Raw genomic sequence first — 46,843 nt, 5'->3', positions numbered from 1 at the left:
CCCACAACATCGACCCCGCCAAAACCTACTGGCGCAACACGCAAAGAGCCCCCGGCCGATGGCCGGGAGCTCTCTGACTGACACGCATGTCGCGACTCAGGTGTCACCTATGTCGCGACTCATCACATGGTGGAGCTGAGGGGATTCGAACCCCTGACCTTCTCATTGCGAACGAGACGCGCTACCAACTGCGCCACAGCCCCAAGCGAGGGGAAACGGTAGCACCAGGGCCACCGTCCGCCCGAATCCAGGGTGGCGCCTTCGGACGCTCCGAGGAGCGGCGGGTCAGGCGCCGGAGGCGCGGCGCTGCTCGGCCGCTGCGGACTCGGCGCGCTGCTCGTCGGCCTCGCGGGCGAGGGCGGAGTCGGCAGCGTTGCGGCCGGAGCTCCACACGCCGGTGGAGTCGAGGTCGATGGTGCGGACGGAGCGGCCCGCGGTGGCCTTGGCGACGTACGTCGGCAGCGTCACCGGCACCGGGTCCCACCCGTCGGGGTCGACCGGAGCCTCCTCGGCCACGGCCGGGAACTCCTCGGTGTTGTCCGACGCCTCCACCTGCACCGCGGCATCCTCCTCGGCGATGGCCTCGTCGGCGAGCGTCGTACGACGCTTCCGCACCGGTGCCGCGGCGACGGCCCGTGCCGCGCGCTCCTTGCGCACCATGAGCCGGCAGGCCACGAGCCAGGCCACCAGGAGCGTGGCCGGGATCGCGACCCAGGCCCAACCGAGCCGGCCGCTCGCGGCGACCGCCACGACAGCGAGGTCGAGGGCCAGGAGGGCGGTGAGCACCCGGCGCCGGCGCTGCGCCGCGCGCTTCGCGGCGGCCTTGCGGGCGCGGACCTGGGTGGGGGTCAGCGGAACAGGAGCTGCGGCGGGCTCGGGAGTCGGAGCCTCGGCGGGGTCTTGAGCCGTAAACCTCTCCTTCTTGCCGGCTCTGCTGGCGTTGCCGGACCCGACGACCAGCTCGGCCTTCCCGGCCGCGACCGGCTCGCGCCGGGCGACCACGCGGACCCGGTCGGAGAAGTCGTCGACGGACCGGCTGACCCGGTCGATCTCGTGGTGCTTGAGCGCCTTGGGGATGAGATAGGCGGCCCAGGCGACCGCCAGGGCGACGAAGATCAACGCGCTCAGGTCCACACCCGGCAGGCTAGGCGGGTTAGCGCACTTCGGGACGTATGTCTATCGGTGTGTCACAGAATGACCTGTGTGACTGGTGTGATCAGTGCGCGTGGTCGCGACAAGGCGTCAGCCATCCGAGGTCGATGCCAGGTAGGACTGGCAGCGGTGCGCGAGTGCGGCCGCCTGTCCGCGGTTCTCGCACTCCGTCTTCTGAAGGATCCGGCTCACGTGGGTCTTGACGGTGTGCAGGGAGAGGAAGAGCTCGCTGGCGATCGCGGCGTTGCTGCACCCTTCGCCGACGAGGCGCAGGATCTCGAGCTCGCGCGCCGTGAGCGCCTCGAGGCGATGGAGATCGGCGGGTGCCTCGGGCGCCGGCCGCGCGGCTGGGGCGAGGTAGCCCTCGACCACGGTGGACAGGACGCTCGCACTCAGGACCGTCTCCCCCTCCGCCGCCGATCGGACGGCAGCAGCGATCCGCTCGTGCGGACTGTTCTTGAGGAGGAAACCGCAGGCGCCCAGGGAGAGCGCCGCCCGCACGTAGTCGTCGAGGTCGAAGGTGGTGAGGACCACGACGTGCGGAGCGGGCGTCGTCCCGGCGGCGAGGCGGCGCAGGACCTCGAGGCCGTCGATGCCCGGCATCCGGATGTCCAGCAGCACGACGTCGACGTCGCCGAGCGCGCAGCGCTGGAGGGCATCCGCACCGTCGGCGGCAGTGCCGACCACCTCGATCCCCGCGTAGGTGGCGAGGATCATCGACAGGCCGTCCCTGACGATCGGCTCGTCGTCGACGACGAGGACACGGATGCTCGTCATCGCGAGGCGTCCCGGACCCGGTCTCGCGCGTCCTGCGCGGGAAGGCACACGCGGAGGACGTGGGCCCCGGCGGTCTCCGCCACCTCGACGGTGCCACCGGTCTCGGCCACGCGCTCGCGGAGCCCGACCAGCCCGAGACCCTCCGGCCGGGGGCCGGCCGACGTCCGGTCCGGCGTGACAGCGGGTACGACGTCCGGCCCGCCCGCCGCGCCGGTGCGGATCTCGATCTCGACCACGTCGTCCTGCCAGCCGACCTCGACCGAGACCGGGGAGCCGGGCCGGTGCCGACGGGCGTTCGAGAGACCCTCCTGGACCGCCCGGTAGGCGCACAGGCTGGCCGGTAGGCCCAGCTGCGCCTTCGGCCCGCGCTGGTCGTAGGCGACGCGCATGCCGGCAGCCCGCGCCTCCTCGACCAGCGTGTCGACGTCGTCGAGCTGCCGCACCGGCGAGGTCGGCAAGGGATCGTCCTCGGCCCGGAGGACGCTCAGCATCTCGCGCATCTCCTCGCTCGCGCGCCGGCCCGCGGCCGCCATGGCGTCGGCCTGGGTGGCCGCCCAGCCCGGCAGCTCCGCCGAGCGGGCGCGCATCGTCTCGGCGTTGACCACGAGCAGGGTCACCGAGTGGGCGACCAGGTCGTGCATCTCCCTGGCGATGCGGGCCCGCTCCCGGGCCGACGCCTCGCGCTCGGCGAGCAGACGTCGCTGCCGCTCCAGGTCGTACAGCTGGCTGCTCACCTCGGCCTGGTCGCGTTGCGCCTTCAAGGTGGAGCCGGCGAGCAGGGCCATCGCCATCGACAGAACTCCGGCCAGCACGTCCGTCCCGCCCTGCCACTGCGGGTCGGCGGTGAGCCGGTTGACGATCACGCCGGCGACTGTGACCGCGCCGATCACACCGGCGGTCCAGAGCACCGCACGACGGCTCGCGAGGGCGCCGGTCGTGAACAGGCACACGACGACCGGCGCGAGGTCGAGGAACGAGAGCTCGACCTCGGTGGCCGAGGCCGTGAGCTCGACGGCTCCGACCGCTGCGAACGTCGCGATCGTCGCGACGACGGGCCGGAGGATCATGGCCGCGGCTGTCACGAGGCTGACCGCGGCCCAGATGCTGATGAGGACCCACGCCCGGCGGTCGGCGTCCACCGACCCCTGGTCGAGCAGGGCCGGGAGCACGGACGCCAGGGCCAGGGCAGGGCCGTGCCAGGTCCGCAGGCCCGGCGTCGCTCTCACCACAGGATCACGATAGGACGAGCCTGACCCCCGACAATCACTCCTTGGAGTGACTCTCCGGCCCGCACATGGCCCCTTGGGGCGACGCGGGAGAAGGGTCGGCTCGGCTGCGATGGACCCATGATCGCCACGTTCCGTTCCACCACCCGACGACGCCCGGTCCTCGTGGTCGCCGCCTGGGTGCTGGCCGCCCTCGCCTCCGTCGTCGCGGCCACCGCGTTCCCGACGACGGAGACCGACGAGGACCTCGCCTTCCTCCCCGAGGACAGCGCGAGCGCGGAGTACCTCGCACAGCACCTGCGCGACCGACGTACCGACCCTCCCGCCGAGACCGCCACGCTGGCCGTCCCGACGCCCGATGGGGCGGAGGCCGCCCTGCCGGAGGTCGAGCGCCTGGCCCAGCTCCTCCGCTCCGACGCCGAGGGATCGAGGATGGCCGTCGACGACCCCGTGGTGTCGCCCGACTCAGGGCTGGTGGTGCTGGACGTGGAGCTGCGGGTCGACGAGGACGAGCTCGTCGACGCGGTGACCCGGCTGCGCGAGCTGTGCGAGGAGTGGCAGACCACCAGCGGCCTCACGGCGTACGTGACCGGGGAAGGCGGCGTCGACGCCGACCTGGACGCCGGCGACGTCGACCTGTGGCTGCTCGTGTGCAGCGTCGTCGTGGTGGCGGTCATCCTCGGCCTCGTCTACCGCAGCCCGACCCTGTGGCTGCTCCCGGTCGCGACCGGGGTCGTCGCGGTGCTCGTGGCCCGCGGACTTGTCCTCCTCCTGCCCCACCTCTCGGTCACCGTCACCGAGCTCACCGGCTCGATCGGCACCGTGGTCGTCTTCGGGGTCTGCACCGACTACGCCCTGCTGCTGCTCAACCGCCTGCGGCGGTCCCCGTCGTCGCACGATCGGGGGGAAGCGGTCGCGGCCGCCTACCGGGAGGTGCGGCAGCCCGTGCTGGTCAGCGCCGCGACCATCGTCCTGGCCGTCCTCGCCCTGTCCTTCTCCCCGATCCCCGGGATCTCTGGGCTCGGTCCGGCACTGGCCGTCGGCGTCGCGTGCGCCGCTGCCGCGAGCCTCACCCTGCTGCCGGCGCTCCTCGACCTGACCGGGCGCCGGGTGCGACCCGCGACCGGGCCCGGCGCCTGGGACCGGGCGGCCGCGACGGTCCTGCGCCGCCCCTGGGTGGCGCTGGGTGGCGCCGCCGTCGTGCTGGTCTGCCTGGGGGCGGCGGCGTTCTCCTGGAGCTCCTCCGCCGACCCGCTCGTCAACATCGACGACAGCGCGGACAGCAAGCGCGGTGCCCTCCTGGTGCGCGAGCACTTCGGTGCCTCCGCCACCTCGCCGCTGATGGTGTCCTTCTCCGCGGCCGCGCCCCGCGACGCCGTCGCCGACCTGTCCGACGCCACCGAGAGCCAAGGCCTCGCCACCGGCGTGCTCGGGACGGAGCAGGTCGGGGACCGGACCGAGGTCGCGCTCGTCCTCGCGACCGATCCCTACTCCCGGTCCTGGGCGGACGCGGCGGAGCAGGTGCGGACGATCGCGACCGGGATCGATCCGGGCGCGCTCGTCGGCGGAGCTGCGGCAGAGGCGCTCGACCGCGAGGAGGCCGTGCAGTCGCAGCTGCTCCACCACGCCCCCGTGGTCCTGGCTGCCCTGCTCGTGGCGCTGTGGGTGTGGCTCCGTTCGCTGCAGGCATCGCTCGTCGTCATCGCCAGCGGCTGCCTCGCCTGCCTCGCCGCCGTCGGGGCGTCGGTCGCCGCGCCGACGTCCCTCACGGGGTCGGCGCAGTCCTCGGCGGAGGTGCTGCTCTTCGGCCTGCTCTTCCTGACCGCCTTCGGCGTCGACTACCTGGTCTTCCTCGTCGACGGCATCCGCCGGGCGCCCGCAGGAACGCGCCGCCGTCGGGTCGCCGCCGGGCTCGCCTCGACCGGCCCGGTCATCACCTCCGCCGGCGTGGTCCTCGCCGCGACGTTCGCCGTGCTGCTGCTCGTCCCCGAGACCAACGTGCGGCAGGTCGGCCTGCTGGTGGCGGCCGGGGTGCTCATCGACACCCTGGTGGTCCGCACCCTGCTCGTGCCGCACCTGCTGGCACGGACGGGCGGGAGGTGGGCATGACCCGGCCCTGGCGCATCGCCATCGCGTGGACGGTGCTGTACCCGCTGCCACCGCTGCCCGTCGCCCCCGCGCTCGGGTACCTCACCGCGATCCTGCTCGGCCCGCCCTACACCCTCGGCGTCGACGCGCACGGCTGGCCGCGCATCGGAGAGGTCACCCCCGGCTTCGTCGCGGTCACGCTCGGCGTGCCCTGGTTGCTCACGTCGGCCCTCGCCTTCGCGATCGCCGCGTGGCTCGGCAGGCGACGAGCAGCCTGACGCCGACGCCGGAGACCGTCAGGACGGTGCTGCGGACGCGTCGCCGCCCGACTCCTCCAGTCGGGCGAGCAGCCCCCGCGGCGCCTCCTCGCGGGTGACCGCGAAGATCCGGTGGTCGCGCCAGTCGCCGTCGATGTGCAGGAACCGCGGCGCGTAGCCGACCTCGCGGATCCCGAGCTTCTCCACGACCCGCAGGGAGTTGGTGTTCTCCGGCCGGATGCAGATCTCGAGCCGGTGCAGCCGGGCGGTGAAGAAGCAGTGGTCGACGGCCATCGCGACCGCCCGCGGCATCACGCCGCGACCCGCGAACTGCTGGTCGATCCAGTAGCCGACCGACGCGAACTGCGCCGACCCGCGCACGATGTTGTTGATGCTGACCTGTCCGGCGAAGCGGCCGTCGACCTCGATGACGAAGGGGTACGTCGTCCCGCGCCGTGCGGCTCGGGACAGCCGCCGGACCAGGGTCTTGAACGTCGTCGGCCGCGCGTCACCGCCCGGCGGGACGGTCGCGTCCCACGGGCTCAGCCAGGCCGCGTTGCGGCGGCGGGCGTCCCGCCAGGCGTGGGCGTCCCTACGCCGCAGCGGGCGCAGCGTGACGACCGGGTCGGTGCCCGACATCAGCACGTTGGGCCAGGCGCGGCCGGGGACCGAGGTGATCATCCGCTCCCGCCCGAGCCGGTCGATGCGCTGGTCCGGCCTCAATGGTCGCTCCCGACGACCTGCTCGACGGCGTGCACGAGCACCGGTCGGAGCACGTCGAGAGCGTCCTTCACGCCACCGCGCGAGCCGGGCAGGTTGACCACCAGGCACTGCCCCGCGACCCCCGCCAGCCCGCGCGAGAGGGCGGCCGTCGGCACGCCCTTCGCGATCCCAGCGGCGCGGATCGCCTCGGCCAGGCCCGGCACCTCGCGGTCGAGCAGCGGCCGGGTGACCTCGGGCGTCCGGTCGGTCGGCGTGAGCCCGGTGCCGCCGGTCGTCAGCACCACCCGCGCACCGCCGCGCACGGCCAGCTCGATGGCGGCGCCGACCGGTTCGCCGTCGGGCCGCACCACGGGTTCGTCGACGTCGAAACCGAGCTCGCGCAGGGCCGCCACGATGAGCGGGCCGGTCGTGTCCTCGTAGACCCCGGCCGCAGCGCGGTTGGAGGCGACCACGACGGAGGCCTTCATCGAGTCCAGTCCCCGGACTTGCCGCCGCTCTTGGCCTCGACGCGGACGTCGCTGATGACCGCACCCTTGTCGACCGCCTTCACCATGTCGACGATGGTCAGCGCCGCGACCGAGACCGCGGTGAGTGCCTCCATCTCCACGCCGGTGCGGTCGGCGGTCTTCACGATCGCGACGATCTCGACGGCGTCGTCGGCGACCGTCAGGTCCACGGTGACGCCGGAGATGGCGAGAGGGTGGCAGAGCGGGACCAGCTCGGGCGTGCGCTTCGCGCCCATGATCCCGGCGATCCGGGCCACGGCCAGGGCGTCGCCCTTCGGCATTCCCTCACCCCGCAGCAGCGCGATGACCGCGGGTGAGACCAGGACGCGGCCCGACGCCGTCGCCTGCCGGGCCGTCACCGCCTTCTCCGACACGTCGACCATCCGGGCAGCACCGGACTCGTCGACATGGGTCAGGCCGAGCCCTTGGTCCGTCATGCGGCCATGATCGCACCGACCGCGCGGGTCGTCATTGCCACCGTGGCCTCTGGACCGCGCTGGCGATGACGACCCGGTCAGCCGAGGGGCAGGATCTCGACCTCACTGCCTGCGGGCAGCGCCGCGGCGCCGGGCGGCACCACCAGCAGCACGTCGGCACTGGCCAGCAGCCGCTGGGAGTGGCCGACGTGGCCCGGCAGCTGGGCGACCCGGCCGGGCCCGACGTAGCGCGCGGGCAGGAGCACGGTCCGGTCCGACGAGACGGCGACCGGGGCGTCGAGGGCCGCACGTGCCGAGGCGCGGCGGGCAACACCGCCGAGCGAGCGGAGGGCCGGCTCGACGAACAGCCGGAAGGACGAGTACGCCGCGACCGGCGTGCCCGGCAGGCACACCACCGGCACCCGGCGCCCTCCGGACGCGGTCACGACGCCGCAGCCCTGGGGCCGGCCGGGCTTCACCGCCACGGACCCGAACCAGAACGCGTCGCGGTCGCGCAGCGCCGCCTTCACGACGTCGTGGTCGCCGGCGGAGACGCCGCCCGTGGTGACGACCAGGTCCGCCGACTCCGCGGCCTCTGCGAGCCGCGCGACGAGGCGGGCAGGATCATCGGGGACCGGCCCGAACGAGCGGACGACGGAGCCGAGGGGGGCCGCGGCGGCGGCGATCGCGACGGTGTTGCTGTCGGGCACCTGGCCGGAGGTGAGCTCCTCGCCCGTCGCCAGCACCGCCACCCGCGGTGCCGGGTGCACGGCTGCCGACTCCACGCCGACCGCAACGAGCAGCGCCAGGTGCTGCGGCGCCAGGCGCGTCCCCGCCGGCACGGCGACCGCACCCGCCACCAGGTCCTCGCCGGCCCGCCGGATGTTCTGCGCGGACGCGACCCTGCGATCGATCCGCACCTGCTCGACACCGCGGTCGGTCCACTCGAACGGCACGACGACGTCGGCTCCCGCGGGAGCCGGAGCACCCGTCATGATCCGCCGGGCGGTGCCTGCGTCGAGCGCCGGCTGCTCTGCATCGCCGGCGGCGACGACCCCGGCGACGGGGAGCACGACCGGCTCCGTCGCGACATCGGCCGCACGCACCGCGTACCCGTCCATCGCGGCGTGGTCGAACGCCGGCAGGTCAACGGCGGCCACGACATCAGCCGCGGTCACCAGGCCGACGGCATCGGCCACCGGCACGGTCACCGCAGGCAACGGCGCGGTCAGGCCGAGGATCCGGTCGCGGTGCGCCTCGACCGAGTCCAACCGGTCAGCCCTCGTCGCCGGAGAGCACCTCGCCGGCCGAGACCCGCTGGGCGGTGGCGGCCTCGAGCTCGACGTCGCCGACGATCTCGACACCGTGGCCGAACGTCCAGTCGCCCTCGATCTTGAGCGAGGTGGCCTTCGTCATCGACGGCGCGCCCTCCGGGAACCGCTTGTCGAACTCGCCGACCAGCTTGTAGTGGGTGGGGTCGAGCTCGACGTACGGCACCTCGGGAGCGACGAGGTCGAGGACGAAGTCCGGGCCGATCGCGTAGACGTCGGAGCGCAGGACGAGCAGGTCGTTGGTCGTCTTCACCGGCACGAACCGGTCGCGGCCGACCTCGATCAGCGCCGCGCCCTCGAAGACCTCGATCGCCGCACCCATCGCGGTCTCGATCTGGATCACCTCCGGCGTGCTGGGGTCGCCGGGGTCGAGGGTCTTCTTGTTGCGGATCATCGGCAGGCCGAGCACGCCGTCGCGCTGGTCGAGGGTGTCGCGCAGGGCACGCAGGTCGATCCAGAGGTTGTTGGTCGAGGTGAAGCGGTGCCGCTCGAGGTCCGCCAGCGCCTCGAGGTCCTCCTTGGCGGTCTGCGCGGTCTCGCGCAGCACCAGCCGGCCGTCGGCCTTGCGGCGGGCGAAGTGGCCGCCCTTCTTGTCCGAGGGAGTACGACGGACCGCCTCGATCGCGAACGGAGCACCGCTCTGCGCGAACCAGCCCGCCACCTCCGGCGCCGGCACCGCACCGAGGTTGTCGGAGTTCGAGATGAACACGTAGTGGTAGCCCTGCCCGATGAGCTGCTCGAGCAGGCCGGTGCCACGCAGGGCGGTGTAGACGTCGCCGTGACCCGGCGGACACCACTCGAGGTCGGGGTCCTTCGGGTAGGACGCCGGCGTCAGGTCCTTGGCGAGGAGCTTGGGCTCCTTGTTCTGCAGGAACTCCAGCGGCAGGCCCTCGACCGGCAGCGTGTCGTAGCGCGCGAGCGCCTCGAGCGTGTCGGCGGAGGTGCGGAAGCTGTTCATGAAGAGCAGGGGCAGCGGCGCGTCGTACTTCTCGCGGAGGTGGAGCACCTGCCGGGCGATGATGTCGAGGAACGACAGACCACGGCGCACGCAGAGCAGCGACTTGGCGCGGTCCATGCCCATCGACGTGCCGAGGCCGCCGTTGAGCTTGATGATGGCGGTCCTGCGCAGCGCGTCGGCAGCGACGTCCGCAGGCACGTCGACGTCGGCCAGGGCCTCCATGTCGATGGGCTCGATGCTCGACTCGGCGATCAGGCCGGTCTCACCGTGCTCCAACAAGCGGTAGTAGTGCGCGAACGTCTCGATCGCGACCGGGTCGACACCCGCGTCGACCATCTTCGCGCGTGCCATCTCCAAACCGGCGCTGCCCATGCCTCCGATCGTAGGCTGGTCCGGTGGTGAGTGAGCAATCGATGCCGGAACCGGACGGACCGAGGGGCCTCGCCAAGCTCGCGCTCCGCGACCAGCTGCTCACCGCGCGCCGCCGCCGGAGCCTCGACGAGGTGGGCGAGGCGGCCCGCGCGATCGCCGAGCACCTGCTCGGGTCGACGGAGGTACGGCGCGCCGCGACGGTCTCCTGCTACGTCTCGGTCGGCAACGAGCCGGGCACGACCGCACTGCTCGACCTGCTGGTCGCCGGGGGCAAGCGCGTGATCCTGCCGGTGCTCCTCCCCGACAACGACCTCGACTGGGGCGTCTACCACGGCGACACCGCTCTCGCCCCCGCCGGGCGCGGCCTGCTCGAGCCGGTGGGCACGCGCCTGGGCGCCGACGCGGTCGCGACCGCCGACGCCGTGCTCCTCCCCGGCCTGGCCGTCTCCCCCACCGGCGACCGCCTCGGCCGCGGTGGCGGCTCCTACGACCGCGCCCTCGCCCGGGTCCCGGTCGGCACCTTCACCTGCGTCCTGCTCTACTCCGACGAGACCGGCAAGCCGGTGCCGACCGAGCCGCACGACCGACCGGTCGCTGCTGCGGTCACGCCGGAGGGGATCGTCCGGTTCTGACCTCTCGGTCGTCGAGCAGCTCGGTCGTCGAGCAACGCGGTCGTCGAGTAGGAGCGAGCGCAGCGAGCGACGTATCGAGACGCAGCAAGCCGACCGCGGCCGCAGGGTCGTCAGCCGGGTGCCGGCGTCTCGATACGCCCTCGCCTGGCGGCTCGGGCTACTCGACGACCGAGGCGGTCTCCCTACGCCCTCGCCTGGCGGCTCGGGCTACTCGACGACCGAGCACTGCCGGCGGCTCGGGCTACTCGACGACCGAGCACTGCCGGCGGCTCGGGCCACTCGACGACCAAGGCCTACCGCGGCACCAACGTCAGCACGTCCTCCGCGGCCCCCTCGACCGCGCTGGCGGAAAACACCCACGGCAGCGTCTCGCCGCGGACGAACAGCTCGGTCTGGTCGACGTAGTGGGGGTGGAAGGCGTGGCCGGAGACACCGGTGAGGTTGATCCACCGGGCGCCGTCGAGGTCGTCGAGCGGGATCACCATCCGCATCGACGGGGCGGTCTGCACCTGGTAGCCGTCGCGGGCGTCCCACCCGGTGGCGTTGGGGATGGACCCACCGCCCCCGATCTCGTAGCCGCCACGGTTGAAGAGCGCCTCGACCAGGCCGATGCCGGACTCGCCGAGCGTGGAGGAGCGCAGGTCCAGCTCGTGCAGCCGGCCCCAGGTCCACTCGTCGGGCGTCGGTGACTGCAGGGCGGTGAGGTCGTCACGGGCGGCCCGCAGCGCCGCCGCGAGGACGTCGTCGCGGGTCTCCACGGCGTCCTCGGTGCGCTGGTCGTCCCACCACTCGTCGCCGGGGCGGGTCAGCAGGTCGGCGACGACCGCGAACCACCGCTGCCCGCCGTCGGGCTGCAGGTCGCCGGTCAGCTCGTCGTGGAAGGTGCGGGCGAGCAGCTCGCGCCACACCACGTTGTAGTAGGCCGCCGCTGCGCTGTCGGCGTGCTGCTGGAAGTCCCAGTCCTCGAGCAGCTCGCGTCCGTCGGAGAAGTAGCCGCGCGGCAGCTCCACGTCGAGGAGGTACGGCGTCAGCACGGGCGCCATCGGGTTCCGCTCGTCGGTCTGGACCTCGCCCATGTCGTCGACGTCGAGCGTCCCGGGGTCGATGCCGTCCTCGAGCAGGTCGCGGATCCGGTCGGAGCGATAGCCCCGGTCCCAGTCGTCGGTGAGGTGGTAGGGGTAGCCGGCGCTGGCCGGGTCGAGAACCGCCTGGTTGGCGGTGACCACCATCCCGGAGTCGGGATCGAGCACGTTGGGGAGCGCGTCGTACGGCACGTACTCGCCGGTCCAGTCGTTCTCCGACCGCCAACCCGCGACCGGGAGCGACCCGTCGTTGCCGGACTTGCGGATCGGCACCCGGCCGGTCGCCTGGTAGCCGATGTGCCCCTCGGTGTCGGCGTACACGACGTTCTGCCCGGGCGCCGCGAAGTCGCTCAACGCGGCCCGGAAGGAGCGCCAGTCGGTGGCGAGGTTGAGGGCGTAGAGCGCGTCGGCGGTCGGCTGCGGCTCGAGCGCGGTCCAGGCCAGGGCGACGGCCGTGTCCCACCGCTCCCCCACCTCGGGTACGACGCCGCTGGCCCCCGTGTTGCGGATCCGGATGCCGAGCAGGCCGGCCAGGTCCGACAGGAGCGGGCCGTGCCCGGTCGAGCGCACCTGGATCGTGACGTCCTCGCCGCCGCGGACCTCGATCGTCTCCTCGCGGACCCGCAGCGGGCGGCTGCGGCCGTCGTGCTGCCAGCGGTCGTCGCGCACCCGCTCGATGTAGAGGTCGGTGGTGTCCGGGCCGAGGTTGGTGAACCCCCAGGCGATGTCGGCGTTGTGGCCGATCACCACGCCGGGGACGCCGGAGAAGCTGAAGCCGGCAACGTCGAGCGGGCACTCGCTGGTCACCGCGCGGCAGTGGAGGCCGACCTGCGACCACACGCCGGGCAGCGAGATGCCCAGGTGCGGGTCGTTGGCGAGGATCGGGGCGCCGGTCGCGGTGTGGTCGCCCCCGACCACCCAGGCGTTGCTGCCGAGCCCGTCGCCGCGGCCGAGGAGCGCCGGCAGCGCGTCGACCGCCTGCTGCACTCCGGCCAGCGCGGCCTGCACCTCCGGACCGAGCGGTGGGCGGGACGGCAGCCGGGTGCCGGGCGCGGTGGCGTCCTGCTCGTAGACGCCGTCGACGACCGCGCCCTGCTCCACGATCGGCGCGTGCTCGTCGTACGGGTAGGGCGGGAACAGCTGCTGAGCCCGCGCCTCCCCCACTGCCGCGACCGACAGCGCGCGCTGGATCTCCTCGTCGAGGTTGCCCTTGAGGTCCCACGCCATCGCCTTGAGCCAGGCGATCGAGTCGACGGCGGTCCACATCTCGGGGGTGTAGTCGAGACCGGAGACGTCGAGCACGGCGTACTCCAACGACAGGTCCGACAGCGACCGGTCCTCCAGGTAGGCGTTGACGCCCTCCGCGTAGGCGTCGAGCAGCGCTCGCGTGCGCGGCTCGAGCATCGTCAGCTCCTGCTCGGCGACCTGACGCCAGCCGAGGGTGCGCACCACCCGGTCGGTGTCGACGGCGGCCTCGCCGAAGAGCTCGGCCAGCCGGCCCGCCGTGGCGTGGCGGCGGACGTCCATCTCGAAGAACCGGTCCTGGGCGTGCACGAAGCCCTGCGCCAGCACCAGGTCGTGCATCGAGTCGGCGTAGATCTGAGGGATGCCGTGCTCGTCGCGCAGCACTTCGACCTCACCCTCGAGCCCGGGGATCTCGATCTCGCCGTCGGTCTGCGGCCACGACTTGCGGACGATCATGACCGACGCGACGAGGGCGAGGACCAGCAGCAGGACGAGGACCGCGGCGGCGAAGGCGCTCCAGCGGAGGGACGTCGGCCAGTTGCCCGGCCAGAGGCTCGGACGGCGGGTGGCATCGGTCATGGTGCCGACATTGTGCCGGTTGCCCCCGGACTCCCGTACACTTGGCAGTCGATACACGAGAGTGCTAACACTCACTGCGCGATCCCAGTGGAGAACCGATGCCGACCTACCAGTACGCCTGCACCGAGTGCGACCACGCCTTCGAGCAGTTCCAGAGCTTCTCCGACGAAGCCCTGACCGTCTGCCCGGAGTGCTCCGGCAAGCTCCGCAAGCTCTTCAACGCCGTCGGCGTGGTCTTCAAGGGCTCGGGCTTCTACCGCACCGACAGCCGCAGCAGCGGCTCGTCGAGCGAGACCTCGACCAGCACCCCCGCCGCGAGCACGTCCTCGTCCGACTCCTCGAGCTCCTCCAGCTCGTCGAGCGACTCCTCGAGCTCCACCGGCTCGTCGACCTCGACCGCGGCCGCTGCCTCCGCCTGACCTCTCGGTGGTCGAGCAGCCCGAGCGCTCTGCGCAGGGAGTGCCGAGACCTGTGCACAACCGCGCGACGGGGCGCGGTGGGTGGGCCGTTGCTCCTAGCGTCGGGCCATGCCTGCTCGGGAGCACCCTCGTCGCGTCCGCCTGCTCGACCGGCTGACGGCCGTACGACGCGCCGTCCGCCGTCGTCGCCGGCTGCTGGCCGTGCTCTGCGTGGCGGGAGCGGTTGCGGCGGGGCTGCGGGCGACGGCGCCTCCGCCCGCACCCAGCGTCGAGGTGCTGGTCGCCGCGCGGGACCTGCCGGCCGGCGCCGTCCTCGGACCGGGTGACCTGGCGACCGCCGCGCTGCCGCCGGAGGCGAAGCCTGCGGGCGCGCTGACCGATCCGGCCGTGGCGGAGCGCGCGATCCTCGCCGCGCCGGTCCGCGCCGGCGAGCCGGTCACCGACGTGCGGCTCGTCGGACCCGGGCTGGCCGACACCGCGCCGGGCACGGTCGCGGTGCCGGTGCGGCTCTCCGACGCCGCCCAGGCGGGTCTGCTCCGCGTGGGCGACGAGGTCGAGCTGCTGGCCACCGACCCGGAGGCGCGCACCACGACGACGATCGCGAACGAGGCGGTCGTGCTCGCCGTACCCGCGTTGTCGCAGGAGGCGCCGGACGCGCTCACCGGGCGGCTCGTCGTGGTCGGGATCCCCGCCACGATGGTGGATTCGGTCACTGCCGCTGCGGTGACGGCGTTCGTGACGTACGCGTGGACGAACCGCTAGGTTCGAGAACGGTCCCTGCCGGGGGTGGGGAAGTCATCTCGGAGACAGAGGAGAAATGGCATGTCCGGGTTCAAGAACTTCTTGCTCCGCGGCAATCTCGTCGAGATCGCCGTCGGCCTGATCATGGCGCTGTCCTTCGCGGCCGTCGTCGAGACGTTCACGGCGACGCTGATGGGCTTCATCGGCAAGATCGGTGACCAGCCCGACTTCGGCAGTGCCGAGATCGCCGGCGTCAACGTCGGCAACTTCATCAACGCGGTGATCGCGTTCGTGATCCTGTCCGCCGTCGTCTACTTCCTCGTGGTGACGCCCTACACGAAGGCCAAGGAGAAGTTCTTCCCGGTCGACGAGGCGGGCCCCACCGAGGTCGAGCTGCTCATCGAGATCCGGGACGCGCTGGCCAACCGACCCTGACCGGACGCAGCCCCCAGGTGCCTCCTCAGCCGCCGTGGTGAGGGGGCACCTGCGCCTTCAGCCAGCGCTCGCCGGCGGACTCGCCGTCGTCGGCCTTCTCCCCGGGGTCCCGCTCGTCGCGGGTGACCTCCGGGAGCGCGTCGCCGAAGACCTCGGCCCGGCGCTTCCGCTTCTCCCAGTCGCTCGAGCCGTTGGTGGTCGAGCGGGTGGTGGTCGAGCCGTTGGTGGTCGAGCCTGTCGAGACCTCGTCCTTGCTCACGTGCAGAGCCCTGCGCTCTCGCGGGCGTCGTCGGAGAGGCCGCGGTCCTTCTTGCCGCCGCCGCCCGGGGACTGGCTGGGGTCCTGGGTCGCCTCGCCCGAGCTGTCCGATCCCGACGGGTCGTCGGCCGCGGTGATCGCCTGCTCGGCGAACTGCTCGCTCAGCGGCTTGTCGCCGATGACGAGCTTCCAGAGAGCGTTGACCTCCGGCGTCCACTCGACCCGCCCCTCCTGGGCGGTCGAGTAGACCCACGGGGTGGTCAGGAACTTGATGTTGTCGAGCCCGATGCCCTGGAAGCTCTGGCCGAGCTCGGAGAGCTCGCCGATGTTCTTGTAGTCGGTCTGGATCGACTCGGTCACCGCATTGAGGAAGGAGAGCATCCGATCGGGTCGGGCCAGCATGCCGGCCGAGATCGCCTTGTTGATCATGGCCGCCATGAACGCCTGCTGCCGCCGGATCCGCTCGGGGTCGGTGCCGTTGCCCACGTGGCGCACCCGCACGTAGCTGAGCGCCTCGTCGCCCTTGATCTCCCGCGTGCCGGCGTCGAGCGTGATCCCGTGCTCGGTGTCGACGATGTCCTGGGGGATGCACACCTCGACGCCGTCGAGGGCGTTGACCATGTCTTTGAAGCCCTGGAAGTCGATGACGACGTAGTTGTCGATGCGCACGCCGGTGACCTGCTCGAACTGGCGGATGGTGCAGGCGGGCCCGCCGACGGCGTACGCCTCGTTCCAGATGACGTCGTCGGCTCCCGGGATCTCCCCGCCGTCCTCGTCGTAGCAGGTCGGTCGGTCGACGAGGGTGTCGCGCGGCACCGAGATGCCGTAGGCGCGCTTCCGGTCCGCCGAGAGGTGCAGCATGATCGTGGTGTCGGACCGCTCGCCGTCGCCGGTGAGGCCGTCGATGTTGCAGCCCTGGCAGTCACGGCTGTCGGAGCCCATCACCAGGATGTTCATCGGCTCCTTGGGGCCCTCGACCTCCTCCTTCGGCGGCCGGTCGGTCCCGAGCTGGGGGTCGAGGTCCTTGACGTCGAGGTTGGAGTTCCAGTGGTTGTAGGCGAGCACCACGGAGGTCGCCGTACCGATGGCGAGGGCGACCAGCGTCGCGGTGATCACCTTGGCCACGGTGTGCCGCTTGCGCAGCCGCCGCTTGCCGGCGACACCACTGGTGGTGACCGAGCTCGTCGACCGGCGGGCGCGCCATCTCCGGCCGCCCTCGGGGTCGCTCGAGGGCGCGCCCGGGACGTCGGAGTTCTCGCTCATCCCACCATTGTGACGAACCGACGCAACGCTGCCGAATCACGCGGGTAGGTTGTCCCGCCGGGGAGCCAGGCGAGAGGAACCCACGTGACCGAGATCGACCCGACCAAGCCCGTGCTCGTGACGGGGGCGACCGGCTACATCGCCAGCTGGATCGTCCGTTACCTGCTCGAGGACGGCCATGTCGTGCGCGGCACCGTCCGCGACCCTGACAAGCCGACCGGGCTCGAGCACCTGCACGCTCTCGCGGCCGAGCACGAGGGCCGGCTCACCCTGCACCGCGCCGACCTGCTCGACGAGGGGGCGTACGCCGAGGCGATGGCCGGCTGCGAGCTGGTGATCCACACCGCCTCGCCGTTCCTGCTCGGCAAGGTGCGCGACCCGGAGCGGCAGCTGGTGAAGCCCGCGCTCGAGGGCACGCGCAACGTGCTCGGCAGCGTCGACGCGACCCCGTCGGTGAAGCGGGTCGTGCTCACCAGCAGCGTGGTGGCGATCCAGGGCGACAACGTCGACATGGTCGGCCGCGGCCCGTTCACCGAGGCGGACTGGAACACGACCAGCAGCCTCGACCACCAGCCCTACCCCTACTCCAAGACCGTCGCCGAGCAGGCGGCGTGGGAGATCTGCCGTGCCCAGGACCGTTGGGACCTCGTAACGATCCACCCCGGCCTGGTGCTCGGCCCCGCCCTGACGACCGCCAGCAAGTCGGGGTCGATGACGACGATGAAGGCGTTCATCGACGGCAGCCTCGCCGGTGGCGCACCCGACCTGCGGTTCGGCCTGGTCGACGTCCGCGACGTCGCACGGGCCCACCTGCTCGCCGGCTTCACGCCGGAGGCGCACGACCGCTACATCACCAGCGCGGGCAGCACGTCGATGCTCGGGATCGGCCGGATCCTGCGGAAGCGCTTCGGCCACAGCTACCCGTTCCCGGTGCTGAAGATGCCGAAGCCGCTGTTCAAGCTGGTCGCCCCGGTCGCCGGCTACACCCGCGAGTTCGTCGAGAAGAACGTCGGCTACCCGCTGGAGTTCGACAACAGCCGCTCGGTCCGGGAGCTGGGGCTCACCTACCGCGCCATGGAGGACACCATCGCGGACCAGTTCCAGCAGATGATCGACGACGGCATCACCCACCAGCCGCTCGGCCGACGTCGGCGATGACCGCCTCGGCTGTGGTCCACGGGCCCGGACCTGAAACAATGCCGCAGCCGAGCCCCCGTAGCTCAGTGGATAGAGCAGCCGCCTCCTAAGCGAAAGGTCGTAGGTTCGACTCCTACCGGGGGCACCGACCTCACGCGCGCCTGCGCGCGTCGGGCCGTTGCCCCGGGTTAGCGTGCGCCGTGTCCTTCCTGACCGAGACCCTCCTCGTGACCGGTGTCGCGCTCGACCTGGTCGGTGCGGCGGTCCTCTCGCACGCTCACAACGCCGAGTCCGTCGTCGAGCTCCGCGAGGAGGTCGACGACGAGGGCTCCGCGCTCGGCGAGCCGGACGCGGTCTCCACCCACGCGCGGCTGCTGGCGGAGAAGCGGATCGGCTTCCTGCTGCTGACGGTCGGGCTGAGCATCTACCTGTGCGGGATCGTCCTGAAGAGCCCCGAGGACACGGTGTTGATGGCTCCCATCGCCATCGGGGTGGTGGCGGCCGGAGTCGCAGTCAGTGTGGTCTTCATCCGCGTCGCGGGACGGCGGATCCGTGAGCAGGCGCGCAAGGCCGAGGCCCAGGGCGACCCGGACGAGCTCCCGGAGCAGTAGCCCTCAGGTCGCCGACAGACCGGCGATGTCGCCGGCCCGGAACGCGTCGACGAACAGCGCGTGGTCGTCGCGCACGGTCTCGGCGTACGCAAGGGCGAAGTCGACCAGGTCGTCGACGAACTCCTCCTCGCGCTCCCCGATGACCCCGAGGATCGCCTCCTCGGTCTGGAACTCGACCAGCTCCTCGTCGCTGTCCTCGTCGGAGGCGCAGTGCACCTTCGCCGTCGCGCGGCCGAGGTCCTCCAGGAGCGGGGCGATCTCGTCGGGCTCGGTGATGTCGCTCCAGTCCAGGTCGACCTCGTACGGCGAGAGCTCGGCCACGACGAACCCGGTGCCGTCGATGGTGGTCCAGCCGAGGAACTGGTCGGTGTGCGCCTGGAGGGCGCGCTGGCTCACCACGGTGCGGTGGCCGTCGTGCTCGAAGAAGTCGCGGATGCGCCTGTCCTTCACCACCTGGCTGGCGGCGGGGTGGTTGCCCTGCTTCATGCTGAGGACGATGTCGTTCTCGAGGGCCTGGTTGAAGCCCTCGATCAGCACGTTGTAGGCGGGCAGCCCGGCGCTGCCGATGCCGAACCCGGTGCTGGCCACGACGTCCTTGACGTCGTAGTACACCGTCCGGCCCGATCGCTTCCGGGGCGGGATCGTCTCGAGGTAGCGGTCGAAGGCGGCGAGCACCATCGAGCGCTCCGCGGCGTTGAGGTGGCGCGCAGTCGCGTCGTCGACGAACCGTCGATCGTGGTCGGACACGACGGTCATGGACTCGAGCAGGTCGATGCGGGTGCTCCTCCGTGCGACCTGCAGGATCGCGTGCACGGCGCCCTCGGTGTTGTCGAGCCGCAGTGCGAACTCGTCGAGGTCGTCGTCGGTCTCGGCGTACCGCCGGACCTGGTCGACGTAGGCCCGGAGGTAACGGGCGGCCAGGCTGCGTACGTCGTCCTCGGGCAGCGCCTTCTGCCAGCCCATCAGCGCCAGGCTGGCGACGAAGCGGCGCAGGTCCCAGGAGAAGTGACCGAGGTAGGCCTCGTCGAAGTCGTTGACGTCGAAGACGAGCAGGCCCTCGGCGTTCATGTAGGTCCCGAAGTTCTCGGCGTGCAGGTCGCCGTGGATCCAGACGCGGGAGGTCCGCTCGTCGGCCCAGCGGTCCTCGAGGTCGGCCAGGTCGGCGTAGAACAGGCACGCCGAGCCGCGGTAGAACGCGAACGGGTCGGCGGCCATCTTGCGGAACTTGGTCCGGAAGCCGCGGGGGTCGGTCCGCAGCAGGTCGTCGAACGCGTGGGACAGCACGGCGACGACCTGCTGGCGTCGTTCGCGGTCCCCGCTGCTCACCCGGCCAGCCTAGGCAGTCGCTCAGAACTCGGTCGTGCCGCGCAGGCCGCGCGGTCGGCCGTCCGGGTCGTAGAGGTACCGGTACGCCGGGCGGGCCCAGAGCCGGGTGCGCGGCGGGAGGACGGACGGCTCGTGCGACCGGATGCGGCTGCCGGCAGCGCCGACCCGGTCCTGCCAGAGGTCGAGAGCGTGATCGAGGTCGCTCAGGCGCGGGTCGTCCTCCGGAAGGCCGAGGTGCTCGGCCCACAGCGACGAGCGGAGGTTGCGCGGCAGGTCGCCGTCCGGGTCGACGACAGCGCAGGTCAGCTCCGAGTCGTGGGTCCAGGAGCGCAGGTTGAGGTTGTCGGAGCCGATCGTCGTCCAGTGGTCGTCGACCACGCAGATCTTCGCGTGCACGTAGACCGGGGTGCCCGCGTCGTTCACCAGGTCGAACATCGCGAACCGGTCGCCCCCGGCCTCGTGCAGGGCGTCGTAGGCGAGCCGCTGGCCGTAGAGCGAGGGCGGTCCGCCGACGCGGTTGTCCTCCTCGGGGAACCGCGGGACGACGGCGATCACCCGGAGGTCCGGCTCGCGACGCAGTGCCTCGGCGAGCGCCCGGGCGACGACATCGGACCAGAAGTACTGGTCCTCCAGGTAGATCAGCCGGCGAGCCCTCAGGAAGGCGTGCGCGTAGCCGCGGGCGACCGACCGCTCACCGGCGGGCGCGAAAGGGTACGCCGGCCTCTTGGCCGGGTAGGTCCGCAGGAGCTGCACCTGGTGGGTGCCGACCTCGGGCGGAGGGTCCCACCGCTCGGGCAGCGGCTCGGGGTGGCGCGGCATCCGGGCGAGGCGGTGGAGCAGAGCCCGGTAGGGGTTGCGGTGGTCGAGGGGCGTCGGGTCGTCCCAGCGCTCGGCGAAGGTGTCGAGCACGTCGGCCACGGCCGGCCCCCGGATCTCGGCCATCGCGTCGTGCCAGGGCGGCGTGGCGCCGTACCGCTCGTCCAGCGGCGGCGCCTGGGGATCACCCGCGTGGCCGGCGTCGTCCCGGCGCCCGTGGCAGAGGTCGATGCCGCCGACGAACGCGACGTCCTCCTCCGGCCGACCCCGCCGCCGCACGACGACCAGCTTCTGGTGGTGCGACCCGCCGCGGCGGATCCGCTCGTCGAGGAGCGCCTCGCCCCCGCTCTCGTTGATGATCGAGCCGAGGTGCTCGTTCTCCTCGCTGTTGAGGCGGCCGGGGTGGGACCGCCACAGCAGGGCCCGCACCTCCACCCCGCGCCTCGACGCCGACGCGAGCAGCTCCCCGACGGTCGGCCCGTCGGGCGTCATGCGCTCGTCGGCGTCGCCGCGCCAGTCGGTGAGGAAGATGCGGTCGTCCGGCTCGGTCGCTCCGACGACCTCCAGCAGGCGGGCGAAGTAGCTCGCCCCGTGCACGTGCGGAACGACCAGGTTGCCGGACGTCCACGGCCGTTCGGCCGCGGGAAGGAACCAGTCGCTCACCCGTTCAGGCTAGGACCTCGGCGATGCGCTCCACCTGGGTGCGGTCGGAGCTCGTGGGGATCAGCTGCACCTCGTCGGTGCCGATGTCCTCGAACCGCTTGAGCAGGTCGAGCAGCTCGCTCGACGTACCCGCGAAGCCGGCGGTGGCGGCGAGCGCGTCGACGAGGTCGGTGGGCAGCCAGTTCATGTAGTGGCGCAAGTGGCGGTGGATCTGCGCGCGCGGCTCGTCGCCGACGGCGAACCAGAACGACGTGGTCAGCCGCGGCGCCGGGCGACCGGCGTCGCCCCAGTCGGCGCGCGCCTGCTCGAAGAGCCGGCCGACACCAGTCACGTCGCAGTCGAGGGTCACCCCGGCCAGGCCGTCGGCCCAGGACGCGGCGTGCCGCACGGTCTTCGGTCCCATCGTCCCGACGAGGATCTCGGGGCCGCCGGCCTGCACGGGCGGCGGGCCGACCGGGCGGACGGCGTCGACCACCTCGTCTCCGGCCCAGACGCGACGCATGGTCGCAACCCGGTCGGCCATCCCCTGCATGGTCTTCGTCGAGAGCTCGGCACCGGCCGCGCGGTAGTCCTCCTCGCGCCCACCCACCCCGACCCCGACCGAGAGCCGGCCGCCACTGAGCAGGTCGCCGGTGGCGATCGCCTTGGCCAGCTGCACGGGGTGGTGCAGCTGCGGGACGAGCACCGTGGTCGCGATCCGGACCCGCCTGGTCCAGGCGGACACGGCGCCGAGCAGGGTGAGCGCGTCGGGGTTGTCGAACGCCATCCGCTCGCCGAAGCAGAGCGAGGAGAACGGCCCGTCGTCGACGAGGCGCGACCACGACTCGAGGGTCGCGGCGTCGAGGTCCGGCTCCATCACCGGGAGCGTCATGCCGACCTGCATGTGGTTCCTGCTGTCGGTGCCGGTGCTGACGGTGCTCAGGAGACGCGCTCGAACGTGATGCCGGCTGCCTGCAGCCGGGCCAGGAGGGCGTCGCCCATCGCCTGGGCGGTGGTCACCTGGCCCGCGGTCGGCGGGTTGTCGTCGAGCGCCAGGCACAGCGACGCCTCGGCCAGCATCTTCGCGGTCTCGGTGTAGCCGGGGTCGCCGCCCGACACCTTGGTCCGCACCTGCGTGCCGGCGCTTTCGGCGACGAACTCGACGGTGAACCACGACGCGTTGCGGCGGCCCTCCGACGGGCCGCTGCCCTGCGGCACCCGCTTCTTCAGCAGGTCCCGCACCGGCGGGACCTGCGCCGCCACGGCGAGCGCGCCGGCACCGACCATGCCGCCGCCGGCGTACCGCAGCGTCTTGGTGCCGGCGTAGTGGGAGTAGCGGAAGTCCGGGCCGTACGACGACAGCGCGGCCCCGCTGCGGGCCACGATGAACGGGTCGATGGTCGGCAGCGGCACCAGCCAGTAGCCGAGCACGCCGTCGCGCCCGGGCTTGCCGCCGACACCCTTCGAGCGCCGGCCCTCGGGGCGCGGCTCGACCCGCTTGCGGGCCTGCATCGCCTCGCGCATCTGCCGCGCACGGGAGAACGCGCCGAGCGCGGAGTGGAAGGTGCCGCCGGAGAAGGTGCCGTTGGAGCGGACCACGCCGCGCATCGTGACCGGCGCGGTGATCTCGCCGCCGAGCTCCTCGGCCAGCTGCTGGATCGTGAAGTAGGCGCCGAGGTCGTGCGGGATCGAGTCGAAGCCGCACGCCTGGACCAGCCGGGCACCGCTGGCCTCGGCGGTGGCCTGGTGCTCGACGTACATCCGGTCGACGAACTCCGGCTCGCCGGTCAGGTCGGCGTAGTCGGTGCCCTCCTGGGCGCAGGCCGCGACCAGCGGGCCGCCGTGCTCGAGGTAGGGGCCGACGGTCGTGGCGACGACCTTGGTCGACGACGCCATCTCGCGCAGGCTGGCCTCCTCGGAGGAGTCGGCGACCACCAGCTCGACCCCCTCACCGGCGGCGCCGAGCCGGTCGCGGACCGCCTCCAGCTTCTCCTTGCTGCGACCCGCGATCGCCCACCGCAGCCCGTCCGGCGCGTGCGCCGCCAGGTAGTCGGCCGTCAAGCCTCCGGTGAAGCCGGTGGCGCCGAGGAGGACGAGGTCGTAGGTGCGGGTGCTGCCGGACTCGGTCATATGAGCATCGTCGCACCCGTCGCGAACCGGATGGAACCTCCGGGGGCCCGCGTTCCGTCGTACGGTCAAGCAGCCAGCGGTGACAGGCATCGGAGAGTCCGTGGATCGAGACAGCGAGGCGGAGTACGCCGCCTACGTGGAGCAGTCGTGGGGGACGTTGGTCCGTGCGGCCGTGTTCCTCGGGGCGCTGCCGCACGAGGCGGAGGACCTCGCCCAGACCACGCTCGTGCGGTGCTACACCGGCTGGGACAAGGTGAGCAGCGCGGACAACCGGGACGCCTACGTCTACCGGATGCTCCTCAACTGCCTACGCGACACCCGGCGCACCCGGTGGTGGAAGGACCGCGCTGCGACCGGGGAGCTCGAGGACGGCAGTCGGACCACGGCCGTCGGTGACGGCACCGACGCGGTCGCCGTGGCCGACGCCGTGCACCGCGCGCTCGCGTGCCTCACCAAGCCGAACCGGGACGTGGTGGTGCTGCGTTACTTCGTGCAGCTCACCGAGAAGCAGACCGCCGACGTCCTGGGGGTGCCGGCGGGCACGGTGAAGAGTCGCCTGTCCCGGTCGCTGGCCCAGCTGGCTGCGAACGACCACATCCTCGACCTGAGTGGAGGGGCGTCGCGATGACCGACCTCGAAGACCTGTGGGACGACCTGCCCGTCGGCAAGGCGCCCACCCACGACATCCTGCGTGCCGGGCGGGCGGCAGCCTCTGGTGGGACCGCCTCCTCCCCCGCCTCGAAGCGTCGCCGGTTCGTGCTCAAGCCTCTGCTCACCGCCGGCGTCGCGACCGCCGTCGCCGGCGCGTTCCTCGCCGGCACGCTGGTGGAGGGTGGTGGTGGCGGGGACGACTCGCGGGCCGGCGGGGACGGGCCGGGCGGCTCGCCCACCCACGTCGCCTTCCAGGCCGACCTCGACCCCGCGAAGTCCTGCGACGACCTGCTCACCACCTACGTCGACCGCGGGCTCGACCGGGTCACGCCGTGGGGCTGGGCGGAGCGGGTGCCCTACTACTTCGACCAGTGGGCGCGCGACGGTTTGAACAACAGGGCGTTGGCAGACATGCAGTTCGCCCCAACGGCCGAGTTGAGCAGGCAGTACAAGGCCCTTGACGGGGCGACTACGTCCCGCCAGCAGAACAGCGACACCGGCACCAACGTCCAGGAGATCGGCGTCGACGAGCCGGACCTGGTGAAGACCGACGGCGAGCTCCTGCTCCGGCTCCGCGACGACGAGCTGATCGTCTACGACGTGACCGGAACGCGCACCGAGCGCCTCTCCTCGATCGATCTCGACGGGCTCGAGGACGGAGAGATCATGCTGGCCGGCGACACCGTGGTCGCGGTCGGCATCGACGACGAGGCACCGCGGCGTCGTACCGCCGCCGGCACCCAAGCCCGGATCGGCACCCGCGTCCTCACCGTCTCGATCGCCGACCCGGCTCGGCCCGAGGTCGTCGACGACGTGGCCTACGACGCCAAGCTGCTGTCCGCGCGCCAGCACGGCGACGCGGTCCGGTTGGTGCTGTCGAGCGGGCTGCCGGACCTCGACTTCGTCCGCCCGGGCAAGGGGCGCAACGAGCGGGAGGCGCGCCTGGAGAACCAGGAGGTCGTCGAGAGCTCGACGATCGCGGACTGGCTGCCGCTCATCACCGCCAACGACGAGGACCCCGCGCGGCTGCTCGACTGCACCGACGTGGCGGTCCCGCCCGACGAGCTGACTCTCGACACCGTGAGCGTGGTCGGGTTCGACGCGGCCACCCCGGCCGAGGTCGACGCGATCGGCCTGGCCGGCGCGACCGACATCGCCTACGAGTCGGTCGACCACCTCTACCTGGCCGCGAGCCCGAGCTGGGGCACCGGGTTCGAGTGCTGGGAGTGCATCGGCAGTCGCGTGCTGCCGAGCGTGACCGGCGGCAACACCTACCTCTTCGACTTCGCGCTCGACGGCACCTCGGCGACCCACGTGGCGTCCGGCGAGGTCGAGGGCGCGATCGACGACCGGTGGGCGATGGACGAGGCCGGCGGCGTGCTGCGGGTCGCGGTCACACCGACCTCGGAGACCGGCAATTTCAACTCGGTGGTGACGCTCGAGCGTGACGGGCAGGACCTGGTCGAGGTCGGCCGGCTCGACCGACTGGGCCGCAACGAGGACCTGAAGTCGGTGCGCTGGTTCGACGGGCTCGCGATCCTGGTGACGTTCCGCCAGGTCGACCCGCTCTACGCCGTCGACCTCACCGACGTGTCGCGCCCGAGGTTGATCTCGAAGCTGAAGATCCCCGGCTTCTCGGAGTACCTCCACCCGCTCGGCCCCAAGCGCCTCGTGGGCGTCGGCGAGGGCCGTGCCTTCCAGAGCCGGGCGTGGGGCGCCCAGGTCGGGCTGTTCAACGTCGCGGACCTGGAGAACGTGCACCGGATGAACGTCCAGCACTACGCGCCCGGCACCCGAGCTCTGGCCGGCACCGACCCGCGGTCGTTCACGTTCATCAACGACCACCGCACGATCCTCACGGTGATCGAGGACCAGCGGCGGGCACGGGTGGGCTACCTCTCGGTGCTGCGGATCGTCGACGGCGAGCTGCGCAACCGGATGGTCCAGGTGGAGTACGGCGACGACATCGAGCAGGTGCGCGCCGTACCTCTCCCCGACGGGCGGGTGGTCCTCGTGACCGGCGAGGACGTCGAGTTCTTCGACCTGCGGGACCGTTCGTAGGTCTGCCCCAGCGCGGAATACCCGGCCGGCCGGGTATTCCACGGGTTGTCAGCCGTTGCAATGGCTGACAACCCGTGGAAACAACGGACAACCCTGGGCCCCGCCGGCCCGACGTAGGCTCGGACCATGTGCCGCAACATCCGAGTCCTCCACAACTTCGAGCCGCCCGCGACGACGGACGAGGTGACCGCGGCCGCGCTGCAGTACGTGCGCAAGGTCAGCGGTACGACGAAGCCGTCGCAGGCCAACCAGGAGGCGTTCGACCGCGCCGTCCACGAGGTCGCGCACGCCACCCAGCACCTGCTGGACGCGCTGGTGACCAACGCGCCCCCGAAGGACCGTGAGGTCGAGGCCGCGAAGGCGCGCGAGCGGGCGAAGCTGCGCTACGGCTGAGTCGTGACGCGATGAGCTCCCGGCTGGACGAGGCGTTCGCGGCGGTCCCCCGCCGCGACTTCCTCCCCGCCGGGCAGCAGGCGTCCGCGCACCTCGACCGCGCCCTCGACATCGGCCACGGCGTCACCAACAGCCAGCCGACGACGGTGCGCACCATGCTGGCGCTGCTCGACCCGCAGCCCGGCGACCGGGTCCTCGATGTCGGCTCCGGCTCCGGCTGGACCACCGCCCTCCTCGCCCACCTCGTCGCCCCCGACGGCTGCGTGATCGCCGTCGAGCGGATCCCCGAGCTCGTCGAGCGGAGTCGGGAGGCGCTGGGGCGGATAGTCCCTGACGAAAAGCACCCGGATCCGTCCGAATCAGGTGCTTTTCGTCAGGGACTATCCCGCTTCGCGCCGGCCACCATCCACCCGGCCGACCCAGGGGTGCTGGGCCGGCCGGAGGAGGCGCCGTACGACCGGGTGCTGGTCTCGGCCGACGCGGACCAGGTGCCGATGGCCCTCGTGGAGCAGCTGGCGGTCGGGGGTGTGCTGGTCGTCCCGGTGGTCGGGGTGATGCACCGGATCGTGCTCACCCCGGAGGGGCCGGTGGTGGAGCAGCACGGCCGCTACGCGTTCGTGCCGCTCATCGAGGACTGACCGGGGGATCAGCCGACGCCGGCCTCCGCGTCGGAGGTGACGGTGACGCTCTCGGCGAGCTCGACGATCTGCTCGTCGGTCAGCTCGATGGTCTCCCAGACCTGGATCAGGACCAGCTTGTCGCCCTGGAAGTAGCGGAGGTTGCGGGTCTCGCCGGGCGCCCCCTGCAGGACGCCGGGCTCGCCGTTCACGGTGACGTCCTGCCCGTCGCCGAGCCGCTGCGCGGCGCTCTGCGACTCGAGCATGATCACGACCTTGCCGTCGAACCCCAGGTAGTGGCTGTCGTCGCCGGGCTCGGCGAGGGTCAGCACGAAGGCGTCCGACCCCTGGATCACATATCCCTCCGGCACCTTGCCGAGCTCGAAGCCCTCCACCTGCGGCCCGGTGTAGGCCACCAGCGGCAGGGCGTCGGACGGGCTCGGAGCCACCGTCGGCGGGTTGTCGACGGGGTCGTCGCCGATGACGACCACGACGCCGAGCGCCGCGCCCACCCCGAGGGTGAGGCCGGTGCCGGCGATCGCGGCGCGCGTGCGCCGCCGGCGGCCGAGGGCGGTGTGGGCGCGGGCCAGGTCGCCCGCGACGTCGCCGTCGGAGGGGGTCGCGGCGGAGTCGAGGCGGGCCAGGCGGTCGAGCAGGTCGTTCATCGGGGGTCTCCTTCGAGAGTGGGTACGGCGAGGGCAGCGCGGAGCTTCTCCAGCCCGCGTGCGGTCTGGCTCTTGACGGTGCCGACGGAGCAGCCGAGCGCGTGCGCGGTGTCGTCGACGGAGAGGTCGTGGACGTGGCGCAGCACGACCGCCGCGCGCATCCGCGGCGGCAGGGCGCCGAGGGCCGCGACGAGCTCGGCGTCGAGCTCCTCGGACCGACCGGCGCCGGGCGCGGCCGCGGTGTCGGGGAGCTCCGCCGCGGCGTGCTCCCGGCGGGTGGAGCCGCGGCGGTGGTGGTCGGCGGTGCAGTTGACGAGGGTGCGGCGGGCGTAGGCGAGCGGGTTGCCCGACCGGGCCCGTCCCCACGCCAGGTAGACCCGCACCAGCGCGGTCTGCACCAGGTCCTCGGCGAGGTGACCGTCGCCCGCGGCCAGCAGGCGCGCGGTGGTCACCAGCCCGCCTCGGTGGGCACGGACGAAGTCGGCGAACTCGCGGTCGCGGTCTCGGCTGCTCAGCACGGTGCCTCCATGCTCCTACAACGGATCCGCGGCGCCGCGGGGTTGCACGGGGTCGCCGTACTCTTGCTGGCGTGACGACCGCGGGGAGCCTCGACAGGCTCGACCAACGGGCCGGAAGCGCGCTGGAGCTGTGCGCCGGCCGTCCCTTGGTGGTGCTGACCGGCGCCGGGCTGTCGACCGACTCGGGCATCCCGGACTACCGCGGGCCGGGGTCACCGGCGCGGATGCCGATGACCTACCAGGAGTTCGTGTCCGGGCGGGAGGCGCAGCAGCGGTACTGGGCCCGCTCCCACCTCGGCTGGTCGCGGATGGGCGGCGCGGCGCCGAACCTCGGTCACCACGCGGTCGCGCAGCTAGACGCCGAGCTGGTCATCACCCAGAACGTCGACGGCCTCCACGAGGCGGTCGGCACCCCGGCCCTCGTCGCGCTGCACGGCCGGATCGCCGACGTGGTCTGCCTGTCCTGCCGGCGTACGACGACGCGCGCCGCCCTGCAGCAGCGGCTGGCCGAGCTCAATCCCGGCTGGGTGGAGCGGCACGCATCGGTCGCCTCCCGGCCCGACGGCGACGTCGACCTCGAGGACACCGCCGGCTTCGTCGTACCCGGGTGCGACGACTGTGGCGGCGACCTCAAGCCCGACGTCGTGTTCTTCGGCGAGAACGTCCCGCCCGCGCGGGTCGCTCGCTGCTACGCCGCGGTCGACGCGCTGCCCGACCTCGGCGGCGTGCTGCTCGTCGCCGGCTCCAGCCTCACCGTGATGAGCGGCCTCCGGTTCGTCCGCCGCGCGGCCAAGCTCGGCGTGCCCGTCGTCATCCTCAACCGCGGCGAGACCCGCGGCGACCCGCTGGCGTCCTACAAGGTCGACGCGGGCACCTCGGAATGGCTGACGCAGCTCGCGTCGGCGCGTCGTCCGCAAGCCGCCGGCGGCCTCGACCCGTGACGGCGTCGACCGCGGCGCGGCAGCGTGTCGCTCGCGCAGAAGGCTAGAGTCGTTTGACGAAGATGTGGTCCGCGGCCTCGGGGAAGATCTCGGCGCTCTCGCCGCCGGAGCCGACGAGCACGCCGTCGGCGGTGGCCTGGATCGTGATCGTCTTGTCGGGCAGCGCGCCGACGCGGCGCATGGCGCTCATCAGCGACTCGTCCTTCTGCATCTCCTCGGAGATCCGGCGGACCAGGGCGCGGCTGGGTTCCTCGGCCGCGGCCTTCGAGAGCGGCTCGACGTCGGCCATGAACGCCTCGCCGTCGTTGTCCTCGCCGAGCTCGGCGAGGCCGGGGATCGGGTTGCCGTAGGGCGACTCCGTGGGGTGGTCGAGCAGCTCGAGCAACCGGCGCTCGACGGTCTCGGAGATCACGTGCTCCCAGCGGCACGCCTCCTCGTGGACGAGCTCCCAGTCGAGACCGATGACGTCGGTGAGCAGCCGCTCGGCGAGCCGGTGCTTGCGCATCACCCGGGTGGCGAGCCGCAGTCCGTCGTCGGTGAGCTCGAGGTGCCGGTCGCCCTCGACCGTCAGGAGGCCGTCGCGCTCCATCCGGGCCACCGTCTGCGAGACGGTCGGGCCGCTCTGGTGCAGGCGTTCGGCGATCCGCGCCCGCAGCGGGACGATCCCCTCTTCGACCAGCTCGTAGATGGTGCGGAGGTACATCTCCGTGGTGTCGATCAGGTCACTCACGGTCCCCATCCTGTCTCATGGGCCCAGGCTTATGCACCGAAGGGCGGGTTTGGCAGGCTCAGGGGATGCAGCCCAACCACGAGCCGCTCACCATCCCCCAGCGCTTCCACGGTCCGCGCCGCTCCGGCAACGGCGGGTGGACGGCGGGCGCGCTGGCCGAGCGCCTCGCCGGCACCGGGACGGCGAGCACGGTCGCCCTCCGGCTCCCGCCGCCGCTGGAGACGCCACTCAAGATCGAGGAGAGCGAGACCGGGCTCGCGGCCGTCCACGACGGGCGGACCGTTGCCGAGGCCCGCGTCGCCGCGGCCGACCTGGAGCCGGTCGCCGCGGTGAGCGCGGCGGAGGCCGCCGACGCGCAGACCCGCTATCCCGGCTTCGAGAAGCACCCGTTCCCGACCTGCTTCGCCTGCGGCCCCGACCGCGAGGAGGGCGAGGGGCTGCACATCTTCCCCGGTCCCGTCGCCGGCGACGCCTCGCGCGTGGCCACAACGTGGACGCCGTACGACGTCACGGTGCCCATCGCCTGGGCCGCGCTCGACTGCTCCGGCGGCTGGGCGACGGGCGTGGGCGAGCGGCCGATGGTGCTCGGCACGATGACCGCGCGGATCGACCGGCTCCCGGTCTCCGGCGAGCAGCACGTCGTGGTCGGCACCCTGCGCCGCGAGGAGGGCCGCAAGGCGTTCACCGCCTCCTCCCTCTACGCGCCCGACGGCGCCCTGATCGCGACTGCCGAGCACGTCTGGATCGCCGTCGACGTCGAGGACTTCGCGTGAGCACCCCGCCGGCGCAGCCGGCTGCGGGCTGGTGGCAGGAGGCCGTCGTCTACCAGGTCTACATCCGCAGCTTCGCCGACGCGGACGGCGACGGCGTCGGCGATCTCGCGGGCATCACCTCCCGGCTGCCCTACCTGCGCGACCTCGGCGTCGACGCGCTCTGGATCACGCCGTTCTACCGGTCCCCGCAGAAGGACCACGGCTACGACGTCGCCGACTACCTCGACATCGACCCGCTGTTCGGTGCCCTCGACGACGCCGACGCGCTGCTCGCCCGCGCCCACGAGGTCGGGCTCCGCGTGATCGTCGACCTGGTGCCCAACCACACCTCCGACCAGCACCCGTGGTTCCAGGCGGCGCTCGCCGCTCCCCCGGGCTCGCCGGAGCGGGCTCGCTACCTGTTCCGCGACGGCCGGGGCCCCGACGGCAGCGAGCCGCCCAACAACTGGGGCTCGATCTTCGGCGGCCCCGCCTGGACCAGGATCACGGAGCCGGACCCTTCGACAGGCTCGGGGACCCGGCCGGGCCAGTGGTACCTCCACCTGTTCGACACCTCCCAGCCTGACCTCGACTGGCGCAACCCCGAGGTGGGCGACATGTTCGAGGACGTGCTCCGGTTCTGGCTCGACCGCGGTGTCGACGGGTTCCGGATCGACGTCGCGCACGGCCTCTACAAGGAGGCGACCCTGCGCGACCAGGACCAGTCCGAGCTGGTGGACGACCCGACCGGCTCGATGGTCGAGCGGGTGCTCCGCGACGAGCCGATGTGGGAGCAGCCCGAGGTGCACGACGTCTACCGGCGGTGGCGGCGCGTGCTCGAGGAGTACGGCGCCGCCGGCTCGCCCGACGAGCGCATCGCCGTCGCAGAAGCCTGGACGCGGACCGCAGCGTCGATGGCGGAGTTCGTGCGCTCCGACGAGCTGCACCAGGCGTTCAACTTCGCCTGGCTCACCGCTGAGTGGTCGGCCCCCGCGTTCGCCGAGGTCGTCACCGGGTCGATCGCGGCGCTCGCGACGGCCGAGGCCGCACCGCCGACCTGGGTGCTCAGCAATCACGACGTCGTCCGCCACCCGACGCGGTACGGCGGCGGCCCGGTCGGCCTCGCCCGCGCCCGCGCCGCGACGCTGGTGATGCTCGCGCTGCCGGGCTCGGCCTACCTCTACCAGGGCGAGGAGCTCGGCCTCGAGCAGGTCGACGTGCCGCCCGAGGCGCGGCAGGACCCCTCGTGGTTCCGCACCGGCCAGCCCGGACGGGACGGCTGCCGGGTCCCGCTGCCGTGGGCGGGCACCGCGCCGCCGTACGGCTTCAGCCCCGGCGACGCCCAGCCCTGGATCCCCCAGCCCGGCGACTGGGCCACCCTCACGGTGGCGGCGCAGGAGGACGACGAGGACTCGACGCTCGCGTTCTACCGCCGGGCGCTGGCCGCGCGTCGCACCTGGGTCCGCGGCACCGACGAGGCGTGCACCGCGGAGGCAGGGGGCGACGTCCTCGTCGTACGACGGGGCGGGGTGACCGTGCTCCTCAACGCCGGCGAGCGCTCGGTGCCGATGCCGGCGGGCGAGGTGCTGATCAGCAGCGGGCCGGTCGGCGACCGGCTCCCGCCGGACACGGCGGTCTGGCTGAGGGGCTGAGGTCGTCGGGCCCTCAGGCCCAGGACTCGTCGGCCCCGAGCGCCTGGTTGTAGCGGTGCATGGTGCCGGCGAAGGCGAGGATCTCGTCGGCGGTCCAGTCACCGAGCCGCTCGTCGAACCACTTGCGCCGGTGCTCGGTGACGTCCCGGAACCGGCGGGCGCCCTCGTCGCTGACGCTGATCAGCGTGGCGCGGCCGTCGTCGGGATCCGGCGTGCGGTCGACCAGGCCGAGGTCGACCAGGTGCTGCACCTGACGGCTGATCGCGCCCTTGTCGACGTCGAAGATCGTGCTCATCGCCGACGCCCGGAGCGGCCCGTGGTCGACGACGTAGCCGAGCATCAGGTACGACGAGGACTGCAGGTCGGGGTGCACCAGCCGGGCCCGCTCGCCGATCACGCGGCGCACCCGGCGGATGAGCACGCCTACCTCGCGCTCGAGCTCGCGGAGGGCATCAGGACGGGCGGTGGTCATGACCGGACATCCTCCTGCACCAGCTCGTCGGTCGCCTCGGGGGCCGCCGTCTCGGCCGGGCCGGAGTGGGTCCGCAGCGGCACCTCCTTGATGAAGAGCACGCACAGGAAGGCGGCGACCGCGAACGGCACGGCGATGAGGAACAGGTGCCCGGTCGCGCTTCCCATCGCGGCCTCGTAGACGGTCTGCACCGGACCGGGCAGCGCGCTGACGTCGGGGATGTCGCCGGTGGAGTGCTCGAGCGAGCCGAGCTCTGAGGGGCTCAGCCGGCCCTCGGCCGCCAGCCGCGTGACGCCGGCCTTCACGTCGCCGCTGACCTGGTGGGCCAGCACCGCGCCGAGCGCCGAGACGCCGATCGAGCCGCCCAGCGAGCGGAAGAACGCGACGACCGAGCTGGCGGCGCCCAGGTCCTTGGGGTGCGCGGTGTTCTGCACGGCGAGCACGAGGTTCTGCATCGAGGCGCCGAGGCCGACGCCGACAACGACCATGAACCCGATGATGACGAGCAGCGACGTCTCATCATCGATCGTGCCGAGCAGGCCGAGGCCGACGGCGACGAGGAAGGTGCCGCCGACCAGGTAGCGCTTCCAGAGGCCGGTCGCGGTGATGAGCCGCCCGGTGACCGTGGTGGAGGCGACCAGCCCGCCGACCATCGCGATCGACATCAGGCCGGCCTCGGTCGGGCTCATCCCGCGGGCGAGCTGGAAGTACTGGCCGAGGTAGACCGTCGAGCCGAACATCGCCACACCGACCATCACCGACGCGATCGTGGCGAGGGTGATCGTGCGGTCCTTGAAGAGGTGGAGCGGGATCACCGGCTCGGCTGCGACCCGGCCCTCGACGTACACCGCCGCGGCGACGAGCGCGACGCCGCCGCCGACGAGGAGGGCGGTGGTGCCGGAGACCCAGTCGAAGCTGGTGCCGGCCAGCGACACCCAGATCAGCACCAGGCTGACGCCGCCGACGATCAGCGTCGCGCCGAGGTAGTCGATGTGCACTTCACGCCGCACCACCGGCAGGTTCAGCGTCTTCTGCAGCACGACGAACGCCAGCGCCGCGACCGGGAGCCCCAGGAAGAAGCAGCCCCGCCAGCCCAACGCGCTGTCGACGATGACGCCACCGAGCAGCGGGCCGCTGACGGTCGCGGCGGCGAACGTCGCGCCGATGTAGCCGCTGTAGCGGCCGCGCTCGCGTGGGCTGACCATCGACGCGATCACGACCTGGACCAGGGCGGTCAGGCCGCCGATGCCGAGGCCCTGCACGGCGCGGCCAGCGATGAGGACCTCCATGCTCGGCGCGAACGCCGCGATGAGCGAGCCGATCGAGAAGATGACGAGCGCGCTCTGCACCAGCAGCTTCTTGCTGAACAGGTCGGCGAACTTGCCCCAGATCGGCGTCGTCGCCGTCATCGTCAGCAGCGTCGCCACGACCACCCAGGTGTAGCCGGTCTGGTTGCCGTGCAGGTCGGTCACGATCGCGGGCAGCGCGTTGGTGACAACGGTGCTCGACAGCATCGCGACGAACATCGCGAGCAGCAGGCCGGTCAGGGCCTCCAGGATCTCGCGGTGCGACATCTGGCCGCTCTGCTCGGCAGGGGCTGTCTCGGTCATGCGGGGTGCGCCTCGGTTCATCACTCGGAGATTGGTTGCAAGTGTCAACCTTATTGAGGTTAGTTGCCTACGTCAACTTCTCGCGGGCTCGAGGCGGGGCGAGTCGCGCGATGGCGCGACACGCTCGGCCCAAACAAAACTGAAGCGACCCGCAGGCGTTGGTCCGTTCGGACCGCACCGGGGGACGTGCCCGGTTCGCCTGCGGGTCGGGTGGCTGCGTTGGATTCGCCGGCAGCCCGGCTTCAGTGAACGGGGCGATTCCGCCCCGCCGCTGGGGTTGCCTAGCGGGCAACCACCTCACGCGTCCTATAAGAACTCATTCTTAGGACCACCTCCTTTCCCGTGTACGGCAAAGGTAGGTCGCCGCCGGGAAGAATCAAAGTGATTTACACAGCACCCGCGGCGAACTGCGCGGCGTGCAGCCGCGCGAACGGTCCGCCGCGCTCGAGCAGGTCGGCATGGGAGCCCTGCTCGACGATCCGGCCGCCCTCCATCACCAGGATCAGGTCGGCGTCGCGGATGGTCGAGAGCCGGTGCGCGATGACGAACGACGTGCGGTCGGTCCGCAGCGCCGCCATCGCGTGCTGCAGCAGCAGCTCGGTGCGGGTGTCGACCGAGGAGGTCGCCTCGTCGAGGATCAGCAGCGCCGGCTGGGCGAGGAACGCCCGGGCGATGGTGATCAGCTGCCGCTCGCCGGCCGACAGGTTCGAGCCTTCGTCGTCGACGCGGGTGTCGTAGCCCTCGGGCAGGGAGTGCACGAAGCGGTCGACGTACGTCGCTCGCGCGGCCTCGCGGACCTCCTCGTCGGTCGCGTCCGGGCGGCCGTAGGCGATGTTGTCGCGGATGGTGCCCTCGAACAGCCAGGTGTCCTGGAGCACCATGCCGATCCGGCTGCGGAGGTCGGCGCGCGGCATCGCGGTGATGTCGACGCCGTCGAGGGTGATCCGTCCGCCGTCGAGCTCGTAGAACCGCATGATCAGGTTGACCAGCGTGGTCTTGCCGGCCCCGGTGGGACCGACGATCGCGACCGTCTCCCCCGGCCGTGCCACGAGCGACAGGTCCTCGATGAGCGGCTCGTCGGGGTCGTAGGAGAACGCGACGTGCTCGAACGCCACCTCGCCGCGGGTGGTCTCGGCACGCGGCGCGCGCAGACCGGTCGCTGCTCCTCGACCAGCGGAGACCTCCTCCTCGGCGTCGAGCAGCTCGAACACCCGCTCCGCCGAGGCGACACCGGACTGCAGCAGGTTGGTCATCGAGGCGATCTGGGTGATCGGCTGGGTGTACATCCGGGAGTACTGGATGAACGCCTGCACCTCCCCCAGCGTCATCGCGCCGCTGGTCACCCGCAGCCCGCCGACCACGGCGATCACGACGTAGTTGATGTTGCCGATGAACATCATCAGCGGCATCACCAGGCCGCTGACGAACTGGGCACGGAACGACGACTCGTAGAGCTCGCCGTTGGCCTCCGCGAACTCCGCCTCGACCGCCTGCCGACGACCGAAGACGGTCACCAGCGCGTGACCGGAGATGGCTTCTTCGACCTGACCGTTGAGCCGCCCGGTCTGCCGCCACTGGTTGATGAACTGGCTCTGCGACCGCTTCATGATCCGGCCGGTCACCACCATCGCGATCGGCACGGTGACCAGTGCGATCACGGCGAGCAGCGGAGAGACCCAGAACATCATCCCCAGCACGCCGACCACCATCATCAGCGACGTGAGCAGCTGGCTCATCGTCTGCTGGAGGTTCTGCGCGACGTTGTCGATGTCGTTGGTGACCCGGCTGAGCAGCTCCCCGCGCGGCTGGCGGTCGAAGTACGACAGCGGCAGCCGGTGGATCTTGTCCTCGACGTCGGACCGCATCCGGCGCACGGTCTCCTGCACGATGTCGTTGACGAGCCAGCCCTGCACGAAGCCGAGCAGCTGGCCCACGACGTAGATCGCCAGCGCCAGCAGCAGCACCTGGCCGACGTCGCCGAAGTCCACCCCCTGCCCGGGCACGATGTCGAGGCCGCTCAGGAAGTCGGCGAGCTGGTCGTCGCCGCGGTCCTCGGCGGCCTGCACCGCCTCGGCCTTGGTCGCGCCCTCGGGCAGCCGACCGCCGACGAACCCGTTGAACACCAGGTCGGTCGCCTTGCCGAGCAGGTACGGACCGACGACGACGGACGCGACGCTCCCCGCCGCCAGCAGGAGTACGGCGACCGCGTGCCAGCGCCGCGGCCGCAGCAGCCCGAGCAGCCGGCGACCCGACGCGCGGAAGTCGTGCGCCTTCTGGCCGACCATGCCGCCGCCCATCGGTCCGAGCCCGGGGCCGCCCTGACGGACGACCCGCTCGGTGCTCTTCATGGTCCCGGTCGTGGTGGTCACGCCGCCACCTCCGCGATCCCCTGGCTGGCGGCGATCTCCCGGTAGGTCGGGTTGTCCGCCAGCAGTTCCTCGTGCGTCCCGCGCCCGACGACCCGGCCGTCCTCGAGCACGATGATCTCGTCGGCGTCGCGGATGGTCGCGATGCGCTGGCCGACGATCACGACCGCGGCGTCACCGGTCGCGATCACCTCGGCCCGAAGCGCCGCCCGCAGCCGGGCGTCGGTGGCGACGTCGAGCGCCGAGAACGCGTCGTCGAAGAGGTAGATCTCCGGTCGTCGTACCAGCGTCCGGGCGATCGCGAGCCGCTGCCGCTGGCCGCCGGAGACGTTGGTGCCGCCCTGGACGATCGGCGCCCCGAGCTGTTCGGGCATCGCGCGAACGAAGTCGGTGGCCTGGGCGATCTCGAGGGCCCGCCAGAGCTCCTCGTCGGTGGCATCGGGGTTGCCGTAGCGCAGGTTGGAGGCGACGGTGCCGGTGAAGAGGAAGGCCCGCTGCGGCACCAGGCCGATGCGCGACCACAGCAGCTCCGGCTCGAGGTCGCGGACGTCGACGCCGTCGACGACGACCCGGCCGGCCGTCGCGTCCAGCAGCCGCGGCACCAGGTTGACCAGCGTCGTCTTGCCGGCGCCGGTCGAGCCGATCACCGCGACGGTGCGGCCGGGCCGCACGGTCAGCGAGATGCCGTCGAGGACGGGGGCCTCGGCGCCCGGGTAGGTGAAGCCGACGTCCTCGAGGTCGAGGTGGCCGGCGAGCGTCACCTCGCGCACCGGGTCGGTCGGCGGCGCGATGGTCGAGTCGGTGTCGAGCACCTCGGCGATCCGGTCGGCGCTGACCGAGGCCCGCGGCACCATCATCAGCATGAAGGTGCCCATCATCACCGACATCAGGATCTGCATCAGGTAGGCCAGGAACGCGGTCAACGCACCGACCTCCATCTGGCCGTTGTCGACGCGGTGGCCGCCGAACCAGATCACGCCGACGCTGGCGACGTTCGACACCGCCATCACCAGCGGGAACATGGCAGCCATCCACCGGCCGGCCTTCACGCCCATCGCGGTGAGGTCGTCGTTCGAGCGGGCGAACCGCTCGGTCTCGAGGGGCTCGCGCACGAAGGCGCGGACCACCCGGATGCCGGTGATCTGCTCCCGGAGCACCCGGTTGACGTCGTCGAGCCGCTCCTGGACCGCGCGGAACGCGGGGATCATCTGCGAGACCACGATGCCGATGCAGACCATCAGCACGGGTACGACGACGACCACCAGCCACGACAGCCCGAAGTCCTCGCGCATCGCCATCACGACGCCGCCGATCATCATGATCGGGATCGTGACGGCCATCAGGCAGGTCATCATCGCGAGCATCTGCACCTGCTGGACGTCGTTGGTCGCGCGCGTGATCAGCGAGGGCGCGCCGTACCGCCCGACCTCGCGGCTCGAGAACGTCCCGATCCGACTGAACACCGCGGCACGCAGGTCGCGGCCGCACGCCATCGCGGCCTGGCTGCCGTACCACGCCGACGCCATCGAGCACACGGCCTGCAGCAGCGAGACGGCGAGCATCACCCCGCCGATGCGGACGATGTAGCCGGTGTCGCCCTGCGCGATGCCGTTGTCGATGATGTCGGCGTTGAGGCTCGGCAGGTAGAGCATCGCGACCGTCGCGGTGAGCTGGAGCAGCACGATCGCGGTCAACCAGCCCTGGTACGGCGAGAGGTACTCGCGGAGCAGTCGGCGCAGCATCAGTCTCCGCTCCTCTCGACGCCGCGGAGCACGGTGTCGACGATCTGGTCGGGGGTGAGCAGATCGCCGTCGGCGATCTCCTGGTGGGAGCCGGCGAAGGTGAGCAGTCGCCAGACGTGCAGCACCTGCTCCGGTGGCAGCCGGAGGCGGTCGGCGTCGGGCTCGATGAGGGCCAGCAGACGTCGCCGTACCTCCTCCAGCCCGTGGACGATCTCGGGCCGGTCGTGCAGGTGTGCCGGCGGTCCGACCGCACCCACGGCGCGCATCAGCCCGAAGATCGCCAGGAACCGCTGCTGGAGGACGGCGGTCATCGCGAGCAGGCGGTCCCGCAGCGGGAGCCCGCGGTCGATCTCGTCGAGCCGCTGGAGCACGTCACCGGGCTCGAACGCGCGGGCGATCGTGGCGTCGACGAGCTCGTCCTTGGAGGAGAAGACGCGGAAGATCGTCCCTTCCGCGACGTCGGCCGCCTCCGCGATCAACCGCGTCGTGACCGCCCGGCCGTGCTGGTAGAGCAGCGGCCGGGTGACCGTGATCAAGGCTTCGCGCCGCTCCTCCGGCGACATCGGCCGGGCCCGGCCCCGTCGCTGCTCCGTCATGATCGCCAGCATAAGTGAGTGAGCGCTCACTCACAACCGCTTTCCGCGTAGGATCCGCCCATGACCGTCGAGATCCGGGAGGGCGACTCCTCGCTGCAGGAGGCGTTCGTGCAGCTGAAGCTCGCGCGGTCGCCCCGGACCCACCGTTCGCAGGCCGAGTGGGTGTTCGTGCACTCCGAGGACCTGGACCTGTTCGAGACGCGGGCGGCGTTCATCGGCGACGAGCTGGTCGGCTGGGCGAGCACCGTCCACGGCACCTGGTTCCCGCCCGACATCGCGATGATCCACGTCACCGTGGCCCGCGCCCACGAGCGCAAGGGCGCCGGCGGGGCGCTCTTCCGGGCGATGGTCGACCACCTCCCCGACCACGTCACCACGATCGGCACCGCCGTCGACGACGCCGAGGACGACTCGCTCGCGATCGCGCGCGGCTGGGGCTTCCAGGTCACCCAGCACGGCGTCGAGTCCGAGCTCCCCCTGGTCGACCTGCCGGCACCCGACCCCGGACCGGGAGTGACCCTCGAGGACGTGTCGTCGCTGCGATTCCCCGACGAGGACGCGGTCGAGGCGATGCTCGTCGACAGCCAGACCAACCCGGAGGCGGCCGAGGGGTTCGTCAGTCGGCTGGAGAACTACCGCCGTACCGCCGCAGGCGTCGACACGCCGCTCGCCGCGCTCGCCCGGGTCGACGGAGAGCCCGCCGCGATCATCGTCGGCGAGGTCAAGGACGGCGTGCTCGGCATCGCCTACACCGGCGTGGGCCGGTCCTTCCGCGGCCGTGGCCTGGCCTTCTCGCTCAAGCAGCTCGGCCACCTGCTCGCCGCCGAGAAGGGTGCCACCGTCTGCCACACCATGAACGAGGCGAGCAACGCCGGCATCCGCCACGTCAACGCGAAGCTCGGCTACCGCGTCATCGGCGGGGTCTACCGGTTGCGGCGGGCGAGGTAGTCCCTGACGAAAAGCACCTCGATCCCGCGATTTCGGGTGCTTTTCGTCAGGGACTATCCGCTCTCAGCCGCCCAGCGCTGCCGGCAGGTCGCTGCCGGGCAGGACGGGGACGAGCAGCCGGGCGCCGTCGGGGCCGCCGACGCGGATCGAGTGCAGCGCGGGCAGCGACAGCGGCGAGGCCAGGGAGGTTCCGACGATCGTCAGGCGGATCCGGTGGCCGGCCTCGAACCGGTTGCCGACCGGCCAGAGCTCGACCTTGTAGTCGCGCACCTGCAGGGGCTTCGCGGGCTGCTGGTTCGTGTAGTCGCCGTACGGCTGCACGATCGTGCCCTGGTCGTCCTTGAGCGACTTGCTCTCGGCCACGCCGGGGTACGACGTCGACAGCCGGCCGACCGTGAGCGGGTGCGAGCTGCCGTCCGGGGCGACGTCGGAGAGGACGACCCAGATCCCGCTGCCGGGCGTCGTGGTCGACAGCGGCACCTCGAACGACAGCGGGCCGGCCAGGTCGACGTCGCTCCCCAGCGACCCGGTCGTGTAGGTCAGCCCCGTGAGCCCGGCGAGCGTGTCCTGGTTGAGGAGCGGGAGCTGGCCGGTGAGCAGGTCGAGGCCGGCGGCGCCGACGATCGCGGCGTTCGGCACGTCGGTCATGGTCGGGATCGACGGCACCGTCGCGTACCGCTGGGTGGAGGTCTGGGCCGGACGGGTCAGCGAGAGCGACCGGTCGGACGCCAGGTTGAGCGGCACCCACTCGGTCCCGGGCACCGGCCAGTCCGCGGCGTCGCGGCGCAGGACATCACCCCGCAGGTAGTCGATGCGGTCGCCCTGCGACATCAGCAGCTGCACCCGCGGGTGGGTCTCCACGCCGTTGTCGACCCCGAGCACGTGGTGGTCGAGCCAGGCCTTCGCCTCGGCGACGCCACCGTCGGTGCCGGCCGGGTAGCCGTCGTGGGCGCCTGCCAGCAGCAGATGAGCGCCGTCGTCACGAAGCGCCCGGTAGGCCTCGAACGCGCCGCGGGACTCCACGTCGAAGAACCCGTCGATGAGCAGCACCGGGATGTCGTTGGCGTCGCCGCGCCAGCCGCGCTCCTGCCACCAGGCGTCGAGCGAGGGGTGCGCGAGGCCGGCGTTGACGCCGGTGGAGAACATGCCGGAGAACGCGTCGAGCACCGACTGCGGGTCGGTGACCCGGTCGGCGCCCTGGAGGACGAGCGGCGCGCCGATGAGGCCGAGCACGCCGGCGCCGGGCAGCAGGTTCTGGATGCCGCCGGGCACCAGCAGGTCGCGGTAGAGCTCGTGGGTGCCGGAGCGGGTCACGGCGGCCTCGACGCACGGCAGCTCCTGGTGCCAGCTGTTGAAGAGCATGATCGCGCTGGCCGAGAAACCCGCGAGCGCGAGCCGGCCGTCGCTGAACGGCTCCGCGCACGCCCACTCCAGCACCTCGACCACGTCGCGCTGGGTGCGCGGCCCGAGCGCGTCGAACGAGCCACGGCTCGAGCCGGTGCCGCGGATCTGCACGAGCAGGTAGTTGTAGTCGGGGCCGAAGGAGAAGGTCTGGGAGTTGTTGCCGTACGGCGAGAACTCGACGACCGTCGGCCGCGCCTCGACCGGTCCCTGGCTGGTGAGGGTGGTGCGGAGGGCGACGCCGTCGGCGGTGGTGAAGTCCTGCTGGACGACGACCGGCTCCGGGTCGACGGCACGGGCGTCGGTCGCGGCCGTCGCGAGGAGCGAGGCTGCCAGCGCAGCGGCCGAGGTCAGGCAACCCAACAGCCGCGTCGTGCGTCGTACATCCATGAAGAGCAGAACGAGACGTCCAGGCACCGGTTACCCGCCTCGGATGATTTCGGTCACTTCGCTGTAACGAACCGATGAAACTCCCCACCACCCGTGGCCTCGGACGCCTACCGTTCTCCTACGGGAGGGAACCCACTCGAAGGCCTGCCCGAAAATGAGCTCCGCGATCACCTCTTCCGGTCGAGAGACGCTGCGACGGCTCCGCAGCGCGTCCCGCCACGCCGACCGCCCGACGCCGGACCCGGTCGCTGCCTGGGAGCTGGACCCGGACGGCACGACGCCCACCCTGCGCACCGACGACCTGCCGGCGCTCACCCTGGCGGACCTGGTCGCGACCTCGCCGCTCCCGGCGGTCGCCGCGCTCAGTGCCCTGCGCGACGTGGCCGCCACCCTCGACGCGGTCTACGCCACGGGCGTCGGCCACGGCGACCTGCGCCCGGCGACGGTCCTCGTCCTCCCCGACGGCCGGGCCGCCCTCGCCCGCCCCGACGCTCCGCCGACCGTGAAGCGCAACGGCCGCGGTCGCGCGCGGCAGGAGGACAACCACGCGTTCGCGGAGCTCGCCGCGGCCCTGCTCACCGACCCGCCCGGCGCTGCGGCCGCCGTGCTCGCCGACGCGCTGGAGGGAGACCTCAGCCGGCGCCCAGCGCCCCACGCCCTGCTCGAGTCGCTCGCCGAGGTGCCGACAGAGTCCTGGACGTCGACCCTCCGTCCGCTGGTCGAGGTCGAGCGACTCGATCCCGAGCCGCTCGAGCCCGAGCCGCTCGAGCGACCGGAAGTCATCCGGCTCGGCAGCTGGCCGGCGTCGATGCCCGCGACCTTCGCCGCCCCGCCCGAGCCCGCGGTCCCGCTCCGCTTCATCCCCGACGGCGTCGAGGAGCGGCAGCGGCAGCGCCCGCCGACGCGCGACCGGACGCTGGTCCGCAAGGTGATGGAGCCGTTCGTCGTGCTGGCCGGTTTCGTGCTGGTCGCCGCCGGGGCCGGCGGCGGCGCCTTCCTCCTGCTGTCGCCGAGCAGCTCGGCGGGCGACCCCGGCGCGACGACGCCGCAGGTGCGGCGCGCCGCGGTCTCGGTCACCCCACCGCACGCCCAGTGCCCGCACGCGTCGATGCACGTCGCGATCACGATCGTGGTCGACGGCGGCGAGGGCGACCTCCAGGTGCGGTGGCGACTGCCCGACGGCCGGGTCGCCCACAGCCAGACGGTCTCGGTCGACGACGGCGACGACACGCTGCGGGCGGCGTTCGACCTGACCTTCGCCGGCAACGACTCCGTCGTCGGCGACGTGGTCGCCATCATCAGTCCGGTCGGCGTCCGGGCCTCGGCGCCGATCCGGTACGTCTGCCCGACCGAGCGGCGGAACCCGGACCGGGCGACCGCGGCCTGACCGACGGGTAGCCGCCTCGGCTCAGGGGGCGAGCCGGTCGATCTCCCAGCCGGACGCCGTGCGGCGGTAGCGGATCCGGTCGTGCAGCCGCGCGAACCGGCCCTGCCAGAACTCGAAGCTCTCCGGTCGCACCCGGTAGCCGCCCCAGGTCGGGGGCACCGGGACCTCGCCCTCGCCGTACCGCTCCTCCGCCTCCGCGTAGCGGGCGGTGAGCTCGTCCCGGCCGGCGACGACCTGGGACTGCGGCGAGGCGTGGGCGGCGAGCTGGGCGCCGCGCGGGCGGGAGGCGAAGTACGACGCGACCTCGGCGTCGCTCAACCGCGACGCCACCCCCTCGACGCGGACCTGCCGCTCGAGCGGGTGCCAGGGGAAGAGCAGCGCACAGCGCGGCTCGTGGGCGAGGTCGTCGCCCTTGCGGGAGGCGGTGTTGGTGAAGAACGCGAACCCGCCGTCGGCGCCGGCGCTGTCGTCGGTCAGCCCCTTGAGCAGCACCGTTCGCGCGGCCGGCCGGCCGTCAGGCGAGACGGTCGCGACGATCATCGCGTTCGGCTCGTGCACGGGGGCGGCCTGGGCGTCGGCGAACCATCGGCGGAACATCGCGAACGGGTCCGGGTCCGCCCCGTCCTCGGTCAGCCCGACCTCGCCGTACTCCCTGCGCAGGGCTGCAAGATCGCTCTCGTCGACACCGGCCATGGGCCGAACCTAGTCGGTGCGGCAGAATGCCGGTGATTCTGCGAGCGAAGGAGATGCGATGCCTGAGGTACACCACGGACTGGAGGGCGTCGTCGCGTTCGAGACGCAGATCGCCGAGCCCGACAAGGAGGGCTCCGCGCTCCGCTACCGCGGGGTCGACATCGAGGATCTTGTCGGTCGGGTGCCGTTCGAGAACGTCTGGGGCCTGCTGATCGACGGCAAGTACACCCCCGGCCTGCCGCCGGCCGAGCCGTTCTCGCTGCCGGTGCACACCGGCGACGTGCGGGTCGACCTCCAGGCTGCGATCGCGATGCTCGCGCCGGCTTTCGGGATCCGCTACACCTACGACTCGGAGCCGGAGAAGGTGCGCGAGGACCTGGCCCGCGCGGCCGTCATGGTGCTGGCGTACGCCGGCCAGTCGGCCCGCGACATCCACGAGCCGGTCGTGCCCCAGCGGCTCGTCGACGAGGGCAAGACCCTCGCGGAGAAGTTCCTGATCCGGTGGCGCGGCGAGGCCGACCCCAAGCACGCCCACGCCATCGACGCCTACTGGTCCTCGGCCGCCGAGCACGGCATGAACGCCTCGACGTTCACCGCTCGCGTCATCACCTCGACCGGCGCCGACGTCGCCGCCGCCCTGTCCGGGGCGATCGGCGCGATGAGCGGCCCACTCCACGGCGGCGCCCCCTCCCGGGTGCTCGGGATGATCGAGGACGTCGAGAAGTCCGGCGACGCCAGCGCGTACGTGAAGAACCTGCTCGACTCCGGCGAGCGGCTGATGGGCTTCGGCCACCGCGTCTACCGGGCCGAGGACCCGCGCGCGCGCGTCCTGCGTCGTACGGCGAAGGAGCTGGGCGCGCCGCGCTACGAGGTGGCCGAAGCGCTGGAGAAGGCCGCCCTCGCCGAGCTCCGCGAGCGCCGCCCCGACCGGGTGCTCGAGACCAACGTCGAGTTCTGGGCCGCGATCGTCCTCGACTTCGCCGAGGTCCCGGCCCACATGTTCACCTCGATGTTCACCTGCGCCCGCACCGGCGGCTGGTCCGCTCACATCCTCGAGCAGAAGCTCACCGGCCGCCTGATCCGCCCGTCTGCCGTCTACACCGGCCCCGCCGCCCGCGGCGCCGACACCGTCGAGGGCTGGAACCCCGACTGGACCTGACGTCGAATCGGGTCTCGTGGCGGGTTGAATCGGGTCTTGTGGTGGGTTGATTCGTCCCTTGTGGTGGGTTGAATCCTCCCTTGTGGTCGGTTGATTCGTCGCTTGTGGTGGGTTGATTCGTCGCTGTCGCCCACCTGGCACCACGAGGGACGACTCAACGGTCACAAGAGACGAATCAACCCACCACGACAGACGATTCGACCCGCCACGAGAGACGAATCAACGGCGGGAGGAGAACCAGGTGGTCTCGCCGCGGGCGGCGCGGCGGGTGAGGGAGATGTGGACGTGGTCGCGGTGGCGCAGGGTCGGTGAGCAGGTGCGGACCCGGCGGCAGCCGGAGCTGAGGTAGGGCTCGGGGTCGTACCGGTCCCAGGCCGAGTAGATCTCGTCGTTCCAGATGACGTACATGATGCCCATCCGGCGGGCGCGGGCGTGCTCGTTGCCGGCGCGGTCGGTGGCGAACAGGTCGTCGAGGAGCGCCCGGACCCGCTGGCGGTCGGCGCGGTTCGTCACCGAGACGGTCCAGTCGAACGCGCGGCCCTCGTTGTGCTCCGACGAGCCGCGGCCGTGGCAGCGTCGGAGGACTCCGCCGAACCCGCCGCCGTACTTCCGCACGACCCACCGGCCGAGCGCGACCGTCCCCGGCTTCGACTTGGCCGCGCAGCGCGAGGCGGGCTGGTAGGACGGATAGTCCTCGATCGGGGCCGGTCCGGCAGCAGCGGGACCCAGGCCGACGGCGAGGACCGTCACGAGGGTGAGCAGGGGGGCATGGAGGCGTCGGACGTTCATCAGGCGGCCCACCGTAGGTCGGCGCCTCGGGCCCGTCCGCGGAACGCGGAGAGTCAGTACGAAAGGCCGGACTCGATAGCCCAGACGACCAGCTGAGCACGGTCGCGCGCACCTAGCTTCACCATCGCCCGGCTGACGTGGGTGCGCACGGTGTCGGGGCTGACGACCAGCTCGTCCGCGATCTCGACGTTCGACCGCCCGGTGGCGACCCAGCCGAGGATCTCCCGTTCCCGCTCGGTGAGGTCGCCGAGCCGCGGGTGCGGCCTGGTGGCGGGCCGAGAGCCGAAGTGCTCGATCACCGTCCGCGTCACCGACGGCGCCAGCAGGGACCCGCCGTCCGCGACGACGCGGATCGCGTCGAGCAGGTCACCGGGCTCGGCGTCCTTGAGCAGGAAGCCGCTGGCGCCGTGGCGGAGCGCCTCGAAGACGTACTCGTCGAGCTCGAACGTCGTCAGCATCACCACTCGCACGTCGGCGAGGTCCGGGTCCGCGGTGACGTCGGCGAGCAGCTCCAGACCGTCGCGCACGGGCATCCGGATGTCGCAGAGCACCACGTCAGGATGAGTACGACGCAGCATGCCGAGCGCTTCCCGCCCGTCCCCTGCCTCACCCGCCAGCTCGAGGTCCGCCTCGGCGTCGATCAGGGTCGCCAGTCCCATCCGGACCAGCGGCTGGTCGTCGACGAGCGCTACTTTGATCGTTCCCCGGGAGCTCATGCCGGTAGCTCTGCGACGACCTCGAACCCACCCGCCGCCGCGGGCCCGACCCGCAACCAACCGCCCACCCGCTCGACCCGGGACCGCATCCCGCTGATGCCCATGCCCTCATCCTGCACGGCGCCGCCGCGCCCGTCGTCCCGCACGGTGAGCACCAGCCGGTCATCGCGGCGCTCCCACTCCACGACCGCGGCGGTGGCGCCGGAGTGCCGGAGCACGTTGGTGAGCGCCTCCTGGGCGACGAAGTAGGCGACCTCGCCGACGGCGGGCGCGACCTCGTGGACGAGGGGTGTGACCTCGGCGGCGTCGAGCCGCAGGCCCGTCGCGCGGACGCGGTCGAAGAGGGCGGGGAGGTCGGCGAGGCCCGCACCGGGTCGGCGCGGGGCGCCGGTGGACATCACGGCGAGCTGGGAGCGGAGCGCCTCGAGCGACTCCTTGCTGGTCGCGCGGATCGCCTCCAGGCTGGCGCGGG

46 protein-coding genes and 2 tRNA genes (1 of these 48 only partly in view) are annotated in these 46,843 nt (G+C 72.2%); 19 read left to right on the top strand and 29 right to left on the bottom strand.

Features of this window, described 5'->3' with window-relative positions:
* Positions 1–127 precede the first annotated feature (127 nt).
* The 4 genes from DJ010_RS16300 to DJ010_RS16285 all read right to left on the bottom strand — a co-directional run bounded on the left by DJ010_RS16300 (position 128) and on the right by DJ010_RS16285 (position 3,158).
* Positions 128–203, bottom strand: a tRNA-Ala gene (locus DJ010_RS16300).
* Positions 204–285: 82 nt separating this feature from the next.
* Positions 286–1,134, bottom strand: a complete 849-nt coding sequence (sepX, locus tag DJ010_RS16295) for a divisome protein SepX/GlpR (RefSeq protein WP_109695638.1) — start codon at positions 1,132–1,134, stop codon at positions 286–288.
* A gap of 108 nt (positions 1,135–1,242) precedes the next feature.
* On the bottom strand, positions 1,243–1,929 hold the full coding sequence (locus tag DJ010_RS16290) for a response regulator transcription factor (RefSeq protein WP_109695636.1): 687 nt from the start codon (positions 1,927–1,929) through the stop codon (positions 1,243–1,245).
* Complete coding sequence (locus DJ010_RS16285) at positions 1,926–3,158, bottom strand: sensor histidine kinase (RefSeq protein ID WP_109695634.1); 1,233 nt, start codon at positions 3,156–3,158, stop codon at positions 1,926–1,928. Before DJ010_RS16285 ends, DJ010_RS16290 begins: the two co-directional genes overlap by 4 nt.
* Positions 3,159–3,275: 117 nt before the next feature.
* Here DJ010_RS16285 and DJ010_RS16280 point away from each other — a divergent pair, with 117 nt between their 5' ends.
* Positions 3,276–5,264 carry an MMPL family transporter gene (locus tag DJ010_RS16280; protein ID WP_109695632.1) on the top strand — a complete coding sequence of 663 codons (1,989 nt, stop codon included), beginning with the start codon at positions 3,276–3,278 and terminating at the stop codon, positions 5,262–5,264.
* On the top strand, positions 5,261–5,521 hold the full coding sequence (locus DJ010_RS16275) for a hypothetical protein (RefSeq protein WP_146207374.1): 261 nt from the start codon (positions 5,261–5,263) through the stop codon (positions 5,519–5,521). Before DJ010_RS16280 ends, DJ010_RS16275 begins: the two co-directional genes overlap by 4 nt.
* A gap of 18 nt (positions 5,522–5,539) precedes the next feature.
* Here DJ010_RS16275 and DJ010_RS16270 read toward each other — a convergent pair whose 3' ends face one another.
* The 5 genes from DJ010_RS16270 to DJ010_RS16250 form a co-directional block, all read right to left on the bottom strand.
* Positions 5,540–6,223 (bottom strand): GNAT family N-acetyltransferase, encoded by a 684-nt coding sequence (locus tag DJ010_RS16270; RefSeq protein ID WP_342769510.1) that lies wholly within the window; start codon positions 6,221–6,223, stop codon positions 5,540–5,542.
* Positions 6,220–6,690, bottom strand: a complete 471-nt coding sequence (locus DJ010_RS16265) for a MogA/MoaB family molybdenum cofactor biosynthesis protein (protein WP_109695628.1) — start codon at positions 6,688–6,690, stop codon at positions 6,220–6,222. Before DJ010_RS16265 ends, DJ010_RS16270 begins: the two co-directional genes overlap by 4 nt.
* Entirely contained in the window at positions 6,687–7,166 is a 480-nt protein-coding gene (gene moaC, locus DJ010_RS16260) for a cyclic pyranopterin monophosphate synthase MoaC (RefSeq protein ID WP_109695626.1), read from the bottom strand. The genes DJ010_RS16265 and moaC overlap by 4 nt, the downstream gene beginning before the upstream one ends.
* Positions 7,167–7,243: 77 nt before the next feature.
* Positions 7,244–8,416, bottom strand: coding sequence for a molybdopterin molybdotransferase MoeA (locus tag DJ010_RS16255; RefSeq protein WP_158283032.1), 1,173 nt, complete (start codon positions 8,414–8,416; stop codon positions 7,244–7,246).
* A 4-nt stretch (positions 8,417–8,420) separates the two neighbouring features.
* The gene (locus DJ010_RS16250) at positions 8,421–9,806 is read right to left on the bottom strand and encodes a UTP--glucose-1-phosphate uridylyltransferase (RefSeq protein ID WP_109695621.1); all 1,386 of its coding nucleotides are present in this window, start codon (positions 9,804–9,806) and stop codon (positions 8,421–8,423) included.
* Between the two features lie 23 nt (positions 9,807–9,829).
* Between DJ010_RS16250 and DJ010_RS16245 the strand changes: the two genes are divergently transcribed.
* Positions 9,830–10,438 carry a 5-formyltetrahydrofolate cyclo-ligase gene (locus DJ010_RS16245; RefSeq protein WP_245927619.1) on the top strand — a complete coding sequence of 203 codons (609 nt, stop codon included), beginning with the start codon at positions 9,830–9,832 and terminating at the stop codon, positions 10,436–10,438.
* A 293-nt stretch (positions 10,439–10,731) separates the two neighbouring features.
* On the opposite strand, the gene DJ010_RS16240 is transcribed toward DJ010_RS16245, so the two are convergent.
* Positions 10,732–13,344 (bottom strand): penicillin acylase family protein, encoded by a 2,613-nt coding sequence (locus DJ010_RS16240; protein ID WP_109695617.1) that lies wholly within the window; start codon positions 13,342–13,344, stop codon positions 10,732–10,734.
* Positions 13,345–13,442: 98 nt separating this feature from the next.
* Between DJ010_RS16240 and DJ010_RS16235 the strand changes: the two genes are divergently transcribed.
* The 3 genes from DJ010_RS16235 (at position 13,443) to DJ010_RS16225 (ending at position 14,939) form a co-directional block, all read left to right on the top strand.
* Complete coding sequence (locus tag DJ010_RS16235; RefSeq protein WP_109695615.1) at positions 13,443–13,763, top strand: FmdB family zinc ribbon protein; 321 nt, start codon at positions 13,443–13,445, stop codon at positions 13,761–13,763.
* 108 nt (positions 13,764–13,871) lie between these two features.
* Positions 13,872–14,525, top strand: a complete 654-nt coding sequence (locus DJ010_RS16230; protein ID WP_109695613.1) for an SAF domain-containing protein — start codon at positions 13,872–13,874, stop codon at positions 14,523–14,525.
* Between the two features lie 60 nt (positions 14,526–14,585).
* A complete protein-coding gene (locus tag DJ010_RS16225; RefSeq protein ID WP_109695611.1) occupies positions 14,586–14,939 on the top strand; it encodes an MscL family protein in 354 nt (117 codons plus the stop codon).
* A 25-nt stretch (positions 14,940–14,964) separates the two neighbouring features.
* Here the strand turns inward: DJ010_RS16225 and DJ010_RS16220 are convergent, their stop codons facing one another.
* Positions 14,965–15,198 (bottom strand): hypothetical protein, encoded by a 234-nt coding sequence (locus DJ010_RS16220; protein WP_109695609.1) that lies wholly within the window; start codon positions 15,196–15,198, stop codon positions 14,965–14,967.
* Complete coding sequence (locus DJ010_RS16215; RefSeq protein WP_109695607.1) at positions 15,195–16,460, bottom strand: LCP family protein; 1,266 nt, start codon at positions 16,458–16,460, stop codon at positions 15,195–15,197. The genes DJ010_RS16220 and DJ010_RS16215 overlap by 4 nt, the downstream gene beginning before the upstream one ends.
* A gap of 84 nt (positions 16,461–16,544) precedes the next feature.
* On the opposite strand from DJ010_RS16215, the gene DJ010_RS16210 reads away from it, so the two are divergent.
* From DJ010_RS16210 to DJ010_RS16200, 3 genes are all read left to right on the top strand, one after another.
* Positions 16,545–17,618, top strand: a complete 1,074-nt coding sequence (locus DJ010_RS16210; RefSeq protein WP_211318830.1) for an SDR family oxidoreductase — start codon at positions 16,545–16,547, stop codon at positions 17,616–17,618.
* A 51-nt stretch (positions 17,619–17,669) separates the two neighbouring features.
* A tRNA-Arg gene (locus DJ010_RS16205) sits at positions 17,670–17,742 on the top strand.
* A 55-nt stretch (positions 17,743–17,797) separates the two neighbouring features.
* Positions 17,798–18,208: a hypothetical protein gene (locus tag DJ010_RS16200; protein ID WP_109695605.1), complete on the top strand. Its 411-nt coding sequence runs from the start codon at positions 17,798–17,800 to the stop codon at positions 18,206–18,208.
* Positions 18,209–18,211: 3 nt separating this feature from the next.
* Here DJ010_RS16200 and DJ010_RS16195 read toward each other — a convergent pair whose 3' ends face one another.
* From DJ010_RS16195 to DJ010_RS16180, 4 genes are read right to left on the bottom strand one after another with little or no spacing between them, the layout of a single operon-like run.
* The gene (locus tag DJ010_RS16195; protein ID WP_109695602.1) at positions 18,212–19,534 is read right to left on the bottom strand and encodes a DUF2252 domain-containing protein; all 1,323 of its coding nucleotides are present in this window, start codon (positions 19,532–19,534) and stop codon (positions 18,212–18,214) included.
* Positions 19,535–19,555: 21 nt separating this feature from the next.
* Positions 19,556–21,013: a phospholipase D family protein gene (locus DJ010_RS16190; protein ID WP_109695600.1), complete on the bottom strand. Its 1,458-nt coding sequence runs from the start codon at positions 21,011–21,013 to the stop codon at positions 19,556–19,558.
* Positions 21,014–21,017: 4 nt separating this feature from the next.
* Positions 21,018–21,896, bottom strand: coding sequence for an LLM class flavin-dependent oxidoreductase (locus DJ010_RS16185; protein WP_211318829.1), 879 nt, complete (start codon positions 21,894–21,896; stop codon positions 21,018–21,020).
* A gap of 35 nt (positions 21,897–21,931) precedes the next feature.
* The gene (locus DJ010_RS16180) at positions 21,932–23,122 is read right to left on the bottom strand and encodes a saccharopine dehydrogenase family protein (RefSeq protein WP_109695598.1); all 1,191 of its coding nucleotides are present in this window, start codon (positions 23,120–23,122) and stop codon (positions 21,932–21,934) included.
* Between the two features lie 100 nt (positions 23,123–23,222).
* Between DJ010_RS16180 and DJ010_RS16175 the strand changes: the two genes are divergently transcribed.
* The 4 genes from DJ010_RS16175 to DJ010_RS16160 all read left to right on the top strand — a co-directional run bounded on the left by DJ010_RS16175 (position 23,223) and on the right by DJ010_RS16160 (position 26,865).
* A complete protein-coding gene (locus DJ010_RS16175; RefSeq protein WP_109695596.1) occupies positions 23,223–23,750 on the top strand; it encodes a SigE family RNA polymerase sigma factor in 528 nt (175 codons plus the stop codon).
* The gene (locus tag DJ010_RS16170) at positions 23,747–25,834 is read left to right on the top strand and encodes a beta-propeller domain-containing protein (protein WP_109695594.1); all 2,088 of its coding nucleotides are present in this window, start codon (positions 23,747–23,749) and stop codon (positions 25,832–25,834) included. The genes DJ010_RS16175 and DJ010_RS16170 overlap by 4 nt, the downstream gene beginning before the upstream one ends.
* Positions 25,835–25,960: 126 nt before the next feature.
* Entirely contained in the window at positions 25,961–26,227 is a 267-nt protein-coding gene (locus DJ010_RS16165; protein WP_109695592.1) for a DUF2277 domain-containing protein, read from the top strand.
* An 11-nt stretch (positions 26,228–26,238) separates the two neighbouring features.
* Positions 26,239–26,865: a protein-L-isoaspartate O-methyltransferase family protein gene (locus tag DJ010_RS16160; protein ID WP_109695590.1), complete on the top strand. Its 627-nt coding sequence runs from the start codon at positions 26,239–26,241 to the stop codon at positions 26,863–26,865.
* A gap of 8 nt (positions 26,866–26,873) precedes the next feature.
* Here the strand turns inward: DJ010_RS16160 and DJ010_RS16155 are convergent, their stop codons facing one another.
* Both DJ010_RS16155 and DJ010_RS16150 read right to left on the bottom strand, forming a co-directional pair.
* Positions 26,874–27,509 carry a hypothetical protein gene (locus DJ010_RS16155; protein ID WP_109695588.1) on the bottom strand — a complete coding sequence of 212 codons (636 nt, stop codon included), beginning with the start codon at positions 27,507–27,509 and terminating at the stop codon, positions 26,874–26,876.
* Positions 27,506–28,027 carry a SigE family RNA polymerase sigma factor gene (locus DJ010_RS16150; RefSeq protein WP_342769508.1) on the bottom strand — a complete coding sequence of 174 codons (522 nt, stop codon included), beginning with the start codon at positions 28,025–28,027 and terminating at the stop codon, positions 27,506–27,508. The genes DJ010_RS16155 and DJ010_RS16150 overlap by 4 nt, the downstream gene beginning before the upstream one ends.
* A 71-nt stretch (positions 28,028–28,098) precedes the next feature.
* On the opposite strand from DJ010_RS16150, the gene DJ010_RS16145 reads away from it, so the two are divergent.
* Positions 28,099–28,968, top strand: a complete 870-nt coding sequence (locus tag DJ010_RS16145; RefSeq protein WP_109695586.1) for a Sir2 family NAD-dependent protein deacetylase — start codon at positions 28,099–28,101, stop codon at positions 28,966–28,968.
* A gap of 43 nt (positions 28,969–29,011) precedes the next feature.
* Here the strand turns inward: DJ010_RS16145 and DJ010_RS16140 are convergent, their stop codons facing one another.
* Complete coding sequence (locus DJ010_RS16140; RefSeq protein WP_109695705.1) at positions 29,012–29,698, bottom strand: iron-dependent transcriptional repressor DtxR; 687 nt, start codon at positions 29,696–29,698, stop codon at positions 29,012–29,014.
* 65 nt (positions 29,699–29,763) lie between these two features.
* On the opposite strand from DJ010_RS16140, the gene DJ010_RS16135 reads away from it, so the two are divergent.
* The gene (locus DJ010_RS16135) at positions 29,764–30,471 is read left to right on the top strand and encodes a hypothetical protein (protein ID WP_109695584.1); all 708 of its coding nucleotides are present in this window, start codon (positions 29,764–29,766) and stop codon (positions 30,469–30,471) included.
* Positions 30,468–32,102, top strand: a complete 1,635-nt coding sequence (locus tag DJ010_RS16130) for a glycoside hydrolase family 13 protein (RefSeq protein WP_109695582.1) — start codon at positions 30,468–30,470, stop codon at positions 32,100–32,102. The genes DJ010_RS16135 and DJ010_RS16130 overlap by 4 nt, the downstream gene beginning before the upstream one ends.
* 13 nt (positions 32,103–32,115) lie before the next feature.
* Here DJ010_RS16130 and DJ010_RS16125 read toward each other — a convergent pair whose 3' ends face one another.
* From DJ010_RS16125 to DJ010_RS16105, 5 genes are all read right to left on the bottom strand, one after another.
* On the bottom strand, positions 32,116–32,574 hold the full coding sequence (locus tag DJ010_RS16125) for a MarR family winged helix-turn-helix transcriptional regulator (RefSeq protein WP_109695580.1): 459 nt from the start codon (positions 32,572–32,574) through the stop codon (positions 32,116–32,118).
* Positions 32,571–34,184 carry an MDR family MFS transporter gene (locus DJ010_RS16120; RefSeq protein ID WP_109695577.1) on the bottom strand — a complete coding sequence of 538 codons (1,614 nt, stop codon included), beginning with the start codon at positions 34,182–34,184 and terminating at the stop codon, positions 32,571–32,573. Before DJ010_RS16120 ends, DJ010_RS16125 begins: the two co-directional genes overlap by 4 nt.
* Before the next feature lie 386 nt (positions 34,185–34,570).
* Entirely contained in the window at positions 34,571–36,532 is a 1,962-nt protein-coding gene (locus DJ010_RS16115) for an ABC transporter ATP-binding protein (protein ID WP_109695703.1), read from the bottom strand.
* Positions 36,533–36,549: 17 nt separating this feature from the next.
* A complete protein-coding gene (locus tag DJ010_RS16110) occupies positions 36,550–38,292 on the bottom strand; it encodes an ABC transporter ATP-binding protein (protein WP_109695575.1) in 1,743 nt (580 codons plus the stop codon).
* Positions 38,292–38,888, bottom strand: coding sequence for a TetR/AcrR family transcriptional regulator (locus DJ010_RS16105; protein ID WP_109695701.1), 597 nt, complete (start codon positions 38,886–38,888; stop codon positions 38,292–38,294). Before DJ010_RS16105 ends, DJ010_RS16110 begins: the two co-directional genes overlap by 1 nt.
* Positions 38,889–38,948: 60 nt before the next feature.
* On the opposite strand from DJ010_RS16105, the gene DJ010_RS16100 reads away from it, so the two are divergent.
* On the top strand, positions 38,949–39,836 hold the full coding sequence (locus tag DJ010_RS16100) for a GNAT family N-acetyltransferase (protein WP_109695573.1): 888 nt from the start codon (positions 38,949–38,951) through the stop codon (positions 39,834–39,836).
* Positions 39,837–39,899: 63 nt separating this feature from the next.
* Here DJ010_RS16100 and DJ010_RS16095 read toward each other — a convergent pair whose 3' ends face one another.
* Positions 39,900–41,654 carry a CocE/NonD family hydrolase gene (locus DJ010_RS16095; protein WP_146207373.1) on the bottom strand — a complete coding sequence of 585 codons (1,755 nt, stop codon included), beginning with the start codon at positions 41,652–41,654 and terminating at the stop codon, positions 39,900–39,902.
* Positions 41,655–41,781: 127 nt separating this feature from the next.
* Here DJ010_RS16095 and DJ010_RS16090 point away from each other — a divergent pair, with 127 nt between their 5' ends.
* Complete coding sequence (locus DJ010_RS16090; protein WP_109695569.1) at positions 41,782–43,014, top strand: protein kinase family protein; 1,233 nt, start codon at positions 41,782–41,784, stop codon at positions 43,012–43,014.
* Positions 43,015–43,035: 21 nt separating this feature from the next.
* Here DJ010_RS16090 and pdxH read toward each other — a convergent pair whose 3' ends face one another.
* Positions 43,036–43,707 carry a pyridoxamine 5'-phosphate oxidase gene (gene pdxH, locus DJ010_RS16085; protein WP_109695566.1) on the bottom strand — a complete coding sequence of 224 codons (672 nt, stop codon included), beginning with the start codon at positions 43,705–43,707 and terminating at the stop codon, positions 43,036–43,038.
* 58 nt (positions 43,708–43,765) lie between these two features.
* On the opposite strand from pdxH, the gene DJ010_RS16080 reads away from it, so the two are divergent.
* Positions 43,766–44,866: a citrate synthase 2 gene (locus DJ010_RS16080; protein ID WP_109695563.1), complete on the top strand. Its 1,101-nt coding sequence runs from the start codon at positions 43,766–43,768 to the stop codon at positions 44,864–44,866.
* A 219-nt stretch (positions 44,867–45,085) separates the two neighbouring features.
* Here the strand turns inward: DJ010_RS16080 and DJ010_RS16075 are convergent, their stop codons facing one another.
* The 3 genes in view from DJ010_RS16075 to DJ010_RS16065 are tightly spaced (at most 53 nt apart) and all read right to left on the bottom strand, a layout consistent with a single transcriptional unit that may run on beyond the window.
* Positions 45,086–45,655, bottom strand: a complete 570-nt coding sequence (locus tag DJ010_RS16075) for a VldE C-terminal domain-containing protein (RefSeq protein WP_146207372.1) — start codon at positions 45,653–45,655, stop codon at positions 45,086–45,088.
* A gap of 53 nt (positions 45,656–45,708) precedes the next feature.
* Positions 45,709–46,371 carry a response regulator gene (locus tag DJ010_RS16070; RefSeq protein ID WP_109695559.1) on the bottom strand — a complete coding sequence of 221 codons (663 nt, stop codon included), beginning with the start codon at positions 46,369–46,371 and terminating at the stop codon, positions 45,709–45,711.
* On the bottom strand, positions 46,368–46,843 hold the end of the coding sequence (locus DJ010_RS16065; protein ID WP_158283031.1) for a sensor histidine kinase. Its footprint extends 592 nt past the window's final position; 476 of the gene's 1,068 nt are visible here — the last part of the coding sequence; its start codon lies off the right edge, out of view; its stop codon occupies positions 46,368–46,370. The genes DJ010_RS16070 and DJ010_RS16065 overlap by 4 nt, the downstream gene beginning before the upstream one ends.

Source organism: Nocardioides silvaticus (assembly GCF_003160695.1).
In the GTDB taxonomy this organism is placed as follows: domain Bacteria; phylum Actinomycetota; class Actinomycetes; order Propionibacteriales; family Nocardioidaceae; genus Nocardioides; species Nocardioides silvaticus.
This window is presented reverse-complemented; position numbering and strand designations above follow the sequence as displayed.

Coding starts and splice junctions, on each gene's coding strand:
- DJ010_RS16290 (WP_109695636.1), bottom strand. CDS start 1,929: ATGACGAGCATCCGTGTCCTCGTCGTCGACGACGAGCCGATCGTCAGG.
- DJ010_RS16280 (WP_109695632.1), top strand. CDS start 3,276: ATGATCGCCACGTTCCGTTCCACCACCCGACGACGCCCGGTCCTCGTG.
- DJ010_RS16275 (WP_146207374.1), top strand. CDS start 5,261: ATGACCCGGCCCTGGCGCATCGCCATCGCGTGGACGGTGCTGTACCCG.
- DJ010_RS16265 (WP_109695628.1), bottom strand. CDS start 6,690: ATGAAGGCCTCCGTCGTGGTCGCCTCCAACCGCGCTGCGGCCGGGGTC.
- moaC (WP_109695626.1), bottom strand. CDS start 7,166: ATGACGGACCAAGGGCTCGGCCTGACCCATGTCGACGAGTCCGGTGCT.
- DJ010_RS16250 (WP_109695621.1), bottom strand. CDS start 9,806: ATGGGCAGCGCCGGTTTGGAGATGGCACGCGCGAAGATGGTCGACGCG.
- DJ010_RS16240 (WP_109695617.1), bottom strand. CDS start 13,344: ATGACCGATGCCACCCGCCGTCCGAGCCTCTGGCCGGGCAACTGGCCG.
- DJ010_RS16235 (WP_109695615.1), top strand. CDS start 13,443: ATGCCGACCTACCAGTACGCCTGCACCGAGTGCGACCACGCCTTCGAG.
- DJ010_RS16230 (WP_109695613.1), top strand. CDS start 13,872: ATGCCTGCTCGGGAGCACCCTCGTCGCGTCCGCCTGCTCGACCGGCTG.
- DJ010_RS16225 (WP_109695611.1), top strand. CDS start 14,586: ATGTCCGGGTTCAAGAACTTCTTGCTCCGCGGCAATCTCGTCGAGATC.
- DJ010_RS16215 (WP_109695607.1), bottom strand. CDS start 16,460: ATGAGCGAGAACTCCGACGTCCCGGGCGCGCCCTCGAGCGACCCCGAG.
- DJ010_RS16185 (WP_211318829.1), bottom strand. CDS start 21,896: ATGCAGGTCGGCATGACGCTCCCGGTGATGGAGCCGGACCTCGACGCC.
- DJ010_RS16180 (WP_109695598.1), bottom strand. CDS start 23,122: ATGACCGAGTCCGGCAGCACCCGCACCTACGACCTCGTCCTCCTCGGC.
- DJ010_RS16170 (WP_109695594.1), top strand. CDS start 23,747: ATGACCGACCTCGAAGACCTGTGGGACGACCTGCCCGTCGGCAAGGCG.
- DJ010_RS16165 (WP_109695592.1), top strand. CDS start 25,961: ATGTGCCGCAACATCCGAGTCCTCCACAACTTCGAGCCGCCCGCGACG.
- DJ010_RS16160 (WP_109695590.1), top strand. CDS start 26,239: ATGAGCTCCCGGCTGGACGAGGCGTTCGCGGCGGTCCCCCGCCGCGAC.
- DJ010_RS16155 (WP_109695588.1), bottom strand. CDS start 27,509: ATGAACGACCTGCTCGACCGCCTGGCCCGCCTCGACTCCGCCGCGACC.
- DJ010_RS16135 (WP_109695584.1), top strand. CDS start 29,764: ATGCAGCCCAACCACGAGCCGCTCACCATCCCCCAGCGCTTCCACGGT.
- DJ010_RS16125 (WP_109695580.1), bottom strand. CDS start 32,574: ATGACCACCGCCCGTCCTGATGCCCTCCGCGAGCTCGAGCGCGAGGTA.
- DJ010_RS16120 (WP_109695577.1), bottom strand. CDS start 34,184: ATGACCGAGACAGCCCCTGCCGAGCAGAGCGGCCAGATGTCGCACCGC.
- DJ010_RS16115 (WP_109695703.1), bottom strand. CDS start 36,532: ATGAAGAGCACCGAGCGGGTCGTCCGTCAGGGCGGCCCCGGGCTCGGA.
- DJ010_RS16110 (WP_109695575.1), bottom strand. CDS start 38,292: ATGCTGCGCCGACTGCTCCGCGAGTACCTCTCGCCGTACCAGGGCTGG.
- DJ010_RS16105 (WP_109695701.1), bottom strand. CDS start 38,888: ATGACGGAGCAGCGACGGGGCCGGGCCCGGCCGATGTCGCCGGAGGAG.
- DJ010_RS16100 (WP_109695573.1), top strand. CDS start 38,949: ATGACCGTCGAGATCCGGGAGGGCGACTCCTCGCTGCAGGAGGCGTTC.
- DJ010_RS16090 (WP_109695569.1), top strand. CDS start 41,782: ATGAGCTCCGCGATCACCTCTTCCGGTCGAGAGACGCTGCGACGGCTC.
- pdxH (WP_109695566.1), bottom strand. CDS start 43,707: ATGGCCGGTGTCGACGAGAGCGATCTTGCAGCCCTGCGCAGGGAGTAC.
- DJ010_RS16080 (WP_109695563.1), top strand. CDS start 43,766: ATGCCTGAGGTACACCACGGACTGGAGGGCGTCGTCGCGTTCGAGACG.
- DJ010_RS16075 (WP_146207372.1), bottom strand. CDS start 45,655: ATGAACGTCCGACGCCTCCATGCCCCCCTGCTCACCCTCGTGACGGTC.
- DJ010_RS16070 (WP_109695559.1), bottom strand. CDS start 46,371: ATGAGCTCCCGGGGAACGATCAAAGTAGCGCTCGTCGACGACCAGCCG.